The organism is Microbacterium sp. NPDC060132 (assembly GCF_042729675.1).
In the GTDB taxonomy this organism is placed as follows: domain Bacteria; phylum Actinomycetota; class Actinomycetes; order Actinomycetales; family Microbacteriaceae; genus Microbacterium; species Microbacterium sufflavum.
In genome coordinates, this window is sequence record NZ_JBHWXU010000001.1 from 1 (window position 1) to 54,949 (window position 54,949).

The 54,949-nt window shown below is 69.7% G+C and carries 55 protein-coding genes, 3 tRNA genes and 1 pseudogene (1 of these 59 cut by a window edge); 32 read left to right on the top strand and 27 right to left on the bottom strand.

Going from position 1 to position 54,949, the window contains the following annotated elements:
- Positions 1–511: 511 nt before the first annotated feature.
- The 4 genes from ACFWCH_RS00005 to galU form a co-directional block, all read right to left on the bottom strand.
- A tRNA-Ala gene (locus ACFWCH_RS00005) sits at positions 512–584 on the bottom strand.
- A gap of 51 nt (positions 585–635) precedes the next feature.
- Positions 636–1,487, bottom strand: a complete 852-nt coding sequence (locus tag ACFWCH_RS00010) for a hypothetical protein (RefSeq protein WP_378802645.1) — start codon at positions 1,485–1,487, stop codon at positions 636–638.
- Between the two features lie 83 nt (positions 1,488–1,570).
- Positions 1,571–2,182, bottom strand: a complete 612-nt coding sequence (locus ACFWCH_RS00015; RefSeq protein WP_136031613.1) for a GNAT family N-acetyltransferase — start codon at positions 2,180–2,182, stop codon at positions 1,571–1,573.
- A 46-nt stretch (positions 2,183–2,228) separates the two neighbouring features.
- On the bottom strand, positions 2,229–3,116 hold the full coding sequence (gene galU, locus ACFWCH_RS00020; protein WP_136031593.1) for a UTP--glucose-1-phosphate uridylyltransferase GalU: 888 nt from the start codon (positions 3,114–3,116) through the stop codon (positions 2,229–2,231).
- Positions 3,117–3,156: 40 nt separating this feature from the next.
- Here galU and ACFWCH_RS00025 point away from each other — a divergent pair, with 40 nt between their 5' ends.
- Genes ACFWCH_RS00025 through mscL form a run of 3 tightly spaced genes read left to right on the top strand, consistent with a single transcriptional unit; the run spans position 3,157 to position 4,478 of the window.
- Complete coding sequence (locus ACFWCH_RS00025) at positions 3,157–3,753, top strand: 5-formyltetrahydrofolate cyclo-ligase (RefSeq protein WP_136031591.1); 597 nt, start codon at positions 3,157–3,159, stop codon at positions 3,751–3,753.
- Positions 3,754–3,767: 14 nt separating this feature from the next.
- Complete coding sequence (locus ACFWCH_RS00030; RefSeq protein WP_136031589.1) at positions 3,768–4,040, top strand: FmdB family zinc ribbon protein; 273 nt, start codon at positions 3,768–3,770, stop codon at positions 4,038–4,040.
- Positions 4,041–4,067: 27 nt separating this feature from the next.
- Positions 4,068–4,478 (top strand): large conductance mechanosensitive channel protein MscL, encoded by a 411-nt coding sequence (mscL, locus tag ACFWCH_RS00035; RefSeq protein WP_136031587.1) that lies wholly within the window; start codon positions 4,068–4,070, stop codon positions 4,476–4,478.
- 288 nt (positions 4,479–4,766) lie between these two features.
- Here mscL and ACFWCH_RS00040 read toward each other — a convergent pair whose 3' ends face one another.
- Positions 4,767–8,435 (bottom strand): ATP-binding protein, encoded by a 3,669-nt coding sequence (locus tag ACFWCH_RS00040; RefSeq protein ID WP_136031583.1) that lies wholly within the window; start codon positions 8,433–8,435, stop codon positions 4,767–4,769.
- A gap of 180 nt (positions 8,436–8,615) precedes the next feature.
- Between ACFWCH_RS00040 and ACFWCH_RS00045 the strand changes: the two genes are divergently transcribed.
- Positions 8,616–9,185 carry a methylated-DNA--[protein]-cysteine S-methyltransferase gene (locus tag ACFWCH_RS00045; protein ID WP_206253004.1) on the top strand — a complete coding sequence of 190 codons (570 nt, stop codon included), beginning with the start codon at positions 8,616–8,618 and terminating at the stop codon, positions 9,183–9,185.
- A 95-nt stretch (positions 9,186–9,280) separates the two neighbouring features.
- Here the strand turns inward: ACFWCH_RS00045 and ACFWCH_RS00050 are convergent, their stop codons facing one another.
- Entirely contained in the window at positions 9,281–10,918 is a 1,638-nt protein-coding gene (locus tag ACFWCH_RS00050) for a cation acetate symporter (RefSeq protein ID WP_206253002.1), read from the bottom strand.
- Entirely contained in the window at positions 10,915–11,262 is a 348-nt protein-coding gene (locus tag ACFWCH_RS00055; protein WP_378802646.1) for a DUF485 domain-containing protein, read from the bottom strand. The genes ACFWCH_RS00050 and ACFWCH_RS00055 overlap by 4 nt, the downstream gene beginning before the upstream one ends.
- Before the next feature lie 110 nt (positions 11,263–11,372).
- On the opposite strand from ACFWCH_RS00055, the gene ACFWCH_RS00060 reads away from it, so the two are divergent.
- Both ACFWCH_RS00060 and ACFWCH_RS00065 read left to right on the top strand, forming a co-directional pair.
- Positions 11,373–12,230, top strand: coding sequence for a LuxR C-terminal-related transcriptional regulator (locus ACFWCH_RS00060; RefSeq protein ID WP_136037066.1), 858 nt, complete (start codon positions 11,373–11,375; stop codon positions 12,228–12,230).
- Between the two features lie 71 nt (positions 12,231–12,301).
- The gene (locus tag ACFWCH_RS00065) at positions 12,302–12,652 is read left to right on the top strand and encodes an Lsr2 family protein (RefSeq protein WP_136031573.1); all 351 of its coding nucleotides are present in this window, start codon (positions 12,302–12,304) and stop codon (positions 12,650–12,652) included.
- Positions 12,653–12,669: 17 nt separating this feature from the next.
- Here ACFWCH_RS00065 and ACFWCH_RS00070 read toward each other — a convergent pair whose 3' ends face one another.
- Positions 12,670–13,332: a MarR family winged helix-turn-helix transcriptional regulator gene (locus ACFWCH_RS00070; RefSeq protein ID WP_240744571.1), complete on the bottom strand. Its 663-nt coding sequence runs from the start codon at positions 13,330–13,332 to the stop codon at positions 12,670–12,672.
- Between the two features lie 73 nt (positions 13,333–13,405).
- Between ACFWCH_RS00070 and idi the strand changes: the two genes are divergently transcribed.
- Genes idi through ACFWCH_RS00110 form a run of 8 tightly spaced genes read left to right on the top strand, consistent with a single transcriptional unit; the run spans position 13,406 to position 21,330 of the window.
- Positions 13,406–13,927: an isopentenyl-diphosphate Delta-isomerase gene (gene idi / locus ACFWCH_RS00075; RefSeq protein ID WP_378802647.1), complete on the top strand. Its 522-nt coding sequence runs from the start codon at positions 13,406–13,408 to the stop codon at positions 13,925–13,927.
- A 3-nt stretch (positions 13,928–13,930) separates the two neighbouring features.
- Positions 13,931–15,013 carry a polyprenyl synthetase family protein gene (locus tag ACFWCH_RS00080; RefSeq protein ID WP_136031569.1) on the top strand — a complete coding sequence of 361 codons (1,083 nt, stop codon included), beginning with the start codon at positions 13,931–13,933 and terminating at the stop codon, positions 15,011–15,013.
- Positions 15,010–15,918: a squalene/phytoene synthase family protein gene (locus ACFWCH_RS00085; RefSeq protein WP_136031568.1), complete on the top strand. Its 909-nt coding sequence runs from the start codon at positions 15,010–15,012 to the stop codon at positions 15,916–15,918. The genes ACFWCH_RS00080 and ACFWCH_RS00085 overlap by 4 nt, the downstream gene beginning before the upstream one ends.
- Entirely contained in the window at positions 15,915–17,504 is a 1,590-nt protein-coding gene (crtI, locus tag ACFWCH_RS00090) for a phytoene desaturase family protein (RefSeq protein WP_136046247.1), read from the top strand. Before ACFWCH_RS00085 ends, crtI begins: the two co-directional genes overlap by 4 nt.
- A gap of 44 nt (positions 17,505–17,548) precedes the next feature.
- A complete protein-coding gene (locus tag ACFWCH_RS00095) occupies positions 17,549–17,851 on the top strand; it encodes a lycopene cyclase domain-containing protein (RefSeq protein ID WP_378803830.1) in 303 nt (100 codons plus the stop codon).
- Positions 17,848–18,207 (top strand): lycopene cyclase domain-containing protein, encoded by a 360-nt coding sequence (locus ACFWCH_RS00100; RefSeq protein ID WP_136046248.1) that lies wholly within the window; start codon positions 17,848–17,850, stop codon positions 18,205–18,207. Before ACFWCH_RS00095 ends, ACFWCH_RS00100 begins: the two co-directional genes overlap by 4 nt.
- Entirely contained in the window at positions 18,204–19,097 is an 894-nt protein-coding gene (locus ACFWCH_RS00105) for a prenyltransferase (protein WP_378802648.1), read from the top strand. Before ACFWCH_RS00100 ends, ACFWCH_RS00105 begins: the two co-directional genes overlap by 4 nt.
- Before the next feature lie 46 nt (positions 19,098–19,143).
- Complete coding sequence (locus ACFWCH_RS00110) at positions 19,144–21,330, top strand: MMPL family transporter (protein ID WP_247637586.1); 2,187 nt, start codon at positions 19,144–19,146, stop codon at positions 21,328–21,330.
- Between the two features lie 20 nt (positions 21,331–21,350).
- Here the strand turns inward: ACFWCH_RS00110 and ACFWCH_RS00115 are convergent.
- The 4 genes from ACFWCH_RS00115 to ACFWCH_RS00130 form a co-directional block, all read right to left on the bottom strand.
- A tRNA-Arg gene (locus ACFWCH_RS00115) sits at positions 21,351–21,424 on the bottom strand.
- Between the two features lie 48 nt (positions 21,425–21,472).
- Positions 21,473–21,970 (bottom strand): HNH endonuclease, encoded by a 498-nt coding sequence (locus tag ACFWCH_RS00120; protein ID WP_136031557.1) that lies wholly within the window; start codon positions 21,968–21,970, stop codon positions 21,473–21,475.
- A 305-nt stretch (positions 21,971–22,275) separates the two neighbouring features.
- Entirely contained in the window at positions 22,276–23,010 is a 735-nt protein-coding gene (locus tag ACFWCH_RS00125; protein WP_240744570.1) for a M23 family metallopeptidase, read from the bottom strand.
- A 368-nt stretch (positions 23,011–23,378) separates the two neighbouring features.
- Positions 23,379–24,080: a metal-dependent transcriptional regulator gene (locus ACFWCH_RS00130; protein ID WP_136031553.1), complete on the bottom strand. Its 702-nt coding sequence runs from the start codon at positions 24,078–24,080 to the stop codon at positions 23,379–23,381.
- A gap of 101 nt (positions 24,081–24,181) precedes the next feature.
- Between ACFWCH_RS00130 and serC the strand changes: the two genes are divergently transcribed.
- Positions 24,182–25,294, top strand: a complete 1,113-nt coding sequence (serC, locus tag ACFWCH_RS00135) for a phosphoserine transaminase (protein ID WP_136037069.1) — start codon at positions 24,182–24,184, stop codon at positions 25,292–25,294.
- A gap of 10 nt (positions 25,295–25,304) precedes the next feature.
- Here serC and ACFWCH_RS00140 read toward each other — a convergent pair whose 3' ends face one another.
- Entirely contained in the window at positions 25,305–25,967 is a 663-nt protein-coding gene (locus ACFWCH_RS00140) for a DUF3027 domain-containing protein (RefSeq protein ID WP_378802650.1), read from the bottom strand.
- Positions 25,951–26,331, bottom strand: a complete 381-nt coding sequence (locus tag ACFWCH_RS00145; protein ID WP_136031547.1) for a cold-shock protein — start codon at positions 26,329–26,331, stop codon at positions 25,951–25,953. Before ACFWCH_RS00145 ends, ACFWCH_RS00140 begins: the two co-directional genes overlap by 17 nt.
- Positions 26,332–26,447: 116 nt before the next feature.
- On the opposite strand from ACFWCH_RS00145, the gene ACFWCH_RS00150 reads away from it, so the two are divergent.
- From ACFWCH_RS00150 to ACFWCH_RS00175, 6 genes are all read left to right on the top strand, one after another.
- On the top strand, positions 26,448–26,723 hold the full coding sequence (locus ACFWCH_RS00150; protein ID WP_136031545.1) for a multidrug ABC transporter ATPase: 276 nt from the start codon (positions 26,448–26,450) through the stop codon (positions 26,721–26,723).
- Positions 26,724–26,733: 10 nt separating this feature from the next.
- On the top strand, positions 26,734–28,443 hold the full coding sequence (locus ACFWCH_RS00155; protein WP_206252992.1) for a helicase-associated domain-containing protein: 1,710 nt from the start codon (positions 26,734–26,736) through the stop codon (positions 28,441–28,443).
- A 37-nt stretch (positions 28,444–28,480) separates the two neighbouring features.
- Entirely contained in the window at positions 28,481–30,127 is a 1,647-nt protein-coding gene (locus ACFWCH_RS00160; RefSeq protein WP_378802651.1) for a DNA repair helicase XPB, read from the top strand.
- A gap of 72 nt (positions 30,128–30,199) precedes the next feature.
- Complete coding sequence (locus tag ACFWCH_RS00165) at positions 30,200–30,892, top strand: response regulator transcription factor (protein WP_136031539.1); 693 nt, start codon at positions 30,200–30,202, stop codon at positions 30,890–30,892.
- A 55-nt stretch (positions 30,893–30,947) separates the two neighbouring features.
- The gene (locus ACFWCH_RS00170; RefSeq protein WP_136046255.1) at positions 30,948–32,639 is read left to right on the top strand and encodes a cell wall metabolism sensor histidine kinase WalK; all 1,692 of its coding nucleotides are present in this window, start codon (positions 30,948–30,950) and stop codon (positions 32,637–32,639) included.
- A gap of 139 nt (positions 32,640–32,778) precedes the next feature.
- Positions 32,779–33,066: a WXG100 family type VII secretion target gene (locus tag ACFWCH_RS00175; RefSeq protein WP_136031536.1), complete on the top strand. Its 288-nt coding sequence runs from the start codon at positions 32,779–32,781 to the stop codon at positions 33,064–33,066.
- 74 nt (positions 33,067–33,140) lie between these two features.
- Here ACFWCH_RS00175 and groL read toward each other — a convergent pair whose 3' ends face one another.
- From groL to ACFWCH_RS00195, 4 genes are all read right to left on the bottom strand, one after another.
- Positions 33,141–34,760 (bottom strand): chaperonin GroEL, encoded by a 1,620-nt coding sequence (gene groL, locus ACFWCH_RS00180; RefSeq protein WP_136037073.1) that lies wholly within the window; start codon positions 34,758–34,760, stop codon positions 33,141–33,143.
- Positions 34,761–34,883: 123 nt separating this feature from the next.
- Positions 34,884–35,462 carry a LytR C-terminal domain-containing protein gene (locus tag ACFWCH_RS00185; protein ID WP_308194328.1) on the bottom strand — a complete coding sequence of 193 codons (579 nt, stop codon included), beginning with the start codon at positions 35,460–35,462 and terminating at the stop codon, positions 34,884–34,886.
- A gap of 69 nt (positions 35,463–35,531) precedes the next feature.
- Complete coding sequence (locus tag ACFWCH_RS00190) at positions 35,532–35,789, bottom strand: DUF3263 domain-containing protein (protein ID WP_136031532.1); 258 nt, start codon at positions 35,787–35,789, stop codon at positions 35,532–35,534.
- Positions 35,790–35,798: 9 nt separating this feature from the next.
- Positions 35,799–36,791 (bottom strand): DUF2332 domain-containing protein, encoded by a 993-nt coding sequence (locus ACFWCH_RS00195; RefSeq protein ID WP_247637590.1) that lies wholly within the window; start codon positions 36,789–36,791, stop codon positions 35,799–35,801.
- Positions 36,792–36,863: 72 nt separating this feature from the next.
- Between ACFWCH_RS00195 and msrB the strand changes: the two genes are divergently transcribed.
- Both msrB and ACFWCH_RS00205 read left to right on the top strand, forming a co-directional pair.
- Complete coding sequence (msrB, locus tag ACFWCH_RS00200; protein ID WP_378802652.1) at positions 36,864–37,268, top strand: peptide-methionine (R)-S-oxide reductase MsrB; 405 nt, start codon at positions 36,864–36,866, stop codon at positions 37,266–37,268.
- On the top strand, positions 37,265–37,951 hold the full coding sequence (locus tag ACFWCH_RS00205; protein ID WP_136031526.1) for a nitroreductase family protein: 687 nt from the start codon (positions 37,265–37,267) through the stop codon (positions 37,949–37,951). Before msrB ends, ACFWCH_RS00205 begins: the two co-directional genes overlap by 4 nt.
- Here the strand turns inward: ACFWCH_RS00205 and ACFWCH_RS00210 are convergent, their stop codons facing one another.
- Positions 37,952–38,863: a DMT family transporter gene (locus ACFWCH_RS00210; protein WP_136031603.1), complete on the bottom strand. Its 912-nt coding sequence runs from the start codon at positions 38,861–38,863 to the stop codon at positions 37,952–37,954.
- A gap of 211 nt (positions 38,864–39,074) precedes the next feature.
- On the opposite strand from ACFWCH_RS00210, the gene ACFWCH_RS00215 reads away from it, so the two are divergent.
- The 4 genes from ACFWCH_RS00215 to ACFWCH_RS00230 are packed head-to-tail and all read left to right on the top strand — an operon-like array spanning position 39,075 to position 42,747.
- Positions 39,075–39,986, top strand: coding sequence for an ABC transporter ATP-binding protein (locus tag ACFWCH_RS00215; RefSeq protein WP_136036449.1), 912 nt, complete (start codon positions 39,075–39,077; stop codon positions 39,984–39,986).
- Positions 39,983–40,795 (top strand): ABC transporter permease, encoded by an 813-nt coding sequence (locus ACFWCH_RS00220; RefSeq protein ID WP_136036448.1) that lies wholly within the window; start codon positions 39,983–39,985, stop codon positions 40,793–40,795. Before ACFWCH_RS00215 ends, ACFWCH_RS00220 begins: the two co-directional genes overlap by 4 nt.
- A 9-nt stretch (positions 40,796–40,804) precedes the next feature.
- Positions 40,805–42,073: a sensor histidine kinase gene (locus ACFWCH_RS00225; RefSeq protein WP_378802653.1), complete on the top strand. Its 1,269-nt coding sequence runs from the start codon at positions 40,805–40,807 to the stop codon at positions 42,071–42,073.
- Positions 42,070–42,747 (top strand): response regulator transcription factor, encoded by a 678-nt coding sequence (locus ACFWCH_RS00230; RefSeq protein ID WP_136031517.1) that lies wholly within the window; start codon positions 42,070–42,072, stop codon positions 42,745–42,747. The genes ACFWCH_RS00225 and ACFWCH_RS00230 overlap by 4 nt, the downstream gene beginning before the upstream one ends.
- Positions 42,748–42,751: 4 nt before the next feature.
- On the opposite strand, the gene ACFWCH_RS00235 is transcribed toward ACFWCH_RS00230, so the two are convergent.
- Together ACFWCH_RS00235 and ppk2 are read right to left on the bottom strand one after the other, a co-directional pair.
- Positions 42,752–43,708, bottom strand: coding sequence for an aldo/keto reductase (locus ACFWCH_RS00235; protein ID WP_247638848.1), 957 nt, complete (start codon positions 43,706–43,708; stop codon positions 42,752–42,754).
- A 62-nt stretch (positions 43,709–43,770) separates the two neighbouring features.
- Positions 43,771–44,574 (bottom strand): polyphosphate kinase 2, encoded by an 804-nt coding sequence (ppk2, locus tag ACFWCH_RS00240; protein ID WP_378802654.1) that lies wholly within the window; start codon positions 44,572–44,574, stop codon positions 43,771–43,773.
- A gap of 184 nt (positions 44,575–44,758) precedes the next feature.
- On the opposite strand from ppk2, the pseudogene ACFWCH_RS00245 reads away from it, so the two are divergent.
- The 3 genes and pseudogenes from ACFWCH_RS00245 to ACFWCH_RS00255 all read left to right on the top strand — a co-directional run.
- Positions 44,759–44,911, top strand: a pseudogene (locus tag ACFWCH_RS00245) (TetR/AcrR family transcriptional regulator); the annotation flags it as partial.
- Positions 44,912–44,947: 36 nt separating this feature from the next.
- Positions 44,948–45,328, top strand: coding sequence for a TetR family transcriptional regulator (locus ACFWCH_RS00250; RefSeq protein WP_247637595.1), 381 nt, complete (start codon positions 44,948–44,950; stop codon positions 45,326–45,328).
- A complete protein-coding gene (locus ACFWCH_RS00255; RefSeq protein ID WP_247637596.1) occupies positions 45,325–46,062 on the top strand; it encodes a metallophosphoesterase in 738 nt (245 codons plus the stop codon). Before ACFWCH_RS00250 ends, ACFWCH_RS00255 begins: the two co-directional genes overlap by 4 nt.
- Positions 46,063–47,342: 1,280 nt before the next feature.
- Here ACFWCH_RS00255 and ACFWCH_RS00260 read toward each other — a convergent pair.
- Positions 47,343–47,415: transfer RNA gene (locus ACFWCH_RS00260), tRNA-Thr, on the bottom strand.
- A 39-nt stretch (positions 47,416–47,454) separates the two neighbouring features.
- Positions 47,455–48,408: a thioredoxin domain-containing protein gene (locus ACFWCH_RS00265; protein ID WP_136031511.1), complete on the bottom strand. Its 954-nt coding sequence runs from the start codon at positions 48,406–48,408 to the stop codon at positions 47,455–47,457.
- 228 nt (positions 48,409–48,636) lie between these two features.
- Here ACFWCH_RS00265 and ACFWCH_RS00270 point away from each other — a divergent pair, with 228 nt between their 5' ends.
- Both ACFWCH_RS00270 and ACFWCH_RS00275 read left to right on the top strand, forming a co-directional pair.
- Positions 48,637–49,740: an ABC transporter ATP-binding protein gene (locus ACFWCH_RS00270; protein WP_136031508.1), complete on the top strand. Its 1,104-nt coding sequence runs from the start codon at positions 48,637–48,639 to the stop codon at positions 49,738–49,740.
- Positions 49,741–49,812: 72 nt separating this feature from the next.
- Entirely contained in the window at positions 49,813–51,117 is a 1,305-nt protein-coding gene (locus ACFWCH_RS00275; RefSeq protein WP_136031506.1) for a DUF4032 domain-containing protein, read from the top strand.
- 9 nt (positions 51,118–51,126) lie between these two features.
- Here ACFWCH_RS00275 and ACFWCH_RS00280 read toward each other — a convergent pair whose 3' ends face one another.
- The 4 genes in view from ACFWCH_RS00280 to ispD are tightly spaced (at most 59 nt apart) and all read right to left on the bottom strand, a layout consistent with a single transcriptional unit that may run on beyond the window.
- Positions 51,127–51,768: an NAD(P)-dependent oxidoreductase gene (locus ACFWCH_RS00280; RefSeq protein WP_136031504.1), complete on the bottom strand. Its 642-nt coding sequence runs from the start codon at positions 51,766–51,768 to the stop codon at positions 51,127–51,129.
- Positions 51,769–51,788: 20 nt separating this feature from the next.
- A complete protein-coding gene (rlmB, locus tag ACFWCH_RS00285) occupies positions 51,789–52,790 on the bottom strand; it encodes a 23S rRNA (guanosine(2251)-2'-O)-methyltransferase RlmB (protein ID WP_136031502.1) in 1,002 nt (333 codons plus the stop codon).
- Positions 52,783–54,183: a cysteine--tRNA ligase gene (gene cysS, locus ACFWCH_RS00290; RefSeq protein WP_378802655.1), complete on the bottom strand. Its 1,401-nt coding sequence runs from the start codon at positions 54,181–54,183 to the stop codon at positions 52,783–52,785. The genes rlmB and cysS overlap by 8 nt, the downstream gene beginning before the upstream one ends.
- Positions 54,184–54,242: 59 nt before the next feature.
- Positions 54,243–54,949 carry the 3' portion of a 2-C-methyl-D-erythritol 4-phosphate cytidylyltransferase gene (gene ispD, locus ACFWCH_RS00295; RefSeq protein ID WP_136045552.1) on the bottom strand. It continues 520 nt past the right edge of the window, so the window shows 707 of its 1,227 coding nt (coding positions 521–1,227); its start codon lies off the right edge, out of view; it ends in the stop codon at positions 54,243–54,245.

Sequence of the window (54,949 nt, forward strand, 5' to 3'; positions counted from 1 at the left end):
CATTTGACAAGTGCACGCTGTTGAGTTCTCAAGGATCGGATGCTCCCACGACCCAGCCATCACAACCAGGCCCGCAGGGCAACTTCTCTATCTTACCGATCTCGTTTCCGTTGTCAAATCGCCGTCCGGCAACCTGCTCGAGGGAACGAGTCAGCACCTTCATCCGGATTGCTCTATCGAGCTCTTCTGGAATCGGGAGGTGTTCGATGCTTGACGGGAGCCGGTCCGAGGACCTCCGCTCAACCGTTTGGGGCGAACAGGTAATAACTTACGTGGATTCCGGGGGTCGGGCAAATCGCCCCATCCGCCCGGGCGTGTCGCACCCCCACCCGGTGGATTCCGGCTCGGATCCTACGCAGCGGTCGCCGGGCGACGGGTCCGCGACGCGCGCTCACGTTCTGCTGCGGCATCGAACCATTCGCGCCGAGATGATGCTGCGGACGGAACGGAAGCCCCGGGCGGAGACGAAGAAAGCCGCCGGTGACCCGGCGGCTTTCTTCATGTGTTGTTGTGGACCTAAGGGGATTCGAACCCCTGACCTCCTCGATGCGAACGAGGCGCGCTACCAACTGCGCCATAGGCCCGTGAACGAGTTCTACGTTATCACGATGCGCGGGGTGCTCGTGTCGGCGCAGTCAACCAGCCGCTCGCCGTGCGAGAAGCTCGCGAACGTGCGCCTCGATCTCGGCGTCGTCCACGAAACCCATCCGCGCGTACGGAGAATCCGCCGCGGGTGCGGGGATCGCGACGGGGGGAGCGGGAGCGAGGCGCTCAGCGCGCTCCCGCAGCTCGGCGCGTCGCGCGGCGTCACGTCGCGCCTGCTGCGCATCCATCTCGGCACGCGCGACGTGCGCTCGCGAGCCGGTGACCGAGACCATCGGTTCGGGAAGCGGGCGCGGCGTCCAGGTCGCCCGCCCCTGGTCGTGAAGCTCCGGAGCGACGCGCTGCGCTTCCGCCGGCACCGCGACCCGGGGTCGGCGAGCCGCGCGTACCGCCACCGACGCCATGCGCTGCAGGATCAGTGCGGCGATGAGGGTGAGCGCGCCGCCCACCCACAGGAGCACGGAGGATCCGGCGGCAAGGAGCTGCCATATGCCGAGCCCGGCGGCAACGAGGCCGAGCAGAAGCGTGGACGTCGCAAGCATCCGCGTCCGCCGACGCGCGCGTGCACGCCGGACCGCCGGGTCCGCCTTGGTGGCAGCGAGCTGCTCGCGCAACGCCTCGAGCTCGGCCGCCTCGCGCTGCGACTGCACGCGCTTCGCGAGCTTCTGCTGAGCGAGCACCGTCCGGGCATTGAGCTCGACGTGCACCTCGCTCGGCGTCTCACTGGTCTCTGCCAGCACGCGGAGGGCCTGGTTCAGCCGCACGGCGTTGCGCTCCGCGGCGTTGTACTGGAAGCGTCCGCGCCAGGACGGCAGGAGATAGAGCATCCACAGGAGCACGGCGACGAGCACGATCACTCCCCCGCTCAGCACCGGCCCGTCCATAACGACAACGGTAAGGGCAGCGGGGTGGCGCCGCCGTGCAGCCGGGCGCGTGTCGCGGTGTGTCCGGGCGGAATGGGACTCGATCAGAGCGAGATGCGGTCCGAAGGAGGGACGGCCGCGGCCTCAGGTGGGACCTGACCGCTCAGCCAGCGGGCGAGCACACCCTGGGGCACGTCTTCCCGGGTGAGTGCGAAAGCGTAATGATCGCGCCAGTCGCCATCGATGTGGATGTACCGGCGACGAAGGCCCTCGTACCGGAAGCCGAGCTTCTGCACGACGCGGAGACTCGCGGCGTTCTCGGGTCGGATGCAGATCTCCATCCGATGCAGACCGTACTCCGTGAAGCAGGCGTCGGTCGCGAGGGCGACAGCGGTCGGAGTGATCCCCCGCCCGGCGAACCGCTCGCTGACCCAGTAGCCGATGGTCGCGGAGCACAGGGATCCCCGCGCCACTCCCCACACGTTCAGCTGCCCCGCGATCTCACCGTCGCACTCCATGACGAACGGATAGCCACCGCCGTCACGGTACTGCTGAAGCAGGCGCCGGATGCTGAGGCGCATGTCGAACGACACGGCGCCATGCGGCACTGTCGCCTCCCACGGCTGCAGCCACGACCGGTTCGTCAGCAGCTCGTGCTGAAGCGGCCTGGCGTCCTTGGTCCTGATCAGGCGCAGCTCAACCGGCCCGTGCCGCATCCCCGCCATCATCTCCATGCCGCACCTCGACCGCCCGCGCGATCGCCTAGAGGCGCTCCGCGAAGTCCTTCAGCCAGGGGCGGAGCTCGGCTCCGAGATCATCGCGGTCGGTCGCCAGCTGCACGATCGCCTTGATGTAGTCCACACGGTCACCCGTGTCGTAGCGGCGCCCGCCGAACACCACGCCGACGACGCCGGGACCGCCCTCGGCCGTCGCGAGCTCCTGCAGCGCGTCGGTGAGCTGGATCTCGCCGCCCTTGCCCGGCTCGGTCCGCTCGAGGATCTCGAAGACGGACGCGGGGAGCACGTAGCGGCCGATGATCGCGAGGTTCGACGGCGCATCCTCCTTGGCGGGCTTCTCGACGAGACCGGTGACCCGCACCGCGTCGGATCCCTCGATCGGCTCGACGGCAGCGGCGCCGTACATGTGGATGCTGTCCGGGTCGACCTCCATGAGCGCGATGACGGCCGCGCCCGTGCGTTCGTGCTGGGCGATCATCTCCGTGAGCAGCGGGTCGCGCTCGTCGATCAGGTCATCACCCAGCAGCACGGCGAACGAACTGTCACCGACGTGCGTGCGGGCACGCAGCACCGCGTGCCCGAGCCCCTTGGGCTCGCCCTGACGCACGAAGTGGATGTCGGCCAGATCGCTCGACTTCATCACGCGCTCGAGCCGACCGGTGTCGCCCTTCTCCATGAGCTTGACCTCGAGTTCGGGTACCGAGTCGAAGTGGTTGGAGATCGCGTTCTTGTTCCGCCCGATGATCACCAGGATGTCCTCGATGCCGGCATCGGCAGCCTCCTCGACCACGTACTGGATCGCCGGCTTGTCCACGACGGGGAGCATCTCCTTCGGCATCGCCTTCGTCGCTGGCAGGAAGCGGGTCCCCAGTCCTGCGGCGGGAATGACGGCCTTGATCTTCTCGTTACCCATCCCCACAGCCTACCGCCGGGCCCCGCCCTAGACTCGGAGCATGTGGAAAGACGTCGAGCACGCCAAGCGAGCCCTTCGGGCAGACCTGCGTGAACGGCGTCAACTCCTCTCCGACCCGCAGCGTGAGGCGGCGGCGAACGCGATCGGCGAACGCCTCGACGCGCTGGTGGATGAGCTCGGCGCACGGTCGATCTCCTGCTTCCTCTCGACCACCACCGAGCCCGGGACGCGCGACTTCGTGACCCGCGCTGTGCGGCGGGGAATCCGCGTGCTGCTGCCCGTCACGCGCGCCGACGGGCTGCTCGACTGGGCGGTCGCCGACGACACCGACGAGGTCGCCGAGGGTCTGCACGGACTGCCGGAGCCGACCGGCGAGGTGCTCGGCCCGATCGCGGTGAACGACGTCGACCTCATGATCGTCCCCGCCGCCGCCGTCGACCGCTCCGGCATGCGCATGGGCTGGGGACGCGGCTACTTCGACAAGACGATCGGCTCCATGGAGAAGTGCCCGCCCGTGTATGCCGTCATCTATGATTCCGAGATACTCGACGCACTGCCGCGGGAGGTGCACGATCAGCCGGTGGACGGCATCGTCACCCCGACGCAGACCCTGAACCTGTCGCCCCGGCGACGCTGAACCGCAAGGACCCCATGCCCACCTACGCCTATGCCTGCACGACGTGCGGGCACCAGTTCGACGCTGTCCAGAGCTTCTCCGACGACGCGCTCACGGTCTGCCCCGAGTGCGGCGGCCCGCTGCGCAAGCAGTACGGCTCCATCGGTGTGACCTTCAACGGCTCCGGCTTCTACCGCACGGACTCGCGTGCCGGAAGTGGCACATCCGCGACGGGTTCGGCATCATCGAAGGCGGGTTCGACGACGGGGGCCAAAACGACCGCCGCATCGACCCCGGCCTCGAACTGAGGTCGCACGATATTTGGGGGGTTTCCCGTGATCAAGGGATTCAAAGAGTTCATTCTGCGCGGCAACGTCATCGACCTCGCGGTCGCCGTCGTGATCGGCGGTGCGTTCACCGCCGTCGTCAACGCGATCGTCGCCAGCATCATCAATCCGCTGGTGTCGCTGTTCTTCGTCGCGGACGCAGCGGGGAAGTTCGGCCCGAAAATCACCGGCCTGTACGGGCAGGAGGTCACCTTCCCGATCGGTGACCTGATCACCGCGATCATCAGCTTCCTCGCGGTCGCCATCGTGGTGTACTTCGCCTTCGTGATGCCGATGAACATCTACAAGGAGCGTCGCGCGAAGAAGAACCCGGTCGTCGAGGAGGCCGCCCAGGCCAGCGAGACCGAACTCCTCGCGGAGATCCGCGACCTGCTGCAGAAGCAGCAGCGCGGCGCCTGACACCGGGCCGCGCCCCCACGCGGCACAGAACTCACGACGCACGGTCCTCCCGAGGGCCGTGCGTCTTTCTTGTGCAGGGCACTGCCGTGTCAGTAGTGCGGCGGCACGTCGCGCAGGAGTTGCTCGTCGTTCGGGCCCTTGGCGCCCGCGGGAGCGGTCCGGCGTTCGTCGCCGGTCGCGGTGGTCGCCGCCTCAGGGGCCGTGTCGCTCCCGGGAACCGGTGTCAACCGTGCCCGGCGAGCCCCGGGCACCCGAACCACGCGCTGCCGAGGCTCCGCGTCGCCGCTGTCACTCACGCCCGCGGTCGCCGAGGTCGATGGGCTGCGTGTCGTTCTCGGCCCGAGCCGTCGACTCCGCGATGCCGAGCACGGACGCGATGCGCGTCGCCACGGTGCGCGGGTCGCTGTACAGGTCGAACGCGTGCACGCGCACATAGTGCCACCCGAGGCGGCGAAGCACGTGCGGGCGCAGGCGCAGCGTCTCGCGCAACGATTCGCCGCGCGACTCCGGGTCGGACTCGATCACGACCGCCTTGCCCCGATGCTGCGCCACGAGCGGAAGCAGTCCCCGGTAGTCCACGTCGACCGAGGCTCCGAGTCGTCGCAGTTCCCGCGCGAGGGCCAACGTCAGCGGATCGGCGAGATCCTCCAGACGTGCGTCACGCGCGCGCGTGGCCAGACCGCCCAGGATCGACATGAGGGTGGCGGCGCCGTGCTCCAGCCGACCGTCGTCGAACGCCGACGGCCGGATCGACGACACCAGGACCATCGACCGGCGCGCCCTGGTCATGCCCACGGTGAGCAGACGCTCGCCGTCCGGGGTCGACAGGTCGCCGAAGTCGCTGAGCACCCGTCCGTGCTTGGTCAGACCGAATCCGAGCGAGAAGATCACGCGGTCGCGGCTCTCCGCCACCGACTCCTCGAGCGTCAGGACCGCGAACGGTTCGGCGGTGTCACGGCCCACGAAGTCCGCGACATCCGAGCGACCGGCGAACGCGGAGGTCACCGCCGCGCGCACCCGCTCGGCGTGGCGCGTGCTCGCCGTGACGACCATGAGCGACTCGGCGGGACGGTGGACGGCATGCTCCACCACGAGCGTGACCACCCGCGCGACCTCGGCGTCCGGGCTCTCGACCGCTCCGGAGACGGGGTCGGGAGTGCCCGTTCCCCCCTCCACGTAGTCGACCGTGAGGCTGCCTCGGCCGAGATAGGACCCGGCCCACGGGAGGGAGACGATCTCCCCGCCGTAGAACGCGTCATTGATGAGCTCCGCGAGGTCCTCACCACCCGCGCGATAGCTCCGGGTGAGGGTCATTACGGGCAGCAGCTCGGACAGGCGCTCGAAGACCGACACCTCGTCGAACGGGACCTCGGCCTCCCACTCCTCGGACGGATCGACGGCGATGTGGAACGGCGTGGGCCGCTGTGTCACCGGATCACCGAACGCAACCACCTGGCGCGCGCGACGGATCGCCGGGGCGGCCTCCGCGAGATTGATGGCAGCGGCGTCGACCAGCAGCACGGTGTCGAACTCCACCGAGTCAGGGATCTCCGGCACGAGGTACGGCGACGAGATCCACACCGGGGCGAGCACGTCGACCAGGGTTGGCGCCGCGCTCACGACCTCCGCGGTCGTGGTCGACGGCTGGGTCAGCGCACGGCGCAGATGCTGCGACTGCTGCGGCTCGTCGACGATCGCGATACGCCACTGGTTGGCCAGCTGCCACGCCAGCAACGGTCCCGCCATCGCCGCATGCGCCTCGTCCACAAGCCGGAAGTCGCGCTCGAGCCGGTCGACGACGGCCGTGTTCGCACCCAGCAGGGACCGGTTGTCCTGCAGCGCCCGCTCCAGCAGCGACTGCCACCACGCGAACTCGAGCTCCTCCCCCACCTGGGCCTCGGACACATGTCGCACCGAGAGCTCAGTGAGCAGCGGCTCCAGCCCGAGGAGAGCCAGCTTGTCGCGCAGCTGCGCGCGCTCCACGAGGTTCTCGAACACCTCGGACTTCGCCGCGAGACCCGCCAGCATCCGCACCAGCCGCGCGACCGGGAGGGAGGACAGAGGCTCACGGCGCCCCAGGGCCGCATCCAGTTCCGCCAGCTCCGCCTCGACCCGCTGCCAGGCCACGTAGACGTCGGCGAGCCCGAGCGGGATCTCCGGAGCGACGCCCGCATCGACATAGCGCTGCCACTGCGTGCGCTGCGTCTGGATGCGCAGCAGCGCCTCGTGCATCTCGGTCACGTGCACACCCGGACGCACGTACTCCTTCGCCAGCCGTCGCAGCCGACGACGGTTCGCGCCGGACATCCCCGGCGCATCGCGTCGTGAGCCGTGCGCCTGGATGAGCTCGCCGAGCGGACGCTCGAACACGGTCGGGCTGAAGCGATCGAGCGTGTCGCGGATGCCCTGCAGCAGGCGGAGGTACTCGCCGAGCTCGTCGATCGTGGCGAAGGGGCGCATATGCGTCTGTGCGATCAGCTCGTAGCCGCGCTCCAGGAGGGCCGGGACGCTCGTCGCGTGCAGTCGTCCGGCGAGCTCGTGTGCGGCACGGGCGGCCTCGGTGCTGGCGAACGTGACGCCGTACCAGGGAGAGTCGTTGGGCCCGACGCGGAACTCGCCGAGACGAGCCGCGTGCGCGAGGGCCTCGGCTGCGTCCGTCCGATCGGCGGCGAGTCGCCGGAGCGCGTCGATCCCCAGCCTCGCTGTGGTCGAGGGCGGAACCGGAAGGGAGGCGAGGCGGGTGAGATGGCGCGTGGCGTCGAGGACCGAGGCGTCGAGCCCCGGCACGGGTGACGTCAGTGCCTCACGGTAGTCGCGCAGCACAGTGCGGAGCCGGACGAGTGCGTCGTCGACCTCGCTCACCTTCGGCGCCGTCGCCTTCTCGTTGCGGCCGATCGCCTTCACGAGGTCGCGTCGCACGCTGGCGGGCGACACCGCGAGGCTGTCCAGCCCGATGCCGGCGAGACGGTGGCGCACGCCGTCGAGAGTGGACCGTCGCGCTGACACCACGAGCACGCGCTTGCCCGCCCGGACCAGCTCGCCCATAGCGTTGATGACGGTCTGCGTGCCCCCGGTCCCCGGAAGCGTCGCCACGGTCAGCGAGTGCCCGGCCGCGATGCGTGCGAGCACCGCCTCCTGTTCGGCGTCGGCATCCAGAAGAAGGTTGTCCGACGCGGGGGCACGATCGTCCGGGCCCGTGTGATGCGGCACCGCCCGGGGCGCAGCGAGCTGTTCGCGATCCCCGACGTGGCCGCCGAGCGCGTTGAGCACGGTGTGGTCGAGGGTTGCGCCATCGCGGGACATGGCGGAACCGACGTCGGCGAAGGTCGATACGACGAGGCGCGGCTCGACGGAGAAGGTGTCGATCGATCGCGTGAGCGCGCGGAGACTGTCGATCACCGGCTGCGGCTTGAAGATGCCGCCGTCGTACGCGAGAGCAGCGAGGGCATCGGCATCGATCGTGAGACCGAAGTGCTCCCTCGCGATGCGCACGAGCTCGGGGTTCACCTCGAAGGCGCCCTGGAGCTTGAGCTCGAAGTCGGTATGGTGACGGCGGATCGCGAGCGGCCGCAGCAGCACGGGCGCGGCGAACCACGCGCCACCGATCCGCCATCGCGCGACACCGACCGCCAGGTGCACGGCCTCGATGCCACGGACCGTGCGCAGCTCGGTGTTCTTCGCGGTGATGCGCTCGGCCGCGAGTCGGGCGGTGCGCAGTCCCACCTCGTCGCGGAAGAGATTGGACAGCAGCGTGGACTTGCCGGTGATGAACTGCGGGAGGCTGCCGGGGTGGGCCTTGGAGATGTCGATGCCGGACTCCGGCCCGTCACGGAAACTGGTGAGCGGGGAGGGACCTCCGAGATCAGCCGCCTCCGCCTTCAGCCTCGTCCGCTCGGCCTCGGCGGCATGCGCGATGTCCACGCCGGTCGAGGTCTCGTGGAGGTCGCCGAGAGGCACAGCGGTCTCCGCCGCCGTGCCGTCCGCAGACTTCCCTTCACGTCGCCACACACTCACACCCTAGGCGCGCGACCGCCGGAGGCCGGTATCCCTGGCGGGTTTCCGCCGAAAATCCGCGCGTCCGTCCGGCGTTCACCCTCCCTCCCCCGCCAAGGCCTCGGCTCAGGTTCTCCACGGTCCGTGAAACGCGACGAGCGCAGCATCGTCCTCATCGGCCGCGCCCACCAGGATGGTGCCATGACCTTCCGCTACGACTTCGCCCCGACGCCGTTCGGCGATGCCCTCGCCGTGTTCTCCGACGAGGGCATCGTGCGCTTCGACCTCTCCGAGTCGGAAGACCCGAGCGTCCCCTGGCTGCTGGAGGGGGTGTCCCGGCAGCTGGGCGCCGTTCCCGCCCCCGCCCCCGGCGCCGCCGACGAACTGGCGCAGCTGCTCCTCGACTACTTCGACGGCGATCCGGTGCGGTTCGACACGCACCTGCGCATCGACTGGCGACTCACGGACGGCTTCGCGCGGCGAGCGCTGCAGACCATCTGCGAGATCGAGTGGGGGCAGACCATGAGCTATGGGGAGGTCGCGATCCTCGCCGGCCACCCCGGAGCGGCCAGAGCGGTCGGCACCGCCTGCCGCGTCACACCCTTCTCCATCATCGTCCCGGTCCATCGTGTGGTGCGCTCCGACGGATCACCGGGCCAGTACGGCGCACACCCCGACCGCAAACGATTCCTCCTCGACCTCGAGTCGCACTGAGCCTCCCGACCCCACGCACCCGACCCCGCAGAGAGGTGGACCCGGCGAGTAGGCCGCCGGGCCCACCTCCCTGTTCCGCCGAGGCGACGGGGTCTCTAGTGGTCCACCGCCTTCTCGGCACCGAAGCCGGTGAGGGAACGGACCTCCATCTCCGCAGCGAGCTCGGGCGACTCGCGTCGGGTGCTCGTGACCGTGCCGAGCCAGCCGAGGAGGAAGCCCAACGGGATGGAGACGATTCCCGGATTGTTGAGTGGCCACACCGCGATGTCGATGCCGGGGATCATCGACGTCGGCGTCCCAGAGAAGACCGGAGACAGGACGATCAGCAGGATCGCCGAGCCCAGGCCGCCGTACATGCTCCACACCGCGCCACGCGTGGTGAACCTCCGCCAGAACAACGAGTAGAGGATCGTCGGCAGGTTCGCCGACGCCGCGACGGCGAAGGCGAGCGCCACCAGGAACGCGATGTTCTGCCCCTGAGCGCCGATACCGCCCACGATCGCGAGGATGCCGATCACGATGACCGTGCGACGGGCGACGCGCACCTCGCCGTTCGGATCGGCCTCGACCGGGTTCCCCGCGGCATCCTTGCGTCCCTTCTGGATCACATTGGCATAGATGTCATGGGCGAACGACGCCGCAGCCGTGATGGTCAGCCCGGCGACCACCGCGAGGATCGTGGCGAACGCGACGGCCGAGATGAAACCGAGCAGCACGGGGCCGCCGAGCTGCAGCGCCAGGAGCGGTGCCGCCGAGTTCACCCCACCGGGTGCTGCCGCGATCACATCCGCTCCGACGAGCGCGCCGGCGCCGTAGCCCAGTACCAACGTCAGCAGGTAGAAACCGCCGATGAGCCAGATGGCCCACACCACAGACCGCCGCGCCTCCTTGGCCGTCGGCACCGTATAGAACCGCATGAGCACATGCGGCAGACCGGCGGTACCGAGCACCAGGGCCATGCCGAGGGAGAGGAAGTCCCACGGATTCGCCCCGTACTGCAATCCGGGCGCGAGCACCGCGTCACCCTTGTCGGAGTTGGCGACCGCAGCCTCAAGCAGCGTGTTGAGGCTGAACCCGTTGAGCGCGAGCACCCAGATCGTCATCCCGAGAGCGCCGCCGATGAGCAGGACCGCCTTCACGATCTGCACCCACGTGGTTCCCTTCATCCCGCCGATCAGGACGTACACGATCATGAGGATGCCGACCACCGCGATCACGATCGACTGTCCGACGCGCCCGTCGATGCCGAGCAGCAGCGAGACGAGCCCGCCGGCGCCGGCCATCTGCGCGAGCAGGTAGAAGAAGCACACCGCCAGGGTGGTGATGGCCGCCGCCATGCGCACCGGGCGCTGCTTCAAGCGGAACGACAGCACATCCGCCATCGTGAACTTCCCGGTGTTGCGCATGAGCTCGGCCACCAGCAGGAGCGCGACAAGCCAGGCCACGAGGAACCCGATCGAATAGAGGAAGCCGTCGTACCCGTTGATGGCGATCGCACCGCAGATGCCGAGGAAAGACGCGGCGGACAGATAGTCGCCGGCGATCGCGAACCCGTTCTGCGGCCCCGTGAACGAACGCCCCGCCGCATAGTAGTCCGCCGCCGTCTTGTTGTTCCTGCTCGCGCGGATGACGATGAACAGGGTCACCGCCACGAAGGCCAGGAAGATCGAGATGTTGAAGACCGGATTGATCTCGAGGGCGACGGTGTCGGTAGCCGTCCGAATACCGATCATGCGTCGGCCTGCGCCTTCTCCAGTTCATCCCTGATCTCGGTCGCCAGCGGATCGAGCCTGCGATTTGCAAATGCGACATATGCCATGGTGATCGCGAATGTCGTGACGAATTGTCCCAGTCCGAAGAGCAGACCGACCGTGATATCGCCCCACACCCGCTGCGCCATGAAGTCGCGCGCGAATGCGGCCAGCAGCACATAGACGAAGTACCAGACCAGGAAGAAAGCAGCCAACGGGAAGATGAACGATCTCTGCGTTCGCTTCAGCCGGACGAATCGCGGAGACTGTTCGACGGCGACGTAGTCGATCGCTCCGCTGTGAGGGGTCGGTTGATGGTCGTTCATGGGGCCTCCTTGCCACATGTCCCGTGCTCGCGCGGCTCGATCCGCCCGAATGGTAGGGTCGACGCTACGAAACGGGGAACGGCGCCGTCACCCCCGAAAGTAGGTATTCCGTGACCTCTCCGATCGCCGCTGAGACCGAGGCGGATCTCGTCGCCAATGCGGTGCGCGAGCTCGCACGACGCACACGGTTCCCCGTGGCCTTCGGCGGTCTCGTGGAAGAGGGCGTGGTGAGCGTGACCAGCATCGTCGGGGCCCGCACCCGGTCGCTCGACGGGCTGCGCGTCCGACCGGAACGGGGTCTCGGCGGGCGCGCCATGATGGAGTTGCGGCCGCGCATGACCAGCGACTACGGCTCGTCACGGCAGATCACGCACGACTACGACGTCTTCGTCCTCGGCGAGGGGCTGCGCACGCTTCTGGCCCTGCCCATCGTGGTGCAGGGACGCTCGCGCGGCGTTCTGTACGCCGGCGCCTGGGACCACGCGCAGGTCGGCGGGGTGACCACGGCGCCCGCCATGCAGGTGGCGCAGTCGGTGGCGGACGAGCTCCGCATCAGGGACGAGGTGCAGCGGAGGCTCCGTGCGGCGACGGAAACGCCGCCGACCGTCGCGGCGCCGCAGCGCGAGGAGCTGCGTGAGAGCTTCGCCGAACTGCGCAGCATCGCCGCCGCGGTCGAGGACGTCGATGTGCGCGCGCGTCTGGCTCAGGTGGAGCGGCGTCTGCTCACCCTTGCCGGTGAGACCGTGCCGCCCACCACCGCCCCGGTGCCGGTGGTGCACCTCTCCCCTCGGGAGACGGATGTGCTCGCGTGCGCGGCGCTCGGCGCGACGAATGCCGAGATCGCCGCGCAGCTCGGCCTGAGAGAGGGAACGGTCAAGGCATATCTGGGGACCGCGATGTCGAAGCTCGATGCTTCGACGAGGCACGCCGCGGTGACGAAGGCACGCCGCGCCGGTCTTCTCCCCTGAACTGCTTCTCTCTCCGGCCGAGCGACCGTGAATTATTGCTGCGTTTGCGTGCCGCAGGTACAGTCGCATTCATGGCGAGAAGAATTGTGCATCAACTGGTCGACGATATCGACGGCAGCGTCCTGGAGGTCGGTGAAGGCGAGACCGTGCATTTCTCGTTGAACGGAACGTCCTACGAGATCGATCTGAACGCGGCGCACGCGGAGGAATTGCGCGCCGCACTCGAGCCGTATATCTCCGCGGGCCGCCGCGCCGGGAGCGGATCATCCGCGCCGTCGCGCTCGAGTTCCACCCGGAAACGGCCGGCACGCAACCCCGAAGTCGCGGCAATCCGCGCGTGGGCGAATGAGAACGGCTACACGCTCTCAGAACGCGGGAGGATTCCCGCCCCCATCCTCGAAGCCTACAAAGCGGCCCAGTGACACGGTCCCGCCCGACCTCACGGTCGGGCGGGATCTTCTTTTGCGCCGCCCGTCGCCCACGGCTCATCGCGGAGGGTGATCTCCTCCGTCATGTCCTTCAGGAAGCGGATCACGACATCGCGCTCGGCCGAAGACAGCCGAGCGGCCGCATAGAAGCGCTTCGCCTGCTGTCGGCCGACGGTCTCCATCGCGGCGTGCCGCGTCTCCGGCGTGATGGTGATGGCGAGCGCACGACGATCGGTCGGATGGGGCGACCGCCGGATGTGCCCGCCCTTCTCCAGCCGGTCGAGGAGCTTGGTGGTCGCCGCCGTGGACACGCCCAGGTGATGCGCGATGCCGCTGGGGGTCGCGACCATCGCACGGTTGGCACACACGATCAGATAGTGCAGCGCGCGCATGTCGGTCTCGTTGAGCTGCATGTATCGCCGCGAGGCCTGCGACAGCCGCTGCTCGGCGTCTCGAAGATCGCTCAGCGCCTCCATGACGAGAGCGATCTGGCGCAGATCCTCCGGGGGCACCCCGGTGCGATCGATCAGTGTGCTGCGCGGGTCGCTCGCGTCGACGTGGTAGATCGATCCGTGACTCAGCCCGTCGGCGCTCTCCGTCGAGGCCGATTCAGCGGAGGAGTCCGCGGCCACAGCCGCCCCGGAGCGCAGGGTGGTGCGGGGCTCGGTGTCCATGCGATCATGTTACACACGAACAGATTCATGCTAAGTTGATATTTCACCAAGTTAGCTAAAGGACGGGGAAGTCATGCAACAGGTCACGCTCCTCGCGGAAGACGGGACAGCCGTCGGCGTCCTTCCCAAGCACGAGGTCCACACGTTCGACACCCCCCTCCATCTGGCCTTCTCGTGTTACGTCCTCGACCCGGCCGGACGCGTCCTCGTCACGCGGCGCGCCCTGACCAAGCGCACCTGGCCCGGCGTCTGGACCAACAGCTTCTGCGGACACCCTCAGCCCGGCGAGGACATGGCGGATGCGGTGCGGCGGCACGGCCTGCACGAGCTCGGCCTCCGGGTCGACCAGGTCCGCCTCGTCCTCCCCGACTACCGCTATCGCGCCGTGGATGCGAGCGGCATCGTCGAGAACGAGATCTGCCCCGTGCACGTCGCCGTGCTCGATCACGATCCCGTCGCCAACCCGCAGGAGGTGTCGGAATGGGCCTGGGTCGACCCGGGGGCGCTGGCCGAGGCCGTGGCCCTCGCTCCGTTCGCGTTCAGCCCGTGGATCGTCGAGCAACTGCCACGCCTCCGCAGCCTCGGTGAGGTCTGAGCCATGAGCACGACCATCACGCACGAAGACCTCGGTACTCGGATCGAGGAGGTCCTGCGGCGGCGCTTCGCCGAGCGCGCCGTGGCCGCCGAGCATCACGGGGCCGAGTTCGCCGCGCTCTGGAACGAGGCCGCCCAGCACGCCCTCGGCGGCAAGCTCCTGCGTCCGCTCATGCTGATGGAGCTCTTCCCCGCGCTGGCGACGACCGTGCCCACCCGACGCGAGACCGAGGGCGCGATCGACGTGGCCGCGCACGTCGAGCTGTTGCACTTCGCGTTCCTGCTGCACGACGACGTGATCGACGGCGACCTCACGCGGCGCGGGCGGCCCAACCTCATCGGCTCCCTCGTGGCGCGGCGCCCCGACGAGACCGCGGCCGCCGCCCTGCACTGGGGACGCGCGAGCGCGATCCTCCTCGGCGATCTGCTCCTGTCGACCGCGGTGCTCGGCTTCGCCCGCGCCGAGGTGAGCGCCGACGGCCGCGAGCGGCTGCTGGCCCTGCTCGACACCACCGTGTTCGAGACCGTCGCGGGTGAGCACGCGGACGTCGCCCTCAGCGATGGCATCGTCACGCCCGACCTGCGGACCATCCTCGCCACGAGCGCGTCCAAGACCGCGACCTATTCTTTCGTGCTGCCGCTGCGCGCCGCTGCCGTCCTCGCCGGAGCCAGCGCGGAAGCCGAGGAGCAGCTCACCCAGATCGGCACCCACCTCGGACTGGCGTACCAGCTGCAGGACGACCTCCTCTCGGTGTTCGGCGACCCGCACGCACACGGCAAGGACGCCTTCTCCGACCTCCGAGAGGGCAAGGAGACCGCGATCATCGCGTACGCGCGCATGACGAGCCACTGGCCGAGCATCGAGCTGCGCTTCGGCACGGCCGACCTCAGCGCGTCCGACGCCGGCGACATCCGCGACCGTCTGCGCGAGTGCGGCGCCGAGCGCTTCGTCCGCGGACTCGTGCAGGAGCAGCTCACCGCCGTGTCGACCGTGCTCGCCGAGGCGGAGGAGTCCGGCACGCTCAGCCCCGCGGCCGGGCGCACGATCCTGGCGATCGCCGACCGCATCGAGGGCCGCCGCCGATGAGCCCCCGCCCCGTCGAACGCCCGGATCCCGCCGCCCTGCGCCGCTTCAGTCGCACCGCCGAGATCGCCACCACCGACGTCATCCGCACCTACTCCACCTCGTTCGGTCTCGCCACCCGGCTTCTCGGCACGCGGCATCGCCAGCACGTGCGCAACATCTACGCCATGGTGCGTATCGCCGACGAGATCGTGGACGGGGTCGCGGCCGAGGCGGGGCTGGACGCCTCGGCGCAGGCCGCGGCACTGGACTCGTATATCGCCGAGACCCACCGCTCGATGCGCACCGGGTACAGCAGCGACCTGATCCTGCACGCGTTCGCCCGCACCGCGAGGGAGTGCGCCATCGGCGAGGACCTGACGGGGCCGTTCTTCGACTCCATGCGTGCCGACATCTCCCGCGACGCCGGGTTCACCGCCTACGACGCGGACGCCCACGCCGCCTACGTCTACGGCTCGGCCGAGGTCGTCGGGCTCATGTGCCTGCAGGTGTTCCTCCGCGATGCCGACCGCACCCCGGAGGAGCGGGAGATCCTGCACCGGGGAGCCCGGCGGCTCGGAGCCGCGTTCCAGAACGTCAACTTCCTGCGCGACCTCGCCGACGACACCGACCGCCTCCAGCGCGGCTACCTCGGTGGCACCGAACGGCTCACGGACGCCGACCGCGACGCCTGGGTCGCCACGGTCGAACGCCAGCTGGCCGACGCCCGCGCCGCGATCCCCCTCCTGCCGAAGGACGCGAGGGCGGCCGTCCGCAGCGCGCTGGCGCTGTTCGCCGCACTCACCCGCCGCGTCGCGAAGACCCCCGCCGCCGAGCTCTACCGCCGCCGTGTGCGCGTGCCGGACCCGGTGAAGGCGCTGCTCGCGGCACGGGCCGTCGCGACGACCGCGTGGGAGCGTGACCGATGAGCCGCGTCGTCGTGATCGGTGCCGGTGTCGCGGGGCTCGCGACCGCGGGGCTCCTCGCCCGCGACGGACACGAGGTCGTGGTGCTGGAGCGCAACGACCGGGTGGGCGGACGCGCCGGAACGCTCGAACGCGAGGGCTTCCGCTTCGACTCCGGCCCCTCGTGGTACCTGATGCCGGAGGTGTTCGACCACTTCTTCCGGATGATGGGCACCAGCACCGAGGAGCAGCTCGACCTGACGCTGCTCGACCCCGGGTACCGCGTCTTCCGCGCACCGGAGTCGGCGGAGGGCGCTGTCACCGTTCCCGCGGGCCGCGATGCCGTCCGACGACTGTTCGACGACCTCGAGCCGGGCTCCGCTGCCACGCTCGACCGCTACCTCGACTCGGCGTACCACGCGGGCACCATGGCGCAGCGCTACTTCCTCTACAACCCGTTCACCCGCACGCGCTCCCTCGCGGCCCCGGAAGTGCTGCGCGCCCTCCCCCGCCTGTTCTCCCTCCTGGGAACCCGACTCCAGTCGTTCGCCGCCCGGCGCTTCCGCCACCCCGTGCTCCGGCAGATCCTGGGCTACCCGGCGGTCTTCCTCGGCACCGATCCGCGCAGCGCCCCCGCGATGTACCACCTCATGAGCGCGCTCGACCTCGATCAGGGCGTGCTGTACCCGCAGGGCGGATTCTGGCGCGTGGTCGAGCGGATCGCGGCCCTGGCCGAGGACTCGGGCGTCCGCATCGTGACGGGAGCCGAGGTCACCGGCATCCTCACGCGGGACGACAGCGCCGGGACGCACGTGTGGGGCGTGGGGTGGACGGACCCCAACGGAGACCAGCACGTGGAAGAGGCGGACATCGTGGTGTCCGGCGCCGACCTGCACCACACGGAGACCGCGCTGCTGCCGCCGTCGCTGCAGTCGTACCCCGAGTCGTGGTGGGCGCGGCGGACAAGCGGGCCCGGCGGGGTGCTGGTCATGCTCGGGGTACGGGGATCGCTGCCGCAGCTGCCGCACCACTCCCTGTTCTTCACCGACGACTGGGACGCGAACTTCGACGCGATCTTCGGGCGCACCCCGCAGATCCCCGCACCGGCATCGACGTACGTGTGCCGCCCGAGCGCGACCGACGCCGACGTCGCGCCCCCCGACCACGAGAACCTCTTCGTCCTCGTCCCGGTGCCCGCCGATGTCGACCTCGGCCATGGCGGATCGGACGGATCCGGCTCGCCGCAGATCGAAGCGGCCGCCGACGCCGCGATCGACATGATCTCCTCGTGGGCGGGGATCCCGGACCTGCGCGAACGCATCGTGGTGCGCGAGACCGTGGGACCTGCCGACTTCCACGACGACTACCACTCCTGGCGCGGCGGAATGCTGGGCCCGGCGCACACCCTGTCGCAGAGCGCGATGTTCCGCGCGCAGAACGCGTCGCGCCGAGTCCGCGGGCTGTACTACGCGGGCGCCACGACGGCGCCCGGGGTCGGCGTGCCGATGTGCCTGATCAGCGCGGAGCTGGTGCTCAAGCGCATCCGCGGCGACCACTCGCCCGGTCCCCTCCCGGAGCCGGCGCCCTCGGAACGGACGGCCCGGCCGTGACCGGCGCGATCTACCTCGGCGCCCTGCTGGTGTCGCTCGGGTGCATGCTGCTGCTGGACTGGCGCTTCCGCCTGTTCTTCTGGCGCGACGTGTTCGCCGCGGCCGTCGTGACGGTGCTCGGGGTCGCGTTCTTCCTCGTCTGGGACGTGGCGGGCATCGCCGCCGGGATCTTCTTCCGCGGTGATGCGGTGATCGCGACGGGCATCGTCCTCGCCCCGGAGCTGCCGATCGAGGAGCCGGTCTTCCTGGTGTTCCTGGTCGTGTGCACCATGGTCCTGTACGGCGGTGCCGTGCGGATCGTCGAGCGCCGCCGCGCACCGTCGCCCCGCGCGGAGGTCGCCCGATGACGTATCTGCAGCTGTCCGCCGTGTTCCTGGCCGTCGCCGCGACGGGCGGCCTCGTCGCCGCGCTCGTGGCCCGGCGCGGTCCCCACGCCGGCGCTCTGGCCGCCACCGCCCTGACCCTCCTGGCGCTCACGGCCGTGTTCGACACCGTCATGATCGCGACCGGGCTCTTCCACTACTCCCCCGCACATCTCGTCGGCGTGCACATCGGTCTCGCTCCGCTGGAGGACTTCGCCTATCCGGTCGCCGCGGTGCTGCTGCTGCCCGCCGTGTGGACCGCCCTGCGGGCGCGACGTTCCCGTAGGGGAACCTCGGCCGCAGCGACCGCAGCCGCCACCGAACGGGAGGAGCGCGCATGAGCCGGGCGTCCGTGCCGCGCACGGGAGTCGGACACGACATCGCGCAGATCCTCCTGTCGTCGCGGCCTATCAGCTGGATCAACACCGCCTTCCCGTTCGCCGCCGCCTACCTGCTCAGCACGCGCGAGATCGACCCCACGTTCGTCATCGGCACGCTGTACTTCCTCATCCCCTACAACCTGGCGATGTACGGCATCAACGACGTGTTCGACTACGCGTCCGACCTGGCGAACCCGCGCAAGGGCGGGATCGAGGGAGCACTGCTGTCGCCGCGCATCCACCGCACCACCCTGTGGGCCGCTGCCGCGACCAACGTGCCGTTCCTCGTCTACCTGTTCGCGGTCGGCAACCCCGCGTCGTGGTGGTGGCTCGCGGTGAGCGTGTTCGCGGTGATCGCCTACTCCGCGCCGGTGCTGCGCTTCAAGGAACGGCCGTTCCTCGACTCGATCACGTCGAGCACCCACTTCGTCAGCCCGGCCATCGTCGGCCTCGCCCTCGCGGGAGCTCCGGTCTCGGCGGCGACCGTGGTCACGCTCGGCGCGTTCTTCCTGTGGGGCATGGCAGCGCACGCGTTCGGCGCCGTGCAGGACGTGGGGCCGGACCGCGAGGGCGGCATCTCGTCCATCGCCACCGTGATCGGTGCCCGAGCCACCGTGCGCCTCGCGATCGGCCTCTGGGCGGTGGCGGGGGTCGCAATGCTCCTCACGCCCTGGCCCGGCCCCCTCGCGGCGGTACTCGCCGTGCCCTACATCGTGAACGCCGCACCGTGGTGGAACGTCACCGATGACACCGCCGGCAGGACCAACCGCGCCTGGCGCCGCTTCATCGCCCTCAACTACATCGCCGGCTTCCTCGCCACGATGATCCTCATCCTCGCCTGGGTCTCCTGACTCCGACGCCCCCGCGACGAACCCACCTCCTCCCGAAAGGAACCCGATGTCCCGCCCCGCCGAAACGCCGACCCCGCCGTCCCGAGAGCGCGTCCGTCGCCACTCGTGGCTGCGAGTCTTCCTCCCGGTCCTGCTGATCCTGGTGTGGCTGGCCGGGGCGTCGTTCGGTGGCCCCCTGTTCGGCAAGGTCGACGAGGTCTCCTCGAACGACCAGACCACGTACCTGCCCGAATCGGCCGACGCGACCACCGTGCAACAGCTCCTGGGCGAGTTCAACGACAGCGACGCGATCCCGGCCATCGCGGTGTTCACCTCGGACCAGGAGCTGACGCAGACCGAGCTCGACGCGATCAGCGATGCGGTCGCCGACGCTCCGTCGGTCGAGGGCGTCGCGGACGACGTCTCGCCCGCGCTCCCCTCCGACGACGGGAAGGCCGTGCAGGCGTTCATCCCGATCGAGGGCGACGCGGAACTCGCCGATACCACCACGGCGCTCGGCGAGGAGTTGCGCGCGGCGGTCCCCGACGGGGTCACGGTCTACATCACCGGACCGGCCGGTTTCAGCGCCGACCTGGTCGCCGGCTTCTCGGGCATCGACGGCCTCCTGCTCGGGGTGGCGCTGCTGGCGGTCCTCGTGATCCTCGTCCTGGTCTACCGGTCGTTCCTGCTGCCCCTCGTCGTGCTGTCCACGAGTCTGTTCGCGCTGTGCGTCGCGCTCCTGGTGGTGTGGTGGCTGGCGAAGTGGGAGATCCTGCTGCTGAGCGGACAGACCCAGGGCATCCTGTTCATCCTCGTGATCGGCGCCGCGACCGACTATGCGCTGCTCCTCGTCGCCCGCTTCCGTGAAGAGCTGCGCGTCGCGCAGGACAAGGGCGTCGCGCTGCGGGCCGCGTGGAAGGGCTCGGTCGAGCCGATCGTCGCGTCAGGCGGCACCGTGATCGCCGGACTGCTGTGCCTGCTGCTCAGCGACCTGAAGTCGAACAGCACGCTGGGGCCGGTCGCCGCGATCGGCATCGTGTTCGCGATGCTGTCGGCGCTCACACTGCTCCCGTCGTTGCTGCTGCTCTTCGGGCGCGCGGTGTTCTGGCCCCGCCGGCCCCGTTTCGAGCCCGAGGTCGTCGCGGAGGAGCACGGCATGCGCACCACCGGGCTGTGGGCTCGCCTCGCCGGCGCGGTGAAGAAGCGCCCCCGGGTGATCTGGATCGTGACGACGCTCGTGCTCCTGGCCGGAGCCGCCGGAGTCACCCAGCTCGACGCGGTGGGAGTGCCGCAGTCCGACCTCGTGCTCGGAGCGTCTGAGGCGCGCGACGGGCAGGTCGCGCTGGGCGAGCACTTCCCCGGCGGGTCGGGCAGCCCGGTGTCGGTCGTGGTCGACGAGGAGCGCATGCAGGACGCGGCGGACGTGCTCCTGGCCAACGACGGGATCGACGGGGTCACGGTGACCGCCGCCGACTCCCCGAGCGGCTCCGCGCCGATCGACGAGGACGGGATCACGGCGGTCGGCCCTCCGGGGACCCCCGCCCCGGATCCCACGGTCGTGGACGGTCAGGTGCTGCTGCAGGGGACCCTGACCGACGCAGCGGACTCCGCCGAGGCTGCCGCGACGGTGCGGGAGCTGCGCGTCGAGCTCGACGACCTCGGTGCGATCGTGGGCGGCGTCACGGCCACATCGGTCGACACGAACGATGCCTCGATCCACGACCGCAACCTCATCATCCCGGTGATCCTGCTCGTGATCATGCTGATCCTGATGCTGCTGCTCCGGTCGATCCTCGCCCCGGTGCTGCTGATCCTGACCACGGTGCTGTCGTTCGGAACCGCGCTCGGCGTGTCCGCGCTCGTGTTCAACGGGATCTTCGCGTTCCCCGGCGCCGACCCGGCCGTCCCGCTCTACGGCTTCGTGTTCCTCGTGGCCCTGGGCATCGACTACAACATCTTCCTGATGACCCGCGTGCGCGAGGAGTCGAAGCAGCACGGAACACGCGAGGGCATCCTGCGCGGGCTCTCGATCACCGGGGGCGTCATCACCTCTGCCGGCCTCGTGCTCGCCGCGACGTTCGCTGCCCTCTCGGTGATCCCCATCCTGTTCCTCGTGCAGCTCGCGTTCATCGTCGCGTTCGGCGTCCTGCTCGACACGTTCGTCGTGCGCTCGCTGCTCGTGCCCGCTCTCACGTACGACATCGGGAAGGCCATCTGGTGGCCGTCCGCGCTGTGGCGCCGCGGGAAGCCGTGACGACGGGATCGCGGGAAGGGTGCCCTCGACAGGATTCGAACCTGCGACCTGCCCTTTAGGAGAGGGCTGCTCTATCCTGCTGAGCTACGAGGGCGCGCACCCAGTCTACGGGACCGGGATGCGCGCCCTCGGCCGCTCAGGGTCAGGCCGCGAGGGCCAGGTACGGCTCCCACCGCGGGTCGCTCCGCTCGGACCCCCGCACCGTCCAGGCGGTGCCGTGGGGTGGGCGCGGCGTGAACCGCAGCTGCCACCGCATCTCCTGCGGCGTGCGATTGCTCTTGAGGTTGTTGCACCGCAGGCAGCACGCGACGAGGTTCTCCCACGAGTCCGCTCCCCCGCGCGACCGGGGCAGGACGTGGTCGATGGTCGATGCCGACTTGCCGCAGTAGCCGCAGCGGTGGTCGTCGCGGCGGAGCACCCCGCGCCGGGTGACCGGAACACGTCGCCCGGTCGGCACCCGCACGTAGCGGGACAGGATGATCACGGCTGGCCGGTCGTAGACACCGTGCGTCCCCCAGACGGGGTCGTCTTCGACGCGCTCGATCACGGTCGCTTTCTCATTCATGACCAGGACCAGTGCTCGCTTGAACGACACGATCGCCAGCGGTTCGTACCCGGCGTTCAGGACCAGTGTGCGCATTCGTCATCCTCTCGATCCGCCGGGACGGCTTCCCGGCACTCTCGACTCACACGGCATCGCACAGGCGGTGGAGTGCACGCAGGGACGAAAAAAGGCGCTGTCTAGAGACAGCGCCTTTCGCGCGCGGCAGGACCGCGGCATCCCTGCGGGCGATGCTGAAGGACGTGACGACCGAGGGCATCCATGGTTCGGATGGTCGGTATTCGCTCCATCAGCCTCTCCCGCCTGTTCGACGACGGGTTCAGGCTAACCCATCCCACAGGGGGCAGGGCGCAACAGCGGGTGAACGATCGGAGGTGTGTCCGTCAGCCGGCGTTGATCGAGAGCCAGTTGCCCGGCTCCACCAGGCCGCCGTTGATCCACACCTCGAAGTGCAGGTGGTTCGCGGTCGAACGTCCCGTGCTGCCGACGTAGCCGATGAGCTGACCGGCCGCGACGCTCTGGCCGGCCTGCACCTGACGCGAGCCGTAGAGCATGTGGCCGTACGTGGTCTGCACGCGCTGGCCGCCGATGACGCTGTCGAGCATGACGCACACGCCGTAGCCGCCGATGTTCTCGGCCGAAGCCCGGACGACGCCGGCCGCAGCCGCGTAGATCGGGGTGCCCGCGGGTGCGAGCATGTCGATGCCGTTGTGACCGCCGCCGATCGTGCGGCTGACGTGCCACGAGCCGAGCGGCAGCGGATAGCGCACCTCGCCGGAGCCCGGCGCGGTGAGCGCGTAGCCGGCCGTGTTGAAGCGACCGCCCGACGACGAAGCCGCAGCGGTGGCGGCGGCCGCGGCGCGAGCGGCAGCGGCCTCCTCGGCCTTCTTCTTCGCGATCTCGTCGGGAGTCGTCGCGCTGAAGGTGCCGCGCACGACAGGAGCGGAGGTCGCCTCGGAAGCGACGACCAGCGACTGCGCGTCGACCGCGGCGAGCTGCTGCACCGTCGTGGTGGCGGCATCGGCCGGCTTGGATGCGGCGTAGGCGGGAAGCGCGACGGCGGCGACCAGTGCACCGACGGCACCGAAGATCGCCACCGACCGGAGAGGCTTGACCACCTTTCGCGCCGTCACCTTCGGTGGGGTGCGGCGAGCCGGAACTCGATCTTCAGGTGTCTTCTCGGTCGGTTCGATGTCTGCGGCCAAAACGTGGTCCTCCTGGGCCTTCGCACCTCGGGTGTGCTGGCTCATCGGCGCTCTCCTCGATGGCGCGGATGGGGAATCGGGTACAAGAGTCATCCGTGCCGAGAAGACAATGAGCCTGAAGGCGTATCTTCGCGGTCCATCCCCAACGGGCTTCTTCGCTGAGGACCTGACCGAGGTTACCGGAAGATAACGATCATGTCACCCTGGGAAACTGGCAATCCTCGGTGAGGCCGTCCCACGCCCCGAGACGGTGCGCGACGAACCGCGATTCTGCGGCGCGATCAGGCCGGTTCGCCCACCAGGAAGATGTGCGACGCGAGCTCGACGGGAAGCTCGAGCCCCTCGTCCTTGCCGTCCATCTGGATGAGGACGTAGCCCTCGTTGAACCGGAAGTCACCGCGCGCCCCCGGTACGACGCCCGCATCGCGCAGCTGCTCCAGCAGCTCGGGGTCGACCTGCGCGGGCTCGGCCAGACGACGCACCGTGCCCTCGACGGGCTCGCCCGCCGCGTTCAGACGCTGCACCAGACCGACGACGCCCTCATCGAACGTCCGGGCCGGGAGGTCGCCGAGCTGATCCAGACCGGGGATCGGATTGCCGTAGGGCGACTCCGTGGGATGCCCGAGCAGCTCGACGAGGCGGCGCTCCACCTGCTCGCTCATCACGTGCTCCCAGCGGCAGGCCTCTTCGTGCACGAACGCCCAGTCGAGTCCGATCACATCCGACAGCAGGCGCTCGGCGAGACGGTGCTTGCGCATCACGTCGACCGCCTTGCGGCGACCGGCGTCGGTGAGCTCGAGCGTACGATCCTCGGAGACCACGACGAGCCCGTCGCGCTCCATCCGCCCGACCGTCTGCGACACGGTCGGTCCGGAGTGGCCGAGCCGCTCGGAGATGCGCGCGCGCAGCGGCACGATGTTCTCCTCCTCGAGTTCGAGGATGGTGCGGAGATACATCTCCGTGGTGTCGATCAGATCGGTCATGTGCGGGCCCTCCGAAGTTCTTAGGCAAGCCTACATTCCCGCGGGGACATCGGATCGACAGCAGGCGGGGCGGCCCCGTGCGCTCCCCCTAGAATCGACCCATGGCGATCGAGATTCCCGGTGACCTCCTGCCCGCTGACGGGCGCTTCGGCTGCGGCCCCTCGAAGGTGCGGCCCGCACAGCTGGAGGCGCTGCTCTCCTCCGGCTCGTCGATCCTCGGCACCTCGCATCGTCAGGCGCCCGTGAAGAACCTCGTCGGCAGCGTGCGCGAGCGGCTCGCCGCGCTGTTCCGCATCCCGGACGGATACGAGATCCTGCTCGGCAACGGCGGCTCCACCGCGTTCTGGGATGCCGCGGCGTTCGGCCTCATCGAGCGTCGTAGCCAGAACCTCGTGTTCGGCGAGTTCGGCGGCAAGTTCGCCGCCGCCGCCGGGGCCCCGTGGCTCGAGGCCCCCGACGTGCGCAGAGCGGAGCCGGGATCCCGCACGCAGGCCGCATTCGTCGACGGGATCGACGTGTACGCGTGGCCGCACAACGAGACCTCGACCGGCGTGAGCGCTCCGGTGTCGCGCGTCGACGCCGACGGGGCCCTGACCGTGATCGATGCGACGAGCGCGGCGGGCGGCATCGACTTCGACGTCGCGCAGGCCGATGTGTACTACTTCGCCCCGCAGAAGAACCTCGGGTCGGACGGCGGACTGTGGTTCGCGGCCGTCTCGCCCGCCGCGGTCGACCGCATCGAGCGCATCGCCGCTTCGGGCCGCTACATCCCCGAGTTCCTCAGCCTCAAGCAGGCAGTCGACAACTCCCGACTCAACCAGACCCTCAACACCCCGGCGCTGACCACGCTGCACCTGCTCGACAGCCAGCTGCAGTGGATCCTCGACAACGGCGGCCTCGCCTGGGCTGCGGCGCGCACCGCGGAGTCGTCCTCCGTGCTGTACGACTGGGCCGAGGCCTCCACCGTGGCGACGCCGTTCGTGTCCGACCCGGCACACCGCTCGCCGGTCGTCGCGACGATCGACTTCGACGACAGCATCGACGCGGCAGCGATCGCGAAGACGCTGCGCGCCAACGGCATCGTCGACACCGAGCCGTACCGCAAGCTCGGACGCAATCAGCTGCGCGTCGCGACGTTCGTCTCCATCGAGCCCGACGACATCCGTCAGCTCACGCGCTCGATCGACTACGTGCTGGAGAACCTCGGCGGCTGAGCGCCGGGACTCACTCCTCCTCGTCGACCTCGCCGGCGTCCGCACCGCGGACGTCGGCGTCGTCGTCTTCGGCGTCGTCGTCTTCGGCGTCGTCGTCCTCCGCGTCGTCGGATGCAGAGTCGTCGAGTTCGTCGTCGGATGCGGAGTCGTCGAGTTCGTCGTCGGATGCGGAGTCGTCGAGCTCGTCGATGTCGACGCCGTCGAGGTCGCCGGCGTGAAGGATGTCGGACGCCTCGTCGTCATCCTCGTCGAGCTCGTCGTCCAGGACATCGTCGAGTTCGACGTCCGCGGCTCCGTCTGACCGGTCGCCGTCATCGCCGTCCGTTGCCGCCGCAGCCGCGTCGGCGAGCTCGGCCTGGTGCGCGCGATACTCCGCCAGGCGCTCGGCCCAGGGCACCCATTCGGGCGCGAGGAGTGCGCCGTCGCCCGGCAGGAGCTCGGCCTCCAGCACCGTGGGCTCTTCGTCGTCGACGCGGGCCACCGTCACGGTCCAGTACCACCCCGGATATCCGGCCAGCCGGTTCTCGAAGCGCAGCGAGACCGATCCGTCTTCCTCTGCGATGTATCCGGCGGCCGGCCCGATGGTGGACGCGGGAGTGAACTCGCGCAGCGCTGCGAGCGCGAGATCGTGGGCCTCGACGAGGCGGGCGTCAGCCTCAGGCTTCGAGGTCATCAGCGACCTTGCGCAGAACGGCTGCGATCTTGCGGCCGTGACCGGAGGACGGGTAGCGCCCGCGACGCAGATCGCCGCCGATGCCGTCGAGCAGCTTCACCAGGTCTTCGATGATGATCGCCATGTCGTCGGCGGGCTTGCGCTTGGCCTTCGCCAGGCTGGGCGGGGCCTCGAGCACCCGCACGGACAGCGCCTGCAGGCCGCGCTTGCCATCGGCGACACCGAACTCCACGCGCGCACCCGCCTTGATCGCGGTGCCGGCCGGCATCGCGGAGGCGTGCAGGAAGACGTCCTGGCCGTCATCGCTGGCGATGAAGCCGAAACCCTTGTCTTCGTCGTAGAACCTGACCTTGCCGGTGGGCATGGGTGAACCTCGCTGGTATCGAAAAGCAGAACAGAGCGCGCTCGTGCGCGTGCGTCCAGCCTACCGGTCGCAGGGCGAACGGAACCGACCGCGCCGGGGCGAGTAGTCTGGAGCGGATGAGCACGCAGAGCCCCGGACCGGAGGTCCCCATCCGCCGGATCGATCGCATCCTGGCGTTCACCGCACTCGGGATCGCCGCCGCCTCCGTGGTGTGCTTCTTCGCGATCATCATCGGCACCGCCACGGGCATGGACCGCGCCGCGTTCGGTGAAGGCGCGTGGCCGGTCGTCGCCGCGATCCCCTACTGGGGACTGCCACTCGCGTTCGTGCTGATCATCACCCTGCTGATCATGAGCTTCGTCCGGAAGGGTCGCGCGCAATCGCGTCGCTGAGCCCCCGCCGATGAGCACGCACGCACGACCGCTGGCCGACCGCCTGGCCGCAGCGAGCGATGCCGAGCTCCGGGAGCTGTTCGCCGCCCGCGGCGTACGCCCCGACGCGACGTGGCAGGACTTCTTCGATGCGGCCGAGGCCCTGCTGGAACCGTCCTCCCTGAGCCGAGTCCTCCCCGCACTCACCGCCGCGGAGGCCGCGTCCCTCGTGGATGCCGTCGCCGGTGAGCAGCCGGGCGAGGGCCGCGAGCGACTGGTCGCCCTCGCCCTCCTGCGCGCCGACGGGACACCGCAGCCGCCCGTGGACCTGCTGGTCGAAGGCCGCGCGCGGCCGACGCCGATCGACGCCACTCCCCCCGCGCCGTCCTCCGAGGCCACGTCCGCTCACGCCGCCGAGCGCGCCTTCACCACGGTCGCGCGCCTCGCCGACCTCCTCCTCATCGCCAGGGAGCGGCCCTTCGCCCTCCTGCTCGGCGGAGCGGTGAGCGCCGGCGAGAAGCGACAGCTCGCCGAGGCCGGGCTGCCCACCGAGGCCATCGACCTGCTCTCCGGACTCGCCGTCCGTGCCCGGCTGGCGGCCCCGGTCGACCGTCGGCTGCGGACGACCGCGCTCGCCGAGGAATGGCTGCGCTCTTCCGTCGCCGCCCGCTGGACGCTCCTCGCGACCGCCTTCCGCGACTCCCTGCCGCGCGGTCTTCGCCCGGCGACTGCCGGGTGGATCCCGGTGTCGCAGTGGCCGCTCGCGCACCCCTGGGACGCCGCCTGGACGGAACACGCCGCAGAGCTCACGGAATCGGCCCGGCTGATCGGTCTGATCGCCGACGACGGCACCGAGCCCCCCTGGGCCGCGCCGCTCCGACGCGGAGAGCCCGCCGACGCCCGCACCCTCGTCGCACAGCTCCCCGCGGAGGTCGACCGCATCTTCCTCCAGAACGACCTCACGGCCATCGCTCCCGGTCCGCTGCAGCCCGCCCTCGACGTGCGACTGCGCACGATCGCCGTCCGGGAGTCCGCTGCACAGGCCTCCTCCTACCGGTTCACCGCCGAGTCGGTGGCCCACGCCTTCGCCACCGGGGAGAGCGAACACTCCATCCTCGACTTCCTCGGCGCGATCTCCCTCACCGGAATACCCCAGCCGCTGGGCTACCTGGTGGCGCAGACCGCCCAACGGCACGGCCTCATCCGGGTGTCGGTCGACGGCGAGACGGGGCGCACCCGGATCGAGAGCAGCGACCCGCACGTGTTGGAAGCCCTCGCGGTCGATCAGGCGCTCCGACCGCTCGCGCTCACAGCCCACGTGGGCTCGCTCACCACGCGAGTGGCACAGGACACCGTGTACTGGGCGCTGACGGACGCCCGCTACCCCGCGAGCCTCGTCGACGAGGACGGAGCGATCGTCGTGCGCGACCGCCACCCCGCCGCTCCCCCGGCCGACGGACACGACCCCGCTGACGACTACGACACGCTGATCGCCCGGTTGCGCGATCGCCAGGGGCCGGACGCCGATGCCGCCTGGCTCGACCGGGAGCTCGAAGCCGCGGTGCGAGCCAAGGCCGTCCTGCGTGTGACGGTCGGCATGCCGGACGGATCCACGCGGGACCTGCTCCTGGAGGCCACGGGTATCGGCGGCGGACGGCTGCGCGGCCGCGACAGGGCCGCCGACGTCGAGCGCACGCTCCCGGTGTCGAGCATCCGCGCGGCGACCGTCGTGGCCCCGTGAGGCCCTGCCCTCCGGACGGCCGGTAGACTGGGCAGCTATGTCTGATGGCCCCCTGATCGTCCAGAGCGACCGCACCGTGCTGCTCGAGGTCGCCCACGCCGATGCCGAGAGCGCCCGACACGAGCTCGCGATCTTCGCCGAGCTGGAACGCGCGCCGGAGCACATCCACACGTACCGCATCACCCGCCTGGGACTGTGGAACGCGCGAGCCGCAGGGCACACGGCAGAAGACATGCTGGAGACACTCGACCGCTGGTCGCGTTTCCCGGTGCCCCCGTCGGTCGCCGTCGACCTGCGCGAGACCGTCAACCGCTACGGGCGGCTCGTCATCGAGCGCGACAACGAGGGCGTGCTGATCCTGCGGTCGACCGATCCCGCCGTGCTGGCGCAGGTCGCGAACAACAAGCGCATCCAGCCGCTGCTGATCGGCCACCCGACTCCCGAGACCTTCGTGGTCGACGCGTGGGCCCGCGGACAGATCAAGCAGGAGCTGCTGAAGATCGGCTGGCCCGCGGAGGACCTCGCGGGCTACACGCCCGGCACTCCGCACGAGATCGAGCTCGCCGAGGACGGCTGGCACATCCGCCCGTACCAGCAGGACGCGGTCGACGCCTTCGCGAAGGACGGCTCCGGCGTCGTGGTCCTCCCCTGCGGCGCGGGCAAGACGATCGTCGGGGCCGGAGCCATGGCCGCGACGAAGACCACGACGCTGATCCTCGTGACCAACACGGTCTCGGCGCGACAGTGGCGCGACGAGCTGCTCAAGCGCACCAGCCTCACACCGGAGGAGATCGGCGAGTACTCGGGGCAGTCGAAGGAGCTCAAGCCGGTCACCATCGCGACCTACCAGATCCTCACCGCCAAGCGGAAGGGCGAGTACGCGCACCTGGCGCTGCTCGACGCCTTGGACTGGGGCCTCATCGTGTACGACGAGGTCCACCTCCTGCCCGCGCCGGTGTTCAAGCTGACCGCCGACCTCCAGGCCCGCCGCCGCATCGGCCTGACCGCGACGCTCGTCCGTGAGGACGGCCGCGAGGGCGACGTCTTCAGCCTGATCGGACCGAAGCGCTTCGACGCTCCCTGGAAGCAGATCGAGGCGCAAGGGTTCATCTCCCCGGCCGTCTGCTACGAGGTGCGCGTGGACCTTCCGCCGAGCGACCGGCTGGAGTACGCCGCGGCGACCGATGACGAACGCTACCGCCTCGCCGCGTCGGCGCCCGCCAAGATCGACGCCGTCCGCGAGCTGATCGCGAAGCACGAGGGAGAGCAGATCCTCGTGATCGGCCAGTACCTCGACCAGCTCGACTCGCTGTCCGATGCGCTGAACGCACCGCAGATCACCGGATCGACGCCGGTCGAGGAGCGCGAGGAGCTGTACCGCGCCTTCCGCGAGGGCGACATCTCACTTCTCGTGGTGTCGAAGGTGGCGAACTTCTCCATCGACCTGCCCGAGGCCTCGGTCGCCATCCAGGTGTCCGGCTCGTTCGGCTCACGGCAGGAGGAGGCCCAGCGGCTCGGACGGCTCCTGCGTCCCAAGCAGTCCGGACACACGGCGAGCTTCTACACGCTCGTCGCTCGGGACACGATCGACCAGGACTATGCGCAGAACCGCCAGCGGTTCCTCGCCGAGCAGGGCTACAGCTACACGATCATGGACGCGGACGCGATCGCCGCGGCCGCCTAGCCTCGGCGGTGCGGCTTCCGGCGCTCCGAAGGTAATCAGCAACCGCATGGCCGAAGTCACCATAATGGGGACATGACTGCTGCGCGCATCCTGGTCGTCGACGACGAGCCCAACATCCGCGACCTGCTCTCCACGGGTCTCAGCTTCGCCGGGTTCCAGGTGAAGACGGTCGCCAACGGCGCCGCCACGATCTCGGCCGTCCTCGAGGAGGAGCCGGACCTCATCATCCTGGACGTCATGCTGCCGGACATGAACGGCTTCAGCGTGACCAAGCGCCTCCGCGGCGCCGGCTTCACCGCTCCCATCCTGTTCCTCACCGCCAAGGACGGCACGGACGACAAGATCGAAGGCCTCAACGCCGGCGGCGACGACTATGTCACCAAGCCGTTCAGCCTCGACGAGATCGTCGCCCGCGCCCAGGCCATCCTCCGTCGCACCATGCAGGCCGACGAGGAGTCGATCATCCGCGCCGGCGAGCTGTCGATGGATCAGGACACCCACGACGTCTACGTCGGCAAGGAGCCGATCGAGCTGAGCCCCACCGAGTTCAAGCTCCTGCGCTACCTGATGCTCAACCCCAACCGGGTGCTGTCGAAGGCTCAGATCCTCGACCACGTCTGGGAGTACGACTTCAACGGCGATGCCGGCATCGTCGAGAGCTACATCTCCTACCTGCGTCGGAAGATCGACCCGCACACGGAGGAGTCGCTGATCCAGACGAAGCGCGGCTTCGGCTACATGCTCAAGGTCGGCAAGACGGTCTGACGACGTCGCACGGAACCGCCCTCGACGGCGGGATCGCCACAGCAGGGAGGGCCGCATGGCGCACGAGCCGGATGCGGTGACCACGTGGTGGCGGCGGATCAGCCTCCGCGCCAAGGTCACCGGCGTCACGGTCGCCGTGCTCGCGCTCGGTCTGCTGGTGGCCGGGATCGGCACGGTTCCGCTGCTGCGCAACGCGCTCGTGGAGAACATCAACGCGCAACTTCCCGCCCTCGTCACGAGCGATCTGATCGAGCGCTACTTCGACACCACGACGATCGACGGCGTCACGACCTACACGCCCCGCGACGAGAAGCCCCGCGACTTCTCTTTCGCGGTGTACGACGCGGAGGGCGCGCTGCGCGCCACGGCCCCCAGCGCGTCGGGTCGTGCCCCCTTCTTCCCCGCGGAGTACTCGCTCTCGGAGGCACAGGCGAACGAGGACAAGGTGCTCGCGCTCGAGGGGGACAACGGCAGCGTCTACCACGGGGCCGTCGCCCTGGTGCAGCAGGAGGGCACGCCGCTCAGCATCCAGATGGTCGCTCTGCCGTTGGCCGAGGCCGATCGCATCATCAGCCAGTACTTCGGCATCTACATCACGATCGCGCTGATCACGATCTTCGTCGCCGCATTGCTCACGCGCGGCCTGGTGACGCTGACGTTCCGGCGGCTGGGGCAGGTCGAGCAGACCGCCATGTCGATCGCGGCGGGCGACTTCCGACAGCGCCTCACCGACCTGGAACCGACCACCGAGGTGGGCCGCCTCAATGCCGCGATCAACACGATGCTCGACCGCGTCGATCGCTCCCTCGCGCAGCGCGACCGGACCGTGCAGCACATGCGACGCTTCATCGGAGACGCGAGCCACGAGCTGCGCACCCCGCTCGTGAGTGTCCGCGGCTACGCCGAGCTCTATCGCATGGGCGCGATCACGGGCGAAGAGGACACCGCCAGGGCCATGGAGCGCATCGAGAAGGAAGCGATCCGGATGGGGGTGCTGGTGGAAGACCTGCTGGCGCTGGCTCGGCTCGATGAGGAGCGCGAGCCCACGATCGAGCCCCTCGACCTCCGGCCGATCGCGCGCGACGCGGCGCTCGACGTACGGGCGGCAGCACCCGGCCGGGTGGTCTCGGTGATCGACCGGACGCTGGAGAACGTCCCCACGGCGCCGGTGCGCACGCCGATCGTCCCGATCGAGCCCGAGCGCACCGCCCCGCGCGTGCGGCCGCTCGCACCGCTGTCCCGGCTGCGCCGCCGCGCCAAGCAGAACGAGGAACCGCCGGCCATCGACTTCAGCGAGGTGCAGGACATTCCCGTGCGGACACCGCCAATCGTGCTCGGCGAGGAGAACAAGGTGCGCCAGGTCGTGACCAACCTCTTGGGCAACGCGCGGCGCTTCTCCCCCGCCGACAGCCCCATCGAGATCGTCGTGGACTCGGATCGCCTGGCGGGAACGGCGAGTATCGCCATCGTCGATCACGGCGAAGGCGTGCCGCCGCAGATCCGGGAGCAGATCTTCGAGCGGTTCTGGAGAGCGGACACTTCGCGGGCGAGGGAGACCGGCGGATCCGGGCTGGGCCTGGCGATCGTGGCCTCCATCCTGAAGGCGCTCAACGGCGACATCGCGGTCTCCGAGAGCCCGGGGGGCGGAGCGACCTTCACGGTCACGCTGCCCCTGGCACCGGCCCAGGCCACGCCGGCCCACCTGCTCGAAGACACGCAACCGCTCGACCCGCTCGACCTGCCCTGACTGCGACGCGCGGCGCTGGCTCTGCACGGAGTCGTGAGCGGGCGAGGTGTCCCCAGGACGCAGGGGTGACCCGGCTCCCGTCCGCTCCATCGACGTGGCCTCACCTACCGTCGGAAGCTCCGAGATGAAGGAGTTCCTCATGACCGTATTCACCGTCGACACCGATGCCATGCACGCCGCGCACGCCTCCACCCGCGCGACCATCGAGCGTCTGCGTGCCGAGTCATCGACGCTCATGGCGCAGCTCAGGCAGTTGCAGTCGTCGTGGGTGGGAACCGCGTCCAATGCGTTCCAGGGGTGTGCCGAGCAGTGGCAGGGCGCGCAGCTCCACGTCGAGCAGGTGCTCGACGGCATCGGCACATCGCTCGGCTCCGTCGCGACGCAGTACGCCGACGCCGACCAGTACTCGGCGAGCATGTTCCGCTGAGCGTCGGCTTCACTTCCGGTGAACACCAGAAAGCCCCCGGCCGGAGCCGGGGGCTTTCTGTGGATGCAGCGGGATCAGAAGTCCATGCCACCCGAGGGGTCACCCACGGGAGCGGCAGCCTTCTCCGGCTTGTCGGCGACGACGGCCTCCGTCGTCAGGAACAGGCCGGCGATCGACGCGGCGTTCTGCAGCGCGGAGCGCGTGACCTTCGCCGGGTCGATGATGCCCTGTGCGAACATGTCGCCGTACTCGCCGCTGGCGGCGTTGAGGCCCTGGCCCGCGGGGAGCTCGGAGACCTTGTTGGCGACGACACCCGGCTCGAGACCGGCGTTGAGGGCGATCTGCTTGAGCGGAGCCTCGATCGCCACGCGGACGATGTTCGCACCGGTCGCCTCGTCACCCTCGAGGGACAGGGCGTCGAGCGCCTTGGTGCCGGACTGGATGAGCGCGACGCCACCACCGGGGACGATGCCCTCCTCGACGGCCGCCTTCGCGTTGCGCACGGCGTCCTCGATGCGGTGCTTGCGCTCCTTGAGCTCGACCTCGGTTGCAGCGCCCGCCTTGATGACGGCCACGCCACCGGCGAGCTTCGCCAGGCGCTCCTGCAGCTTCTCGCGGTCGTAGTCGCTGTCGGTGTTCTCGATCTCGCGACGGATCTGCGTGACGCGACCCTCGATCTGGTCGGCCTCGCCGGCACCCTCGACGATCGTGGTCTCGTCCTTGGTGACGATGACCTTGCGGGCACGACCCAGCAGGTCGAGCGTCGCGTTCTCGAGCTTCAGGCCCACCTCTTCGGTGATGACCTGGCCGCCGGTGAGGATCGCGATGTCCTGCAGCTGCGCCTTGCGACGGTCGCCGAAGCCGGGAGCCTTGACGGCGACCGACTTGAAGATGCCCTTGAGCTTGTTCAGCACGAGCGTCGCCAGAGCCTCGCCCTCGACGTCCTCGGCGATGATGACGAGCTCCTTGCCGTCCTGGATCACCTTGTCGACGATGGGCAGGAGGTCCTTGATGTTCGAGACCTTCTGGTTGGCGATGAGGATGTACGGGTCCTCGAACACGGCCTCCTGGCGCTCCGGGTCCGTGACGAAGTACGGGTTCAGGTAACCCTTGTCGAAGCGCATGCCCTCGGTGAGCTCGAGCTCGGTGCCGAAGGTCTGCGACTCCTCGACGGTGACCACACCCTCCTTGCCGACCTTGTCGATCGCCTCGGCGATCAGCTCACCGATGGCCGGGTCTGCCGCCGAGATGGACGCGGTCGCGGCGATCTGCTCCTTGGAGTCGATCTCCTTCGCGCTGCTCAGCAGCTCCTCGGTGATGGCGGCGACGGCCTTCTCGATGCCGCGCTTGAGGGAGATGGGGTCGGCGCCGGCCGCGACGTTGCGCAGACCCTCGCGGACCAGGGCCTGGGCGAGCACCGTGGCGGTCGTCGTGCCGTCACCGGCGACGTCGTCGGTCTTCTTGGCGACCTCCTTGACGAGCTCCGCGCCGATCTTCTCGTACGGGTCGTCCAGCTCGATCTCCTTGGCGATGGAGACACCGTCGTTCGTGATCGTGGGGGCGCCCCACTTCTTCTCGAGCACGACGTTGCGACCACGCGGGCCGAGGGTCACCTTGACCGCGTCGGCGAGGATGTTGAGGCCACGCTCGAGGCCGCGGCGGGCCTCCTCATCGAAGGCGATGATCTTTGCCATGAGTTTTGTCGTCCCTCCTGGACGTAGACGGTGGGTTTAGCACTCAGAGTGAGAGAGTGCTAACGCCATTCTGGCACTCGACACCATCGAGTGCAAGCCGCGTCGCCCGCCTGTGGAGGGGCGTCAGGGAGCGGGAGTCTCCTCGGACTGCTCCGGCGCCGACGCTGAGCGATCGAGGCCGATCACGACGGTGAGCTGCTTGCCGCCCGTCTCGTTCAGATCGGCGTAGAAGTCGTCCTGCTTCACCGCAGCGCCGCCGATCACCCCGGCGAGACCCACGGCCGCCTGCTCGTCCGCGTCGTCGACGTAGTAGATGGTCGTCGTGGCGAAGTCGTCGCTCGCGCTGTCCGTGGCGAACACGATCCCCGCCGGCCAGCCGGCATTGATGAGAGTGTCACGCATCTGGTCGTCGAGGCCGGAATCAGGGGTCGCGTTGAGGATCATGACCGAGTAGCTCGGGTCGACCACACCCGTCTCCTCCGGTGTCGGCACCGCGCTGGGGCCCGCCTCGGGGAACAGCTCGATGCGCCCCATGACGACCAGCGAACCGAAGATCCCGGCGATGATCAGGACGAGCGCAGCCACGAAGGACCACAGCAGGACCACCCAGCCGTTCATGCCCGGAGCCTCCGCGCGGTGGGCCCCGACGCGTCCGGAGGCGCGGGGAACGTCATCGAATCGGTCACGGGAGGGCTTGGACACCCCTCGATGCTAGCGGCACGATGCTGGCAATCCGCGACGGAGGCCAGCGAGCGGAGCGAAGCGGGTCCGTCAGCCGACGAAGCCGGGCATGCGCGCCGCCCGTCGGGTGCCCCGGGTGTCGCGGAGCCGTCGCAGCCGCCGCACCAGGACCGGGTCGAACGCCAGGGCCGCCTCCGAGTCGATGAGTCGTCCGAGCAGCTGGTAGTAGCGCGCCGCGCTCATGCCGAGGGTGCTGCGGATGACCTCTTCCTTCATGCCGCCATGCCGCGGCCAGGCGGCTTCGAGGGCGAGGATCGCGCGGTCGCGTTCCGTGAGGTCTCCGAGCATGGCTCCAGGTTAGGACGCGGTGACGTCATCGCCCGCGCGCCACTCCCACCATAGCCCGAGCGGGTCCGCCGCCGCCCGCACCCTGCCGTCGAGCGCGACCACGAAGCCGGACCATGTCGTCGCGTCCACGGACGGCCGCCACACGTCGAGCAGTCCGGGTGGGTCGATCGTGATCCATCGCGCCGGCAGCCCCTGGATCTGCGCGACGAGAGCCTCGCGCGCACGGCGGGGGATGTGGACGAGCACCCCGGGCGTCGTGACGACGGGGGTGGCACCCACAGGCATCATCGCCAGGAGCTCCTCGAGCCTCTCGGCCGCGTCGCCGGCGAGCAGCAGCGGTGGATCGGCTGCGACGATGTCGAGCGCGGCCTCGATGCGGCGCTCGCGCCCGGACTCCCCCGGCCACACGAGCCCGCGCAGCCACCGCCGGTCTCCGTCGTCCGCGGCATCGAGCGGTGCGAGATCGATGCCGCCCCGCCACACGACCTCGGGCAGGCGAACACTCGGCATCGTCCCCGTCACCCGACTCTGCAGCACGACCGGGGAGGGACCGTCGTGCGGGTCGACGGCGAGCCGTTCGGAGCCCTCGGCCGTCACGTAGCGATACGAGTACCGGTCTGGGTACAGGCAGAGACCGGCCGATGCGCCGAGCTCGAGAAGCGCGATCGGCCCCTCGATCTCGGAGAGGACCGGGAGCAGCGCCGCCAGCCGCAGCGGCTCGTTCGTCTGCAGGGACCGCGCCGCGCACTCGGCCACGAGCACGTCGGCGTGCGCCAGGACGAAGGCGCGCCACGCCGCGTAGTCCTCGAGCGGGGCGCCCAGCAGCCGGGACACCGCGAACACCAGCGGTGGCTGGCGGTGCGTCTCCGGGATGCGACGCAGCACATCGCGCAGCTGCTCGTCATCGCTGACGCCGGCCGCCCACTCCCCGTACAGGGCGCTGCGCCCGGGGGCCTCGTCGCGCGCGAAGCGGGCATAGCGCTCCCGGATCGGGTCGGTCATGCGTCCATTCTGACGCGCAGCGCCGAGACACCGCCGCAGCGTGGAGAATGGAGAGGACCCGAGGAGGACGCAATGTCGTACAGCGTGGACAAGACCGAAGACGAGTGGCGCAAGGAGCTCGGCGAAGAGCAGTACGCGGTGCTGCGCCAGGCCGCGACCGAGCGCGCCTGGACCGGAGAACTGCTCGACGAGGAGCGCGCCGGCCTGTACACGTGCGGAGCGTGCGGCGCCGAGCTGTTCAAGAGCGGCACCAAGTTCGACTCCGGGTGCGGGTGGCCCAGCTTCTACGAGTCGATCCGGCCCGACGCCGTTGAGCTCCTGGAGGACGACAGCCTGGGCATGGTGCGCACCGAGGTCCGCTGCGCCGCGTGCGGCTCGCACCTCGGGCACGTGTTCCCCGACGGCTTCGGCACTCCCACGGGCGACCGCTTCTGCATGAACTCGATCGCGCTGAACTTCACGCCAGACGAGTCGTGAGCGCGCTCGACGCCGTCCGCGCACGACAGTCCTGGTCGAAGGTCGGAGACACCGCGCCCGGGCGGGAAGAACTGCTGACCCTGGTGGCCGCGGCCGGACGCGTCGCCGATCACTCCTCGCTGCGACCGTGGCGGCTGATCGAGCTGCGCGGCGCCGATCGAGAGGCCCTCGGAGCAGCGATCGCCCAGGCGCAGGGCGACGACTCCCCCTCGACGAAGCCGCTGCGCGCCCCCCTGCTGATCGCGGTGGTGGCCAGCTACCAGCCGAGCGAGAAGGTGCCGCGGTGGGAGCAGGAGGCCGTCGCCTCCGGCGTCGCCCACGTGCTCAGCCTCCTGCTGGACGAAGCAGGGTGGGGTGTGATCTGGCGCACCGGACATTACACGCGGTCGCAGCCGGTCGCGGCGATGCACGGCCTCGCCGACGACGAGGAACTGCTGGGCTGGCTGTACGTCGGCGACAAGCCGCCGGGGAAGTCGCCGGGCCGACGCAAGGCCGTCGACGCGCGCAGACTGCTGACGCGTCTCCCCTCGACCCAACCGGCCGTCGCCGCCGCCGAGCTCGCCGAGAACGAGAAGAAGGCCGAGGCGAACGCGGAGAAGAAGTCCGCCAAGAAGGCGAAGAAGAAGGCGAAGAAGGCCGCCAAGAAGGCGAAGAAGAAGGCCGCGAAAGAGAACCCCGCGTAGTCACCGGCGACGACGCCGAGGCACTGCCACGACGACCGACGCCACCGCGACGACGACCATCGCGATCACCTGCCACAGCGCCGGTCCCGCCTCCGCAGGCCACAGCACGTCGATCACCACCGAGGTCACCAGCTGGCCCAGCACCGAGCCGAGCCCCATCAGCAGCACACCCGTGTGAGCCACGATGAACGCGCCGAGCAGGATGTACGCGGCACCGAGGAACCCGCCGAGGTAGAGCCACGGCTCGGCCGGGAGGGGGTCCGGCGCTCCGCGCAGCGCGACGCTCAGGGCCGCGGCGACCGCGAGCACGACCGTGCCGGCGATGAAGCTCATGAGCGTGGCGGCGATGGGCGACTGCACGCGCTGCGCCAAACGCCCGTTGGTCGCAGCCTGCCAGGCGATGCCCACTCCCGCGAGGAACGGCAGCACCAGCATCCACAGCGGAGCGGACGCCAGGACGTCGCCCGACAGGGAGATCGCGACCGCGGCGAGCGCCAGCGCCCCACCGAGCAGGCGACCGGGGGTCACCGCGACGACGCCCGCGGGCCCGAAGCCGATCCGGTCCAGCACCAGGCCGTGGAGCGTCTGCCCCGCCACCACGCCGACCGTGAACAGCGAGACGCCGAGGACGCCCGCTGTGAGCCCCTGCGTCGAGACCGTGAGGGCCCCGCACGCGCCGCCGAGGAGCATCCAGAACGGGACGGAGCGCCCGCGGATCCCCCGCCATAGCCGTACGGCACCGCGACGGGCGAACGGCAGGAGCGCGATCACGACCGCGAGCGCCACGAGCCCGACCGAGAAGGAGAGGAAGCCCGCGACGATGCCGTTGTCGACCCGTACGCCCAGCACCCCGTTGATCCGCGCCTGGATGGCGGTCATGACGCCGATGGCGACGGCTCCGCCGAGGGCCAGGGGCGCGGGGAGTCGACGGGCGTCTGTCACCCGTCGACCCTATCCGAGCCCCGGAGCCCGACGGCTCACGGCGCTCACGGGCGCAGCATGGTGGCCCCGGACAGCGCCCCCGCGCAAGCGGTCTCTCATCCATCCGGGGGAGGATGCGGAGCGCGCGGAAAGGTACCGCGGGCGGACGCGCGCGGCGGGCGCCGTCCGTAGCGTGGGCGACATGATCACAGCAGAAGGCCTCACCAAGAGGTTCGGAGACAAGACGGCCGTCGACGACGTGTCGTTCACCGTCCAGCCGGGCACGGTCACCGGGTTCCTCGGCCCGAACGGTGCCGGGAAGTCGACGACCATGCGCCTGATCGTCGGACTCGACCGGCCCACCTCGGGTCGCGCTGCCGTCGGCGGGCGCGAATACCGCAAGCTCCGCGCCCCGCTCACCGAGGTCGGGGTGCTCCTCGACGCGAAGGCCGTGCACACCGGGCGCAGCGCCAGGAATCATCTGCGGGCGATGGCCGCGACCCACGGCATCCCCGACTCGCGGGTCGACGAGGTGATCGACCTCGCCGGCATCGGCTCCGTCGCCCGCAAGCGCGCCGGGAAGTTCTCCCTGGGCATGGGCCAGCGCCTCGGGATCGCCTCGGCTCTGCTGGGTGACCCGCACACGTTGATCCTCGACGAGCCGGTCAACGGTCTCGACCCCGAGGGTGTGCGCTGGGTGCGGCAGTTCGTGCGCCACGCCGCCTCCGAGGGGCGGACCGTGCTGCTGTCGAGCCACCTGATGAGCGAGATGGCGCAGACCGCCGACCACGTGATCGTGATGGGACGCGGGCGTGTCCTCGCCGATGCTCCCCTCGCGGACCTCGTGCGTTCGTGGACCAGGAACACCGTTCGGGTGCGCACGCCGCGTCCCGCGGAGCTCGCCGCGGCCGTGGGGGCGCCGGACGTCGAGATCGTCAGCTCCGCGCCGGATCTGCTCGACATCGTCGGTCTCCCGGCCGCACGCATCGGCGACCTGGCTGCCGAACGCGGTATCCCCCTGCACGAACTCACGCCCACCACCGGCTCTCTCGAGGACGCCTATCTCGCTCTCACCGGCGACGCCGTCGAGTACCGCACGAAGGAGCTCTCATGACCACGCAGGCCCCCGTCGCCACGACACCGCGCGTCGACACCGGTCGCCGGCTCACCTTCTTCCGGGCCGTCCGCAGCGAGACCATCAAGCTCACCACGCTGCGCTCCACGTGGTGGTCCATCGCGATCGCCGCCGTCCTCACGATCGGCATCGCCATGCTGATCGCCCAGGCGGTGGACGTTCCGGGGTTCGACCCCATCCAGGCCGTGGTCATGCCGATCCAGTTCACGATGCTGTTGGCGGGCATCATCGGCGCGATCGCGGTGACCGGCGAGTACTCGACCGGCATGATCCGCTCGACGCTCACGGCCGTTCCGGTGCGCGGGGCCGTCCTGCTCGCGAAGTCGCTCGTGCTGGCGCTGTTCCTGTTCGTGTCCTCGCTCGTGATCTTCGGTGTCGCGGCCGTGGCGGTCGGGATGATCGTCGGTTCCCGCGATCAGAGCATCGACTGGTCCGACCCGTCGGCGTCGTTCCTGCCGATCCTGGTCGCATCCCTGTCGATGTCGGTGTTCGCACTGATCGGCGTCGCGTTCGGGTTCATCCTGCGCTCGGGCGCCGGCGCGATCGCCGCGACGGTGGGCCTGCTGTTCGTGCTGCCGATCGTCGGGAACTTCTTCTCGATGGCCGGTGAGGCGTGGGCGTGGGTGGTGGACGCCGCGACCTATCTTCCGGTGGCGGCCGCGCAGAGCGCGATCCTCCCGGGTGAGGGAGCGGCGCTCGAGGCCCCCGTCGCCTTTCTGACGCTCGCTTGCTGGGTGGTCGGAGCGCTGCTGGCCGCATGGGCGGTCCTGCGCACGCGCGACGCGTAGAGTCGGCCCGTGAGGAGAACGCGCAGCCGCAGCGACTCGATCCGTGAGGACGAGGAGCTGCGGCTTCCGCGTCCGCCCGGGGTGTTCCGACGTTTCTGGGCGCGGCACCCCGTGGTCGCCGACGTCCTCCTCACGGCGCTCTGCGTCCTGCTCACGCTGACACCGGCCGCGCGTCTGGACGCTCTGCCGGAGCCGTGGGCCGTCGTCCGTGCGATCGTCTGGCCCCTGGCCGTCGTCGCCGCCTGTGCCACGCTGCTGTGGCGGCGGCGGCTCCCGCTGCTCCCGGCGGTCGCGGCGTATGCACTCGACGTGTTCTTTCTGCTCGCGGGTTCTCCGGGCAGCAGCCCGCTGCTCCTGATCGCGGGCTTCTCCCTCGCCGTCCACGGGTCGTCGCGCGCGGCCTGGGCGGCCTTCGGCTGGGGTGTCGCCGCGGTGTCGGCGGTCGCCGGCGCGCTGCTGCTGACCGGTGGCGTCACCCTCCAGTCGGGCCTCAACACGGTCCTGAGCACCGTGGTCCTCGGTCTCATCGGCACTCTGATCGGCGTGAACGTCGGCAATCGCCAGCGATACATCGACGCGGTGATCGACCGATCGCGGCAACTCCTGGTCGAACGCGATCAACAGGCCCAGCTGGCGGCGGCCGCGGAGCGCGCGCGGATCGCCCGCGAGATGCACGACATCGTGTCGCACTCGCTGACGGTGATCGTCGCCCTGTCGGAGGGTGCGGCCGCGACCCCCGATCACACGCAGGCCCGCGCGGCAGCCTCGACCGCTGCCGAGACGGCCAGGAGCGCGCTGACGGAGATGCGATCGATGCTGGGCGTACTGCGCGACGACGACTCGCCGCTCCCCCTCGCGCCGGTCGAGCCCGCCCAGCCGCGGGAGACGGTCGAAGCCGCCCAGCGCGCGGGGTACCCGGTGACGCTCACGGTGACGGGCACCGCCGACGTCCCGCCGTCCGTCGTCCACGCACTGGGCCGGATCGTGCAGGAGGGGGTGACGAACGCCATGCGCCACGCTCCTGCCGTCTCGATGATCGGTGTCTCGATCGGCTATTCCGACGACGAGGTCCGCGTCGAGGTGGTCAACGACGGCGTCTCCGGCACCGACGTCGGCGCGGGCGGCTTCGGCCTCCGCGGACTCACCGAACGCGCGGCGCATGTCCACGGCCGGCTGCACTCCGGACCGGACGGTCCCGGCCGATGGCGCCTGCACGCCCGACTGCCCCTCAGCCCGGTCGTCCCCGCGACGACACCCACCCCGGAGGACCCCTCTTGACATCGCCGATCCGCGTGCTCCTCGTCGACGACCAGGAGCTGATCCGCCTCGGCTTCCGGATGGTGCTCGAGTCGGAACCCGACATCGTGGTCGTCGGGGAGGCGAAGGACGGCCGCGCGGCGATCGCCCAGAGCGCGGCCCTTGCGCCCGACCTCGTGCTCATGGACATCCGGATGCCCGAACTCGACGGCATCGCCGCCACGTCGGCCATCGTGCGCGACCACCCGGAGACCCGCGTGCTCGTGCTCACGACCTTCGACCTGGACGAGTACGCGTTCGGGGCGATCCGCGCGGGAGCGAGCGGGTTCCTCCTCAAGGACGCGCAGCGCCACGAGATGCTCGCAGCGGTGCGGGCCGTGCACCGTGGGGACGCCGCGCTCTCCCCCCGCATCACCCGCCTGCTGCTCGAGCACGTGGGGCCGCGGCTCGGATCCGGAACACCGGCGGAGCCCGACCGCGCGGATGCGTCCCGCTACGCCTCGCTGACCGACCGGGAGCAGGAGGTGTTCCTGGCGATCGGTCAGGGCCTGACCAATGCCGAGATCGCGCGCGCTCTCTATGTGGGCGAGTCCACCGTCAAGACGCACGTGGGCCGGGTGCTGGCCAAGCTCGACGCCCGCGATCGCATCCACGCGGTCATCCTCGCGCATCGGCTCGGACTCGTCGGCGACTGACGACTCAGGCGGCGGAGGTCGGCGTCCACGCCGAGACATCGTTCAGACGGTGCACCTCGTCGGACGACAGCTCGAGCCGTGCGCCCTCCAGCAGGTCGGGCACCTGATCCACGGAGCGGGCGCTCGCAATCGGGGCGACCACGGTCGGCTGGGCCCGGAGCCAGGCGAGCGACACCGCGGCGATCGAGGTTCCGCGGGCGTGCGCGACCTCACCGAGCGCGTCGAGGACGCGCAGGCCCTGGTCGGTGGCGTAGCGCGCGGCACCCGCGGCCCTCGGCGACGCCTCGCCGCTGGCGTCGGTCGAGCGATACTTCCCGGTGAGGAACCCACTCGCCAGGGCGTAGTAGGGCACCAGCCCGAGTCCGAACTCCTCGGCGACCGGGATGATGGTGTCTTCCACGACGTTGCGGTGCACGAGGTTGTAGTGCGGCTGGATCGCGATCGGCTGCGCGACCCCGAGCCGCCCGGCGATGTCGACCCACTCGCGAATGCGCTCGGCCGAGTAGTTCGACACCCCCACGTGTCGCACGAGGCCGTCGCTGACCAGCTGGCCGAACGCGGCGACCGTCTCCTCCAGCGGAACGGTCTCGTCGTCGAAGTGCGCGTAGTACAGGTCCAGCTCGTCGACGCCCAGCCGCGTCAGCGACGCCTCCGCTGCGGCGCGCACCGTGGTCGCGGAGAGCCCGGAGAAGTCCGGATGCTGGCTCACCTTGGTCGCGACGACGACACCGCGCGGGCGGCGCGAAGCCAGCCACTCCCCGATGATCTCCTCACTCTCCCCGCCCCGATTCCCCGGTACCCACGCACTGTACGAGTCCGCTGTGTCGATGAAGTCGCCGCCACCGTCGACATAGGCGTCGAGGACGGCGAAGGATGCGTCGCGATCGGCGGTCCAGCCGAACACGTTGCCACCGAGGGCGAGGGGGAAGACGTCGAGGTCACTGCTGCCGATGCGGGTCATGCTCATCACAACCGCGATCGCGATACTCGGCATTCCCGCGTGACGCCGCTCCGTCACCGTCGTTACGCGGCGGACTCGCCCTGGTCGTAGATCTGCGACGGACGCCCGACGAGACGGCTGTCCGGCGCGTGTGCGACCCGCGCGTCCTTTCCGTCGTATTCGAAGCGCGACAGCACGTAGCGGATGGCCTCGAGCCGTGCGCGCTTCTTGTCGTTCGAGCGCACCACGATCCACGGCGTGACCGGGGTGTCCGTGTGGAAGAACATCGCTTCCTTCGCCGTGGTGTAGTCGGCCCACCTGTCCATGCTCGCGATGTCGGTGGGGCTCAGCTTCCACTGCTTCACGGGATCCTCGCGACGGCGGTCGAACCGGCGGCGCTGCTCCGCCTCACCCACCGAGAACCAGAGCTTGATCAGCCGGATGCCCGAGCCCACCAGCATCCGCTCGAATTCCGGAGCGGTTCGGAGGAACTCCTGGTACTCCTCATCGGTGCAGTACCCCATGACGCGCTCGACCCCGGCGCGGTTGTACCAGGAACGGTCAATGAGGACCATCTCACCGCCGGACGGCAGATGGGCCACGTACCGCTGGAAGTACCACTGCGTGCGCTCGGCGTCGGTCGGCTTGTCGAGAGCGACGACCCGGGCCCCGCGAGGGTTGAGATGCTCCATGAAGCGCTTGATGGCCCCGCCCTTGCCGGCTGCGTCGCGCCCCTCGAACAGGACCAACACCCGCTCCGCGCTGTGCTTCACATGCGCCTGCAGCTTGAGCAGCTCGATCTGGAGGAGGCGCTTCTCGGTCTCGTACTCGGCGCGGGAGAGCTTTTCCGAATACGGGTAGCCCTGCTGCCACTCGGGAACGTCCATCGTCAGCCTCCTGCGAACGGGGCGGCCGTAGGAGGCCTGAACAGATGCGCGCAGGTGGCCGGGGCGGGGTGCCGGCCACCTGCACATAAGTAACATAACACTCGCCAAAGTGTTACACAAATGGCGCGACCGCGGCGGCGCACGACCTTCCCATACCTACCTCTAGGTATGGCATGATCCTTCTATGAGCACAGATGCGAGGGAATCCCTGCTACGCGCGGCGCAACAGCTGTATGCCGCCAACGGGGTGGCGGCGACCACCCCGCGGCAAGTCATCGAGCGAAGCGGTGTGGGACACGGGAGCCTCTATCACCACTTCCCTTCGAAGCGCGACCTGGCGCTCGCTGCCGTCGGCCGTTCGGTGGATGAAGCGTTGGCATCGTCCTCCGACGCCCTGAACGCCCACACCGAGTCGCGAGCGAGGATCGCCGCGTACCTCGAACGTCCCCGCGAGGCGACCTCGGGGTGCCGTATCGGTCGCCTCACGGCTGACCCCTTCGTCGCGGCCGACGAGGAGCTCAGCGCCTCCGTCGCCCGCTACTTCCTCGACCTCATCGGTCTCGTCGCCGACGTCTTCGAAGAGCAGGGGCTCGATGGGGGCGTCGCGCGCGACCGGGCTACGGCCGCGGTGGCGGTGATCCAGGGCGGGTATGTCCTGTCGCGAGCCACGGGGGACGAGGAGATGATGCGCGCCGCCGTCCGCGGGTTCCTCGGGCTCGTGGACGCACCCCAGCGACCGGAGGGCGACTCATGACTCTGATCGCGCACCTCAGCGACCCGCATCTGGACACATCTCCGCACCGACTGCGCCGGCTCGAGGCAGTGCTCGCAGCGGTGTCCTTCCTCCCCGACGTCGATGCGATCGTCCTCAGCGGCGATCTTGCCGACCACGGCGCCGCCGAGGAGTACGCCCAACTGTTCGCGACCCTCCCGGCGGACATACCGACGATCGTCGTACCCGGGAATCACGATCACAGCGAGACGATGCTCCACTCCCAGGCCCAGGCCGGTCTCAACCCGGCCCTGTCGGGCTTCATCGACGTGGGCGAGGTGCGCGTCATCGGGCTGGACTCACACCTCGATGCTCGCGTCGAAGGCCACCTCACGCCGGACACGATCGACTTCGCGCGGCACGCAGCGAGCTCGGCCCCCGGCACCGTCCTTCTCACGATGCATCACCCACCGGTGCCCGTCGGGCATGACGTCGCGGACCGGTGGAATCTGGAGAACACGAGCGACCTGGAGGCGCTGATCGTGGGGAACGCACGAATCATCGGCGTCCTGACCGGGCACGTGCACTCCGCCCTCGCCGCGTCGTTCGCCGGGGTACCGGTGCTCGGTGCCCCGGGCATCGTCTCCACGATGCGACTGGGAAGCAGGCTCAATCCGATCGCGGACGACACGGCGATGCCGGGGCTGGCCATTCACACCATCGACGGCACCGCCATCCGCACCGTGTTCCACTACCTGAGCCCCGCCGAGCTGTGAGACGCAACGCCCGCCATCCCCCGGAAATACAGGGATGGCGGGCGTTGCCGTCCGGAGCCGACTACGGGACTCGAACTCTACTTTTCGCCTCGCGCTCCTCGCGAGGCAGCGAAATTACGGCGACCGTGACCCGTCGATAGCCACCTTTGCCCACAACTACGCAGCAAACCAACCGTGGGCAACAGGTGGGCAGTCCGCGCCTCGCGACGACGGTGATAACTCGAGCCGCGGTCGCGCACGAGCGGAGCGGTGAGCGGAGCGGTGAGCGGAGCGGTGAGCGGATCTGCCGCACTGCCGGCATCGGACTCGGCCGTGCGATGCAAGAGCACGACGTACCGCTCAGGCGTGATTCCGGGGCGGCGGCTGATGCGCTCATTCCTCTCGGGTCCGAACGGTGACGGGTGGCGGCTTCAACGGCGATCAGATGTCCGAGCATGAGCACTGACAAACGAAGACCGCCGCCCGCCGGGAGCAGGGGGTTTATTACCCTACTGATAGCGAGAGAGGTTCGTCTGTAGACCGAAAAGGGGACAGCGGACGACATCGACACGTAACTACGTTCGTGGCTAAGCCCACCCGGGCTCACCATCGTTTGAGGAGTTAACGTGAAGAAGCGCTATGGAGCAATCCTCGGGATCGTCGTCGTTCTGGCAGGACTGTTCACCGCACAGTCCGCCAATGCCGCAGGAGTGTGGCAGCCATACCCGGGAGGATTCACGACACCGTCAAACTGGACATGCGGCTTGACGCTCAACGGTCCGAAGCTGAGCGCTCAAACATGCGTGGTGCGGAGCGGCGACTACACACAGTCCGCCACTATCGTTCGGAATCGAACCAGCTCCTTGGTGACTACGCAAGTCGCCGCAAGGCTTGTCAACGACGGCCCGTACCCGATTACGACGGCGAATTGCCTCGCATCAGGAGTTGGCGCCAACAGCGTCTCTGTGTGCTTCTCCCCGACCGTATTGGGTGGCGTAAGCGTCGCGTCCGTTGCCACTGTCTCCGGCATCTATGGGGAGTTGTTCGGAGGCTTTGCCTAAGCCCCATCTCAGTCATCCCGCTTCGACGAGCGCGGCGACGCGGATCGCCCACATCAGAGGTTCTTCGAACACCTCGGCCCGACGAAGGACGCGAAGCACGGGTCCCTACAGCGCATGATCGGCCACAAATCCGCAGCCCGCGAGCAGAGTCTGCGCAAACCATGGGCAGCGCTTCTCGCCTGACGCACGCAACGCCCGCCATCCCCCGGAAATACAGGGATGGCGGGCGTTGCCGTCCGGAGCCGACTACGGGACTCGAACCCGTAACCCCCGTATTACAAGTACGGTGCGCTACCAATTGCGCCAAGTCGGCGGGTGCCATCAGCTTAGCGATGGCGGAGGCGCCGCTCGATTACGGCGCGGGCGTCGACGTGGCCGACGGCGTCGGAGTGGGGGTCGAGGTGGACTCGTAGTACGCCTCGCTCGCGACCGACATCACGAACGTGGACAGCTCCTGCGGGTCGTCGAGCGCCCCCACATAGGCCTCGCCGTTCACGACGATCATCGGGGCGGCGGTGAGGACCAGGTCGTCGGAACCGGCGAGCGGACCCTTGAGCGCCCGCGTGGTCGCTTCCTTCGCCCAGTTCACGAAGTCACCCTCCTCGATGCACTTGCGGACGACCTTCCCGTTGTCGACGCCGACCGCTCCAGCGAGGTTCGCCAGCTCCTGATCGGAGAGACCGTCGCTGCCGACCTCGGGCTGATCGTCGAGCAGGTCGTGATTGAACGCGTAGAACTGGTCGGGCGAGTGCGTCGCGACGCACGCCGCAGCTGCGGCCGAGCGCAGCGAGTACTTCGTGCCGTTGGAGCTGGCCGTCAGCAGGGCGACGGGGTGATAGCTCACTGTTGCCGCGCCGTCCTCGATCCACTGCGCGAGCAGTCGCGCGTTCGCGCGCTCGAACTTCCCCGCATCGGGCGACAGATAGTCGACGTAGACGTGCACGTCCACAGCCTGAGACGCGGTCGGATCCGGCGTGGGAGAAGCGGAGGCACCGGCCTCGGACGGCGTGGGCGTCGGCGTGGCGGGGGCTTCGGCGGAGGTGGCCATCGACGAGATGTCGGTCACCACGACGCCATCCGACTCCATGCCGCTCGGGCTGAGCTGAGGCTTGGAGACCTGCGACGTCACGGCCATGGTCACCGCGGTGCCGATGGCCCCGACGGCGATCACCGCGACCGCGCCGATGATGATCCGTCTCATCAGGCGGGCCCTCGACTGCTGGGCGTGCACCTTCTGGGCCTTCTCCCGCACGACCTCGCGGGAATTGCGAGGTGCGGGGACGTTCGGCGTTTCGTCGCTCGACATCGTTCCTCTTGAGTCTCGGGGGGTCCGGGTTGGCCCCGACCGTCGCCCGGCGACGATCGCCGCAGAACGCGGCCGGATTCGATGCTAGTCAGTGAGGCTGAGAAATACCCAGGTACGGCCGATCGTGCCATACTGAACCCGACCCGATGGCGGGTCACGGCGGGTCACTCCGCCGCTTCATTCACTACGGATCGTCCGGCACGTACCTGCCGGTGAAGGAGAAACACGATGGCATCTGTGACTTTCGACGAGGCCACCCGCCTCTACCCCGGCGGAACCCGTCCGGCCGTCGACAAGCTCAACCTCGAGGTGGGCGACGGTGAATTCCTCGTCCTCGTCGGCCCTTCCGGTTGTGGTAAGTCCACCTCGCTCCGCATGCTCGCCGGCCTCGAAGAGGTCAACTCCGGCCGCATCCTGATCGGTGACCGCGACGTCACCGACGTGCCGCCGAAGGACCGCGACATCGCGATGGTGTTCCAGAACTACGCCCTGTACCCGCACATGACGGTCGCCGAGAACATGGGCTTCGCGCTCAAGATCGCCGGCGTCGGCAAGGAGGAGCGCGCCGCCCGTGTCCTGGAGGCCGCCAAGCTCCTCGACCTCGAGCAGTACCTGACCCGCAAGCCGAAGGCCCTGTCGGGTGGTCAGCGTCAGCGCGTCGCGATGGGCCGCGCCATCGTCCGTCAGCCGCAGGTGTTCCTCATGGACGAGCCGCTGTCGAACCTCGACGCCAAGCTCCGCGTGCAGACCCGTACGCAGATCGCGTCGCTGCAGCGCCGTCTCGGCGTCACCACGGTCTACGTCACGCACGACCAGACCGAGGCGCTCACGATGGGCGACCGGATCGCCGTGCTGAAGGACGGCCTGCTGCAGCAGGTCGGCTCGCCGCGCGACCTGTACGAGAAGCCGAACAACGTCTTCGTCGCCGGCTTCATCGGCTCCCCCGCCATGAACCTGTTCGCGGCGGACCTCGCCGACGGCGGCGTGCGCTTCGGCACCGAGGTCGTCCCGCTCGACCGCGACACGGTCGGCCGCGCCAACGGCTCGCAGGTCACGGTCGGCGTCCGCCCCGAGGACATCACCGTGGGTCCGGCCGACGGCAAGGGCCTGTCGGTCGTCGTCGACCTCGTCGAGGAGCTCGGCGCCGACGGCTACCTCTACGGCCACACCGAGATCAACGGCAAGCGCGCCGACCTCGTGGCCCGCGTGGACGGCCGCAACCACCCGAACGCCGGTGAGACCGTGACCCTCGCGGCCAACGCCGGTCACGTGCACGCCTTCGACCAGGAGACGGGCGACCGCCTGAACGACAAGCCGGTCGTCTCCGCCTGATCGGACATACCATCCGCGGCGCGGGCTGACTTCGGTCGCCCGCGCCGCGCTCGTTTCCCCTCAGGAGCATCCATGCAGGAGTCGCTGCGCATCACCGCCAGCACCGTCGACCCGGGGCTCCTCGCGCTGCCCTGGTCGACCAGCCTCGCCAAGTGGCCGTCCGAGCACATCGTGTCGCTGCCGAAGGGGCTGTCCCGGCATCTCGTGCGCTTCGCGGACCTCTCCGGTCGGGTCGTCGCCGTCAAGGAGACCACCGCCGCGATGGCGCAGCGCGAGTACGACATGCTCGGCAACCTCGCCCGCCTCGACGTCCCCTGCGTCGCCAGGGTCGCCGTGATCGCCGGGCGCACCGATGCCGCCGGCGAGCCCCTCCCCGCGGCGCTCGTCACCTCGCACCTCCGCTTCTCGATGCCGTATCGCGCGCTGTTCACACGCGTGCTCCGACCCGACACGGCCACGCGACTCGTCGACGCGCTCGCCCTGCTCCTGGTGCGCCTCCACAACGTCGGCTTCTACTGGGGCGACGTGTCGCTGTCGAACACCCTCTTCCGCCGCGACGCCGGCGCGTTCGCGGCCTACCTCGTGGATGCGGAGACCGGCGAGCTTCACGAGGAGGGCCTGACGGACGGCCAGCGCGCGTACGACCTCGACCTCGCCAGGACGAACATCGCGGGCGAGATCATGGACCTCGCGGCGGGCGGTCGGCTCGAGCACGGCGTGGATGCGGTCGCGATCGCCGACGGCATCGTGTCCTCCTACCGCTCGCTCTGGGCGGAGCTCACGGCGCAGGAGTCGTTCTCGGCAGCCGAGACCTGGCGCATCACCGAGCGCGTCGAACGCCTCAACGCGCTCGGCTTCGACATCGACGAGATGTCCATGTCGACGACCGCCGACGGGACGGTGGTCGAGATCCAGCCGAAGGTGGTGGATGCCGGCCACCACCAGCGCCGCCTCATCCGGCTGACGGGACTCGACGTGGAGGAGAACCAGGCGAGACGCCTGCTCAACGACCTCGACGAGTTCCGTGCCCGCTCGACCAAGCAGTGGGCGGACGAGGAGATGTACGCGCATGAGTGGCTCACGCGCGTGTTCGAGCCCGTCGTCCGCGCCATCCCCTACGACCTGCGCGCCAAGCTGGAGCCCGCCGAGGTGTTCCACCAGGTGTTGGAGCACCGCTGGTACCTGTCGCAGGCGCAGGGCCGCTCGATCCCCCTCGCGGAAGTCCTGACCAGCTACATCAACGACGTGCTGCGCCACCGCCGCGACGAAGCGACCATCATGGGACCGCCGACCGAGACCATGAGCCTCCCGGTGATCACCGGCACGCTCTCGCTCGCCGATGACGAGGACGAGGTCGACTGGCGCGACCTCGTCTGAACGCCGCCCTCAGTAGCCGACCGTGAACCGCTCGCGGTGGTGGTTGCCCTGCTCGATCTCGTCCACGACGGCCACGGCGAAGTCCGCGCCGGAGATGTACGACTTCCCCTCCTCGTCGCGCACCAGCACGTCGCCGCCGTCGCGGTAGCGACCCGTCCGCTCCCCCTCGGCCCAGGGGCCGAAGACCTCGGCGGGGTGCACGAAGAACCAGTCCAGCGCGGGATCGGTCTCCTCGAGCAGCGCGAGCGAGTCGATGCCCACCTGCGCCTCGTGCTTGTACTCCTCCGGGAAGTCGAGGTCGAAGAGCCTCGGCCCCTCCGGAGCGACCAGGCTGCCGCCGGCACCGCCGACCACACCGAGCCGTGTCTCGGTCCCGGCGAGCACGCCGATCACCGTGGTGAGGGCCTCCAGTACCCGATCCTCCATGTCACCGCGGGGCGACAGCGCGGACACCACGGCATCCGCACCCGCGAAAGCCTCCCGCAGCGACGCCGCGTCGAGGGCGGATCCCTGCACGTATGCGGCGCCGGCGACCGGGTCGGACGGCGTCGTGCGGGAGATCGCGACGACCGCATGATCGCGGCTCACCGCCTCCGACACGATGTGCCGTCCGGCGTAACCGGTTCCTCCGAGGACGATGATGCGCGCCATGCTCTGCCTTTCTCGTGCGGTCAGTCCGCCGCGCGGACGGTCGCCACCTGGTACAGGGCGACCGACGCGGCGATCCCGGCGTTCAGCGACTCCGTCGCCGCCGAGATGGGGATGGAGACGATTTGGTCGCAGGTCTCGGTCACCAGACGCGACAGGCCCTTGCCCTCGGAGCCGACGACGATCACGACCGGTCGATCCGCGAGCTGCAGCTCGGGCAGCGACACATCTCCATCGCCGTCGAGCCCTAGCACGAACACGCCCTGCTTCTTGAACTCCTTGAGCTGCGTGGTGAGGTTCGTCGCGAGGGCGACGGGGATGCGCGCGGCGGCACCGGCACTGGTCTTCCACGCCGCCGAGTTGACACCGGCGGAACGGCGCTGCGGCAGGATGATGCCGTGGCCGCCGAACGCCGCCGTCGAGCGGATAATCGCGCCGAGGTTGCGCGGGTCGGTCACGCCGTCGAGCGCCACGAACAGCGGCGTATCCCCGCGGTCGATGACCTGCTCGAGCAGATCCTGCGGGTGCGCGTACTCGTACGGCGGCACCTTCAGCGCGACGCCCTGGTGCACGCCGTCGAAACCCGCCATGCGGTCGAGCTCCTGGCGTGTGACCTCCAGCACCGGGATGTCGCGGTGAGTCGCGATCGACAGCATCTCCTTGACGCGATCGTCCATCTCAACGCGCTGCGCGATGTACATCGCCGACGCCGGGATCTTGGCCCGCAGCGCCTCCAGCACCGAGTTGCGGCCGGTCACCGTCTCGGTGTCGGTGGTGTTGTCCTTGGCACGGGCCGTGCGGTTGGGGCTGCCACCCGACGGGCGCCCGCCGGGCTTGCCCTTACCGCCCGCCGCGGCGTAGCGCTCGGCCGCGGCCTTGCGCTTCCCGGCCGGGTGCCATGCGCGGTCCTCCGCCTTCGGGGTGGGACCGCGGCCCTCGAGCGCCTTGCGCCCGAGACCACCGGTGCCCTTCGTGGGGCCCTTCTTCTTGCCCTTGCTCGCGCCGGGGCGCCCTGGCTTAGTCATCGATGCTCCAATGAGTTCCGGCCGGAGTGTCCTCCAGCGTGATTCCTGCGGCAGCGATCGCATCACGGATGCGATCCGCCGCCGCCCAATCCTTGTCCGCACGCGCCTGCGCACGCTGCGTGATCATCTCCTGCACCAGCGCGTCCAGCGCTGCCGCCCGGGCGTCGCCCGCGGGCGTGGCGTCGCTCGGTCGGAGACCGAGCACCGACGTCATCGCCGACACCGCGCGCGCCGCCTGCGCGGCCGCGTCGCGGTCTCCCACGTCGAGCGCGGAGTTTCCCGCCCGCACGGTCTCGTGCACGACCGCGAGCGCCTGGGGAACGCCGAGATCGTCGTCCATCGCAGCGGCGAAGGCCGGCGGCAGGTCTTCGCGACTCTCGGCGGCGTCCACCTCCGCGACACGCGCCGACCGCTCCAGGAAGGTACGGATACGACCGAGGGCCGCCTCCGCCTCCGCCCACGAGGACTCCGACAGGTCGAGGCTCGAGCGGTAGTGCGCGGCGGCGAGCGCATAGCGCACCACCAGCGGGTCGTGCGCGTCGAGCACGTCACGGGCGAGCGTGAAGTTGCCGAGCGACTTCGACATCTTCTGCCCGTCCACCGTCACCAGGCCGTTGTGCACCCAGTACCGCGCGAAGCCGTCCCCCGCCGCCGTCGACTGCGCGAGCTCGTTCTCATGGTGGGGGAAGCGGAGGTCGAGCCCGCCGCCGTGGATGTCGAACTCGTCGCCGAGGTAGCGCTTCGACATCGCCGAGCACTCGATGTGCCATCCCGGTCGCCCGAGACCCCACGGCGAACGCCACGTGGCATCGGCCGGCTCATCCGGCTTCGACGCCTTCCAGAGCGCGAAGTCCTGCGGATTGCGCTTCCCCCGGGGGTCCGCATCCTCCGCCGCCTCCATCGCGTCGACCGACTGATGCGTGAGCGCGCCGTACTGCGCCCACGACCGCACGTCGAAGTAGACGTCGCCGGAGCCGTCGGGCGCGGGATAGGCGTGACCGCGGTCGATGAGGCGCGTGATCAGCTCCTGCATCTGCGGCACCGAGGCCGTGGCACGGGGCTCGTAGGTGGGCGGCAGGATGCCGATGCCCGCATACGCCGCGGTGAACTCCTGCTCCATCCGATACGCCAGCGCCCACCACGGCTCCTCCGGTGTGGCGTTCTGCAGCACCTTGTCGTCGATGTCGGTGACGTTGCGCACGAACGTGACGCGACCGTAGCGGTGCTCGAGCCACCGGCGCAGCAGGTCGAAGCTCAGCGCGGCCCTGACGTGACCGATGTGGGGTCCGGACTGCACCGTCGGTCCGCACACGTACATCGTGATGTTCTCGGAGTCGAGAGGCACGAAGTCGCGCAGCAGCTGTGCGCGGGTGTCGTAGAGGCGGAGGGTCACCGGTCAAGCCTACTCGGCGGGCGCGCGGCGCTCCTGATCGTGTCGCGGATACGCTCGGCTCAGCGGTGCGGGCCGTCCACCGGCACCACGAGTGCGACGGCCGTGACCGCGATGCCTTCTCCGCGGCCGGAGAAGCCCAGGGCGTCGGTCGTCGTCGCAGTGACCGACACGGGAGCGCCCCCGAGCGCCGCGGACAGCGCGCGCTCCGCCTCGACACGGCGGGCGCTGAATCGCGGACGGTTGCCCTGGAACTGCACGGAGACGTTCCCGATCGAGAAGCCGGCTTCGGCGAGCAGCCGCCGCGTCGCCGACAGGAACACGTCGGCGTGCGCGCCCGCATACTCCGGATGCGCCGTGCCGAAGTGGGTGCCGATGTCACCCAGCCCCGCCGCGCCGAGCAGAGCGTCGACAATGGCGTGCGCGACCGCGTCGCCGTCGGAATGACCCGACAGCGGCTGTTCGCCCGGCCACTCCAGCCCGGCGAGCCACAGGTCGCCCTCGCCGCCGAACGCGTGCACGTCGGTTCCGATGCCCACGCGCGGTAGAGCGCCTGCGCCGCGGTCTCGCCGCGCACCCGTGCTCGGGGGCGCCGTCGCGAGGAGAGCCCTGGCACGCTCGAGGTCGTCGGGAGTGGTGATCTTGAACGATCGCTCCGAACCAGGGACGAGGCGGACCGTGTGACCGGCCGCGGCGAACAGCGCCGCGTCGTCCGTGTACTCCGCGCCCTCCTCGGCGGCACGCGCGTACGCCGCCTCGAGCGCGTCGC

Bases quoted from the DNA above. Each gene is read 5' to 3' on its own strand.
- ACFWCH_RS00235 (WP_247638848.1), bottom strand. From the start codon at position 43,708: ATGACCCGCATCGGCAGCAGTGACCTCGACGTCTTCCCCCTCGCCCTC.
- ACFWCH_RS00140 (WP_378802650.1), bottom strand. From the start codon at position 25,967: ATGACCTCGAAGCCTGAGGCTGACGCCCGCCTCGTCGAGGCCCACGAT.
- ACFWCH_RS00215 (WP_136036449.1), top strand. From the start codon at position 39,075: ATGATCACAGCAGAAGGCCTCACCAAGAGGTTCGGAGACAAGACGGCC.
- ACFWCH_RS00010 (WP_378802645.1), bottom strand. From the start codon at position 1,487: ATGGACGGGCCGGTGCTGAGCGGGGGAGTGATCGTGCTCGTCGCCGTG.
- ACFWCH_RS00150 (WP_136031545.1), top strand. From the start codon at position 26,448: ATGAGCACGCAGAGCCCCGGACCGGAGGTCCCCATCCGCCGGATCGAT.
- ACFWCH_RS00120 (WP_136031557.1), bottom strand. From the start codon at position 21,970: ATGCGCACACTGGTCCTGAACGCCGGGTACGAACCGCTGGCGATCGTG.
- ACFWCH_RS00280 (WP_136031504.1), bottom strand. From the start codon at position 51,768: ATGGCGCGCATCATCGTCCTCGGAGGAACCGGTTACGCCGGACGGCAC.
- ACFWCH_RS00065 (WP_136031573.1), top strand. From the start codon at position 12,302: ATGGCGAGAAGAATTGTGCATCAACTGGTCGACGATATCGACGGCAGC.
- ACFWCH_RS00190 (WP_136031532.1), bottom strand. From the start codon at position 35,789: ATGCTCGGAGACCTCACGGAACGCGACCGCGCGATCCTCGCCCTCGAA.
- msrB (WP_378802652.1), top strand. From the start codon at position 36,864: ATGTCGTACAGCGTGGACAAGACCGAAGACGAGTGGCGCAAGGAGCTC.
- serC (WP_136037069.1), top strand. From the start codon at position 24,182: ATGGCGATCGAGATTCCCGGTGACCTCCTGCCCGCTGACGGGCGCTTC.
- ACFWCH_RS00110 (WP_247637586.1), top strand. From the start codon at position 19,144: ATGTCCCGCCCCGCCGAAACGCCGACCCCGCCGTCCCGAGAGCGCGTC.
- ACFWCH_RS00160 (WP_378802651.1), top strand. From the start codon at position 28,481: ATGTCTGATGGCCCCCTGATCGTCCAGAGCGACCGCACCGTGCTGCTC.
- ACFWCH_RS00220 (WP_136036448.1), top strand. From the start codon at position 39,983: ATGACCACGCAGGCCCCCGTCGCCACGACACCGCGCGTCGACACCGGT.
- ACFWCH_RS00275 (WP_136031506.1), top strand. From the start codon at position 49,813: ATGCAGGAGTCGCTGCGCATCACCGCCAGCACCGTCGACCCGGGGCTC.
- ACFWCH_RS00270 (WP_136031508.1), top strand. From the start codon at position 48,637: ATGGCATCTGTGACTTTCGACGAGGCCACCCGCCTCTACCCCGGCGGA.
- ACFWCH_RS00085 (WP_136031568.1), top strand. From the start codon at position 15,010: ATGAGCCCCCGCCCCGTCGAACGCCCGGATCCCGCCGCCCTGCGCCGC.
- ACFWCH_RS00030 (WP_136031589.1), top strand. From the start codon at position 3,768: ATGCCCACCTACGCCTATGCCTGCACGACGTGCGGGCACCAGTTCGAC.
- ACFWCH_RS00130 (WP_136031553.1), bottom strand. From the start codon at position 24,080: ATGACCGATCTGATCGACACCACGGAGATGTATCTCCGCACCATCCTC.
- ppk2 (WP_378802654.1), bottom strand. From the start codon at position 44,574: ATGGACGTTCCCGAGTGGCAGCAGGGCTACCCGTATTCGGAAAAGCTC.
- ACFWCH_RS00255 (WP_247637596.1), top strand. From the start codon at position 45,325: ATGACTCTGATCGCGCACCTCAGCGACCCGCATCTGGACACATCTCCG.
- ACFWCH_RS00170 (WP_136046255.1), top strand. From the start codon at position 30,948: ATGGCGCACGAGCCGGATGCGGTGACCACGTGGTGGCGGCGGATCAGC.
- ACFWCH_RS00155 (WP_206252992.1), top strand. From the start codon at position 26,734: ATGAGCACGCACGCACGACCGCTGGCCGACCGCCTGGCCGCAGCGAGC.
- ACFWCH_RS00055 (WP_378802646.1), bottom strand. From the start codon at position 11,262: ATGAACGACCATCAACCGACCCCTCACAGCGGAGCGATCGACTACGTC.
- ACFWCH_RS00050 (WP_206253002.1), bottom strand. From the start codon at position 10,918: ATGATCGGTATTCGGACGGCTACCGACACCGTCGCCCTCGAGATCAAT.
- ACFWCH_RS00015 (WP_136031613.1), bottom strand. From the start codon at position 2,182: ATGCGGCACGGGCCGGTTGAGCTGCGCCTGATCAGGACCAAGGACGCC.
- ACFWCH_RS00165 (WP_136031539.1), top strand. From the start codon at position 30,200: ATGACTGCTGCGCGCATCCTGGTCGTCGACGACGAGCCCAACATCCGC.
- ACFWCH_RS00265 (WP_136031511.1), bottom strand. From the start codon at position 48,408: ATGTCGAGCGACGAAACGCCGAACGTCCCCGCACCTCGCAATTCCCGC.
- ACFWCH_RS00025 (WP_136031591.1), top strand. From the start codon at position 3,157: ATGTGGAAAGACGTCGAGCACGCCAAGCGAGCCCTTCGGGCAGACCTG.
- ACFWCH_RS00175 (WP_136031536.1), top strand. From the start codon at position 32,779: ATGACCGTATTCACCGTCGACACCGATGCCATGCACGCCGCGCACGCC.
- ACFWCH_RS00145 (WP_136031547.1), bottom strand. From the start codon at position 26,331: ATGCCCACCGGCAAGGTCAGGTTCTACGACGAAGACAAGGGTTTCGGC.
- ACFWCH_RS00080 (WP_136031569.1), top strand. From the start codon at position 13,931: ATGAGCACGACCATCACGCACGAAGACCTCGGTACTCGGATCGAGGAG.
- galU (WP_136031593.1), bottom strand. From the start codon at position 3,116: ATGGGTAACGAGAAGATCAAGGCCGTCATTCCCGCCGCAGGACTGGGG.
- rlmB (WP_136031502.1), bottom strand. From the start codon at position 52,790: ATGACTAAGCCAGGGCGCCCCGGCGCGAGCAAGGGCAAGAAGAAGGGC.
- groL (WP_136037073.1), bottom strand. From the start codon at position 34,760: ATGGCAAAGATCATCGCCTTCGATGAGGAGGCCCGCCGCGGCCTCGAG.
- ACFWCH_RS00095 (WP_378803830.1), top strand. From the start codon at position 17,549: ATGCTGCTGCTGGACTGGCGCTTCCGCCTGTTCTTCTGGCGCGACGTG.
- ACFWCH_RS00070 (WP_240744571.1), bottom strand. From the start codon at position 13,332: ATGGACACCGAGCCCCGCACCACCCTGCGCTCCGGGGCGGCTGTGGCC.
- ACFWCH_RS00195 (WP_247637590.1), bottom strand. From the start codon at position 36,791: ATGACCGACCCGATCCGGGAGCGCTATGCCCGCTTCGCGCGCGACGAG.
- idi (WP_378802647.1), top strand. From the start codon at position 13,406: ATGCAACAGGTCACGCTCCTCGCGGAAGACGGGACAGCCGTCGGCGTC.
- crtI (WP_136046247.1), top strand. From the start codon at position 15,915: ATGAGCCGCGTCGTCGTGATCGGTGCCGGTGTCGCGGGGCTCGCGACC.
- ACFWCH_RS00105 (WP_378802648.1), top strand. From the start codon at position 18,204: ATGAGCCGGGCGTCCGTGCCGCGCACGGGAGTCGGACACGACATCGCG.
- ACFWCH_RS00100 (WP_136046248.1), top strand. From the start codon at position 17,848: ATGACGTATCTGCAGCTGTCCGCCGTGTTCCTGGCCGTCGCCGCGACG.